We start from the raw sequence: 56,558 nt of genomic DNA on the forward strand, positions 1-56,558 counted from the left end.
GTTGTCCCTTTGGCATACAAAAACACCCCATTTCCTAAACAGTATACCATACTGTCTAACAAATAGGGTGCAGTTCAAATGCAGTGCCGGGGGTGTTTTTTACGTTCTGAAAGTGTAAGCATTATCTAAACCAACATGCTTCCGGGGCGGCAGCATGTTGATTCAGATTGAGCTTATGATAGATAGGCGATTGCCTTTGTTTAGCAGGTGCCTTCGGCAGGGGATTGCTGCGCCAACTCCATAAACGCCTTCATCTGGGGCGTGAGCCACTTATCTTTGTGGTAGAACAGCTGGCGCCGCATGGTCACGGTGCAGTCGGGGACGTTCAGGCGGGCGACTCGCCCGGCGGCGAGGGCGTCCCGGACGATGTATTCCGGCAGGAAGGAGAGCCCCAGCCCCCGCTCGACCATCTGGCACAGCAGCGCGGCGCTGCCCAGTTCCAAGTAGGGTTTGATGGACAGTTGATGCGCTTCCAGTACCTGATCGAGGGCGTCACGGTAGCTCATGCCCCGCTCGGTGAGCAGAAACTCCTGCCGGGCCAGCTCCTCCAGCGTGACGGCGTCCTTTGCCGCCAGCGGGTGCCCGGCGGGGGCCACGAAGCAGATGGATTCCGGTATATCCAGCGCCCGCACGATGCTGGGCTGCACCAGCGGCTCGTCCAGCGTGTAGGCGAGGTCCACTTGGTTGGTGCCCAGCCATTGCATCATCTCGTCCGCCGTGGCCGAGTGGAGCACCAGCTCCACCTGCGGACAAAGCGCGTGGTATCGCTGTAAAAGGTCGGGCAGGAAGGCGCTGCACAGGGAGTCCGCCAGTGCGATGCGCAGGGTGCCGCCCACCTGCCGGGCGGGCTGAAGCGCGGCCTTGGCCTGTTCGGAGGTCGCCAGCAGGGTCCGAGCGTAGGATAAAAAGGTCTGCCCGGCGTCGGTCAGGCGGACGGTCTTGCCCACCCGGTCGAACAACGGAGTCTCCAACTCGGCCTCCAACTGCGCGATCTGCGCCGACACCGCCGACTGCGAGTAGCCCAGCTCCCGCGCGGCGCGGGAGAAGCTGCGCAGTTCCGCGATATGGAGAAATGTGTTGATGATTCGCAGCTCCATGGTGTCTCCTTTGGCTCAACGGCGGGAAATGTCGGTCACGGTCAGGGTGTCGCCATCCACCTTGAAGTGGACTTCCAGCCCTGCAAACTCCATGCCGTACACCCGCTCCGGGTCGTGCTGGTAGGAGGGCCGGGGGTCGTTTTCCAGCACTCCCCGCAGCCCGTCCCGCTCGGCGGCGGGCACCTGCGCCCAGACCTCCTCCGGGCAGACGACCTCGACGTGGTGGAACTGGGTCTGGGCCGTAAAGCCTGCCGCGGCATCCGGGTGGCAGTCGGCGTAGGGGATGTAGGGTTTGATGTCGTAGATGGGGGTGTCGTCCATCAGGTCAGCCCCGCGCACCAGCAGCACCGGCCCCACCTCCGGCCGCATCTCGATGCCCTCCAGCTTCACGCTGGAAAGGCCCAAGGGGTTGGGCCGGAAGGGCGAGCGGGTGGCAAACACGCCCATCCGGGTGTTGCCGCCCAAGCGGGGCGGGCGCACCGTCGGCGACCACGTATCCCGCACCGCGCCCGAAAACTGCCACACCAGCCAGATGTGGCTGAAATCTTCCAGCCCGCGCACCGCGTCGGCGCTGCGGTACTCCGGTGTGAAGATGATCTCGCCCCGGAGGCTGTCCACCAGCCCGCTCTGCCGCGGGATGCCGAATTTGGTGGGAAAGGCGGTGCGGATGTGGGCAATGACCTTCAGCGTCATGGCTTCGTTGGATTTCTGGTTCATGGCAGACAGTCTCCTTGTTGGAAAAAAGTTCTTGACAATGGGGAAAAGCAGCAGTATAATACAACTAAAGATTGTGATGTGTTCGAGCTGTCCAAAACGGAAAGGAGATATGCTATGACAGACGGCGCACAAATTGCTTATTATATCTGGAATCGGGACCTGAAACTGAGCCATGTGGCGAAGGTGCTTGGCATCAGCACCTCCACGCTGAAAAACAAGCTCAGCGGCAGGACGGACTTCAAGGTGAGCGAGGCGGATACCCTCTCGTCGCTCTTGGGGCTGACCCCGGCTCAGCGGGACTTGTGCTTTTTCTGCGGCGGGCGGAGGTGAGCGGCATGACGGAAGATCAGCGCGCCAAGACCAAGCTGGCGCTGCGCCGCTACGGCACCCGCCAGTGGGCTTGCAGCCCGGCCAACGTGGGCTGGCGGCGGGCCATTGAGCGGACGATGGATTACTACCAGCAGACCGACCCCACCCGCGCCGACCTGATGCGGCTGCGCTACTTCGAGCGCCGCACCGAGGACGACACCATTGAGCGGCTCCACATCGGCCGCAGCACCTACCAGAAGGCCCAGACCGACCTGCTCAGCACGGTGGCGGTCTACGCCGCACAGTACGGCGCGTTATAAGCAGACGGAAAAGGACTCCCGGCGCTTCGGCTCCGGGAGTCCTGCTTTCACTGTTCTTTTTTCTGCGGGTGGTTGCAGCGCTCGTGGCACGTGGAGCAGTTGCCGCCGCAGCCCTTGCCCTCCCAGCCGTCATGCCGGGAGATCCAGATGACCGCGTAGGTGAACAGCGCTGCTAAGACCAGAACCGTGATGATTCCGCGAATGGACAGCATCGATAAGACCTCTCTTTTGCGCCAGTAGGCACATTTTTAGTATACACCATTTTCCGCAAAAGAGCAACTGCCCCGCCCGGCAAAAAAATTTGCCGGAATCGAAAATTGAGGCTTGCAAAACCCTTTGCGTTGTGGTATAATCTCCTTGTTCCGATTCGGAGGATTAGCTCAGCTGGTTAGAGCACCTGCATCACACGCAGGGGGTCTGGGGTTCGAGTCCCTAATTCTCCACCATACAGTTCGTACTCGAACCCGATTCTTTACGAAAAAGGGTTCGGGTACGTTTTTTGTTTATCGGAGGTTCTGCGGAAGGACTACTCGGAACGGTAAACGAGCAAAGGCAGGGTATCACTATGATAGTGGTATCCTGCCTTTTGCTTTGCGGAATCAAGTTCGCTTTGTGCGAACTTGATCGCCACCTATATGGCGCATTGAGGGCAATTGCTGCGTACGTGCGTACCGGGAGCCTGTACACCTCTGGCAAGGTGTAACACACTAGACTTTGTTCCAAAGTCCGTGTGCTAAGGGGGCAGGCTCCTTAGAATTCCTGTGGAGTGTGTACGCACGTACGCAGGAAAACGGCAAAATTTCACTATATCGGGGTGTTCTTTCATTGGAGAGTATGGTATACTCGGCTTAGTTCAACAAATCGGAATTGAGGGAGTAGGAGAAATCGAGATTGGAGGATAAGTTGGTGAACAAGATTTTCAAAGGTCTTATTCGATTTTTGATAGAAGTGATAGTTATGACTGTTTTGATTGTTGGGATCAACATATTTACGAATGGTATGTATCTTTGGGGATTGCCCCGCATAAATGATATTCAGTCTGTAAATATCACGTATCCGAGTGTCACGGATGATGTTAAAGAAATTTCGAGCAGTGAGGACATTGAGTTAGCCTTAAAGCTAACGGGATTTCTGAAATATGATTTATTTGGGGAAGTGAATAGCGAAGAAGAACCCGCTATTACAATTACTTATTTTCTCAAGGATGGAACAAGCAAAACAATCTCCGCTAATAACACTACTGTCTGGTGGAACAATAAAATTCATGTAATCAAGGACAAGGAAATGTTTGTCAACCTAACAGAGGGAATTTTCTTTCTGGAAGATTTACAAACAAAGTAAATCAATTCCAGTTTGCTGTACTCGTTCCTAGCAGGGTTTGGGGCAGGCACGCCCCAACAAGAAGCTGTCCCAAAGGGGCAAGAATTTTCGAGAATTGAAAATTTGTGGCCACGGGACGATTCTTGCTCTCACCTTTTTCGCTGCGTTTCGCAATTTTCACATTTCAATCTGCTCGCAGATTGTTGACAAGCTGCGCTTGACCCGATACTATAAAGGCAAGTCGAATACACGCCAAGGAGGTGCAACCATGACCGCCGTGATCTACGCCCGCTATTCATCCGACAGCCAGCGTGAAGCGTCCATTGAGGGACAGCTGCGCGACTGCAAGGACTACGCCGAGAAGAACGGCATCACTGTGGTCGGCACCTACATTGACCGTGCCTACTCTGCCAAAACGGATGACCGCCCGGACTTCCAGCGGATGATAAAGGACAGCGCAAAGAAAATTTTCGATGTGGTTCTGGTCTGGAAACTTGACCGCTTTGCCCGGAATCGGTTCGATGCCGTGAACTACAAGTACCAGCTGGAAAAGAACAGTGTCCATCTGGTGTCTGCCATGGAACCCATTTCGCAGGGGCCTGAAGGCATTATGGTGGAGAGTATGCTTATTGGCATGGCGGAATACTATTCCGCCGAACTCGCCCTGAAGGTAGCGCGCGGTGAGCGCGAAAACGCCCTCCAGTGCAAGTACAACGGCGGTGTGGTGCCGCTGGGCTTCACCATTGGCAAGGAGGACAGGCTGTACCATATCGACCCGGAAACGGCTCCTATTGTGCAGGAGATCTTCAGCCGGTACGCCGACGGCGAACCGGCTGAGAAGATTGCCGCATCCCTGAATGAGCGAGGGCTGCGCACCCGCACCGGGAAGCCGTTCGTGAAGAACAGCTTCTTCCAGATTTTCCGGAACCGCCGTTACATAGGTGAATACCGATATAAGGACATCGTGACACCGGGCGGCATTCCCGCCATCGTGGATGAGGACTTGTTCAACCGGGTGCAGCAACGTTTCGAGCAGAACAAGATCGCCCACGGTCGCCCTGCGAAAGAGGATGTGAGCTATCTGCTGACCACTAAACTGTTCTGTGGCAAGTGCGGCACCCTGATGGGTGGCGAAAGCGGCACCAGCCACATGGGAAACACCTACTATTACTACAAGTGCGGCAACGCCAAACGCCATGGCAAGGCGCACTGTGACCTGAAAGCCATTCGCAAGGAGCCGCTGGAGCGGTTCGTGGTGGACACCGCCATTAAGGTGATTTTTAGCGATGAAATCATCGAACAGCTGATAGATTTGGTCATGGATGCCCAGCAGCAGGAGAACACCCGGCTGCCTGTCCTGAAAGACCAGCTCCGGGACACGGAGAAGCGGCTGGCAAACCTTCTGGAAGCCATTGAACAGGGCATCCTGACCCCGACCACCAAGCAGCGGCTGGACGAACTGGAAGCCCGGAAGGAAGCCCTGAACACCAGCATTCTGGAAGAAGAGCTGAAAAAGCCAGTCCTGACCCGCGAATGGATGCGGTTCTGGTTTGAAAAATTCCGCAAGGGTGACATGAGGGACATGGAACACCAGCGGCAGATCATTGATACCTTTGTCAACTCGGTCTACGTTTTTGACGACCGGGTCGTGCTCAATTTCAACTTCACGGACGATTCCAAAACCATCTCCCGTGAAGAGGTGTTGGGTTCGAGTGCTGTGGACAATGCTCCACCAAACATGAGTCACCAACTTTGGTTGGTGGCTCTTTTTTGTTGCATTCTCGTTCGTAAGTCTGTGTGTGGAGAATTAGGAACTCGAACAGGGCGGCGGTGCGAAGCGCCGCAAGCAATCAGCCCAGTGGGCTGTTGCTTAGCCCGCGGGTCCTAGACCTGTAGGAAAGTCTACCGGGGACACGGTGCTTGCCGGAGTGCCCTTTCACCAAACGTAAGGCCGTTTACCTGAAAAGGTAAGCGGCTTTTTCTTGTATCTACGTGCTTTTTGATACGAAAAAGTGAAACGAATTCACTTTTGCATATTGATAATGAAACGTGTAGGAGGCCCCTTTTTCAGTCGTTTGTAGCAAGTTTGTAGCAGATCTGTAGCAAAATTCGGAGAGGAACGGCAAAATGGCTCTGAAAACCCGATTTTTGCAGATTTTTGGGTGTAAAATTTTATCCTTGAATTTTGTGCAGAATGACGACGGTGCTTTTCATTCGGATTCTGATGCCGTACAATAAAGGAAAAGATCATGGATGAAAGGAGAAATCGCTGTGCGCTACACCATCCGGCATTTTGATTTGCCGCTGCTTACCTTTGAAGCAAACATGGACAGTGCAGATACTGGCCTCCATATTATAAAAGTCTACGAAGAAAACCGTTCTTTTCTACCTTTGAATCTGACTGTATCAGAAGATGGTGTAGAACGCTGGCTGCGGCATCGCGCAATTCCGAAGAACCGAGCGTATGTAGACGCTCTGCTCTCTAAGGTGGGGCTTTCTTTGAATCGACCGCTTGGAATTATTGCAGCCAATAAAGGTCTTTCACTCAATGATTGCTTTTGGGTAGATGCAGAGGGCTCCGGTGACACCTTTAAAAAAGTAAATCTTTACGATAACCGATTCAGTCAGGTGCTGGCCGCAATTGCCTTTACAGGATATGGCAGTAGCATACGAACTTCGCTTGCGTCCTGCCCGGAGTTCTCGACCAACGGGATGCTGCCAAAATGCTGGCGCAGACAAAACGGAAAAATCTATCTTTATAAAGGTGGCACGTCAGGGTTCAGCTATTTTGGATTTGAACCGTACTCGGAACTGTATGCTTATCAAGTTGCACAGGTGATGGGCGTGAATGCGATTCGCTACACCCTGACAAAAGATCTGAAAAAGACGCTTTGTTCCAAGTGTGAGCTGTTCACCAGCAAAGAGTATTCTTATATTCCCATCGGACAGCTTGTGTCCAAAGGCGGGATGAAAGCGATTTTTGCGTATTATCAGACGTTAGGTCAGAACTTTGTGGATGCGCTGGAAGATATGCTGGTCTTTGATGCGATCATCTGCAATACAGACCGCCACTATGGAAACTTTGGTGTGCTGGTAGATAATAAGACCAACACGATTGCGGCACCTGCACCGCTGTTTGACCACGGAAACTCGCTGTTCAGTTTGGGCGGAACGGATCTTTGGGACAACCAGAAAGCGTTTGATGAATATGCCCGCACACTGCTTCCGCTTGCATACGATGATTTTTTTGCAGCTGCAAAGAGTGCAATGAAACCTCGTCACCGTGCAATGCTCCATAAGCTGCTGGATTTCCATTTTGACCGCAGAGCGACACGTTATAATCTGCCGCCAAATCGCTTGAAGATGATCGAAAAAGAGGTACAGCGCAGAGCAAGAGTGCTTTTAGGGTGAAAAAGAAACCGTCAAACGTAAGAGATTGCTATCTCATGCGTTGACGGTTTTATGGTTTGTGGGGATATTATTCTTCTGGCAGAGCCAAAACTTCATCCTTGACCAGTTGATTGGCCTTATCAAAGGCTTCGGGCTTCGATTATCTGGTTGGCTTTCGGATGGAGATAGACTTCATCCGGCGTTTTGAATTTGGGCGTGTGCCCGACAGCACGTTTCAGGATATCTTTGCACGAAAAGAAAACAGAAAAACAATAGTCAGCAGACGTAAAGCTATCATAATTTGAAACAAAAGCTCTTGACAGAAAGCTATTTGCAAAATATCCTTAAAAATAAGCAGAAACATTGACCTCTAAAAATAAGGAGCGGACGATGGCATTTGAATTAGGCGGACGCGCTGATAAGTTTGGCAATCGATACGAACGAAGATATTTCGTGTCTCTCATGGCAAAGGTTTTGCAGGGCGGCCTGCTGAGTGTACAGAGTGAGCCCACAGGTGACGATGAAAGCGGCACGGACATTATCGTAGAATACCAAGGCGGAAGGAAGGATTTTCACCAGTGTAAGGCACGCAACGGCAGCAATGAGCACTGGACGATGTCTGCGTTAGCACGGCATAAGGTGTTTCAGCATATCAAGGAACATGTAAAGACGGAGCAGAATCACTTTGTGTTTGTGACTGCACTTCCCTTTGTGGCGCTGAATGATTTGTGTCTGACGGCCAGAAATTCGGACTCCTGTCAGCGCTTTGTAACGGATCAGCTGACGACGCATGACCGAAAAAATCTATTCGATCAGTGGCGAAAAAATCTTGGACTGGGAGAGACAGCAGCGGATCAGGAACAGGCTGCATTCTATCTGCGGCAGTTTGAAATATGTACGCTCAGTGATGATTCGGTAGAGGGAGATCAGTGGAAATACGTGCTCGGCAGTATGTTCACCGGGAACCCGGATGATGTCTATGATGTCCTTTTGAACCTGACGGAGAACGATAATTATGGCAAAACGCTCACGGCGGGGATATTGCAGCAATATCTGGAACAGCGGGGATACCAGCGCCGGCTTCTGGCCTCCGATACCAATATCCCACTGCAGATCGAGCGTCTGAATCATCGGTTCAAGTCCCACTTCCACCCCATCGGCGATCATCCTTTCCCCATACAGGAAGCTCACACGGTGTTGCAGACCATTCTGGCAGGCAAAAATGTTTTGCTCCTTGGCGGTGCAGGCATCGGCAAAAGTGGTTGTGTGCAAGCATTGTTGGATGAGCTGGATAATGAGCATATTCCGTACTTGGCGCTTTCAGTTGACCAAAAGGTTCCCCAAGGCACACCGGAATACTACGGCGAAGCTTTGGGATTCAGGGCTTCGCCAGTGCTTTGCCTAGAAAGCCAGTTGGCCAGTGGTCAGATGGGCGTTCTCATCTTAGACCAGTTGGACTCCCTTCGCTGGGCGACCCGTTCCTGCGAAGAAGCACTGGATGTCTGCGGAGAGATGCTGCGGCAGGTGCAGGCTTTGAGCTGCAGTGGAGACCGGGTTGTCCGGGTCGTTTTAGTCAGCCGCAAGTTTGACTACGAGAACGATCTGGCACTGCGCAGGCTTTGCACTCTGGCAATCCCTGAGCAGTCCGATCCCTGGGAACAGATCAAACTGCATGCATGGGACGAGGAACGAGTGGAATTTTTTGTAGGCAAAGAACGTTATGCCCGTATGCTGCCAGCCATGAAGCGCATTTTGCGAACCCCCTGTTACTTATACATCTGGCAGTTCCTGGAGGATGCACGAAAAGATAATGCGTTTACTACTCCGGTTGACCTGATGCAAGAATGGAAAACGCAGATCATTCAGCATGGAGAGCAAAAAAACATCCACGCAGATGCCATCGAGTCATTTCTAAACGCTTTACTGAGCTTGATGCAGGAAACTCCTTGTGTCCCGGAAATGGCTCTCCCGGGCAACCAGCAGGTGCAGGAATTCCTGATTTCAGAAAACGTATTATACAAAAATGAAGGCTGTTTGGCATTTGTTCATCAAAGCATGGCCGATTACCTGAATGTAGAGTGCTGGCTGCAAGATATTCTGCACAGGAAAAAGGTGGAAGAACTTCTGCCTTCTTACAATGCCCAGGGGCCGGAATATCGGGTGCGGCTGCAGATGCTCTGGCAAGTGCTGCTGCGCGCTGGCACAACATTGTTTTTAGACAGAGCCGAAAGTTTTCTGACCAGCAAAAACATCCGCTATTATTACAAGTGTACCGTTTGGGAAGCGCTCGGGCAGATAGAGGCTCCCGGAGAAAAAATCATAGCGTTCATTCAGGCGCACTGGAATGAAGATGTCTGGAGAGAAACAATTCTGCACCGTGTTTTCTGGGGGCACAGTGCATTTATTCGGCAGTATGTAACGGCCGGGTTTGCCGCATCTTGGGCCGACCCCACGGCGTTGTGGTTGCTGCGCCCGCTTGTAACGAGCGACCAGGCTTTTGTAAGAGAAGCGGTGCTGCCCTATATTGGAAAAACGCCGGAAAATGACCGGAATATTTTAAGTCTGTTCTGGATGCACAAAAATCTGGAACGTCAAACGGTTGAACTATGCCTGCAGATCCTGAAAACACAGCCAGCCCTGGGGCTGAATACCAGTGAGTACGAAGCCTGGGTGGAGACATGCCCTGATAAGGCGGTGGAATATCTGGCCCTTGCCTTTAGACAGGTATCGTCACATCAGGAATATATCGCACCAAAATTCATGGAACTTTCCCAGAAATGCCCCAAGGGTGTATTGGAAACGCTGTGTCCGTTGGTAATTGAGGTATCCAAAGGGGAGGATGCTCGGATGCGATGGCGAGCGTATGACAGATATTACAATGGTGTACGCTGCTATGTAAAGCTGATACAGGATTCGCTGCAGCAGCTGGTGCAGCAGGATCTTCCGTATGTAGAAAAATTTATAGCAAATCATCTGCATACAGAATCTTGGTTGGAACATGAATGGATTTTAAAAACGCTCCTACTTTTACCGGAGCAAGACGCCATGCTGGCCTATCAATGGCTGATGGAGAAGTTCCCGGAACACTTTCTAGACATAACGAGCCCGGAAGAGCGGATGACGACCTATGCGGCAGAGGTTCTGAAAAAGTTCTCTCCCTTCTGGTCCGATGATCAATTTGACCAAATGGAGCAGCGCATTGTTTCCAATCGCTCTCCCAATATGCTGGAAATCGCGCGAGAGCGGTTTAAACAAAAAGGATATTGGCCCTACTGGGGCGGCCTGCAGGAGACGCTTTTGCCCGCGATGGATCCAGCCAGAAGCAAAAGCAAAGCACTGCAAGCTGTGCTGCAGCGCCGGAAAGAGCAGGGCTTTGGAGATGTATGGTATAAAAAAGGAGGGCTCATAGAGAGCTATACCGTTCGTTCGTCCATTGCAGATCATGCAGAAAAGCTGAGCGATGCGGCATGGATCCGATTGCTCACTTCGGACATGTTGCATCTATCACCTCGTGATACCATTCAGCAGCACTTCCATCGGCCGGGACTGGAATCCTCTCCCAGAGAGTTTGCCCGGACACTGGAAAATTTTTTCGTCACAGAGCCTTTGCGGCTGGCTGGTATTGCAGAAAAACTACCCGAGCAGATTGATGCGCATTATTCGGCGGTAATCCTGAATGTATTCACAAAAAAAGAAGTATTTGATGCGGTCGGGTTTGAAACTGTTGAAGCCGTCGCTGAAAAATTCACACGCTGCATGACAGCGGAGATGGATTATGAGCTGGCTTCAGGATTTTGCGGTTTACTGATCAACCACCCGGAAGCCCCTTGGTCTGCTGAAAGCTATCAGCGTCTGCGCTTTCTGGCAGTTGAGCATAAAAATCCGCAGGAAAACACATACAATATAACATCGTGTAACGACCCACAGAACAAATCCTGCCAGTGTCTCCGGGACAACGTACTGAACAGCATCCGGGGGTATGCGTTCCGAACGATCGCAGAAACTTTATGGAAGTGCCCGGAAAAAGTAGAGGATTGGAAGACCGTCCTCGAGCATGGTCTTCAGGATCCGCATCCTTCGGTTCGCTATGCCGTGATAGATGCACTTGCAGCAGTCAGTAGAGTAGACAAGCCTTTTGCCTGCGAAGGCTATTGGAAAGTTTTGCAGCAAGATCCGCGCTGCATTTTACACTATACATCCGGATGGTTTATCATGCAGCTTTACCCAGTCCATCCGGAAGAGTGCCGTGCCTGTCTGATCTGGGCATTTGAGCAGAGCGAAACGGAGCAGGATCTTGTTCGTAATGCTGCCCGTATTCTGGCTGAGCTGTGCATCAAAGGAGATCCCGATGTCCATGCCTACCTTTTCCAAAGGCAGCATATGCCAGAACAGGCCTATGGAATTTTGGATCAGTGTTTCGACGACCTAAACCAGGAGCCTAAGAACACCGCTGCCAAGCAGCTGCTGCTTTATATACTGCAAAATTGCCAGGAGATCCCGCAGCATATCGTATGGCAGTATTGCCGGGAGCCTGGGCCTCACGATCCGGACATTTTACAGGTTTTTGTGGAACGGTGTGCAAACCGGGCTGAGTACGCTTTGATCCGCTTTTTTCTGGAGTCCAGAAAAGAAAACAGCTCTGCTTGGTGGGAAAATCTGTACATTTTTTGCGCCCGGGCCTGTGAGGATGCAACTAAGGGATATGGCCTTGCCGTCGATGATTTCTGCAAGCTTCCGTTTTTGCTGCTGGAAACAGCGGCTACTGTGCAGCAAAGAGAAAAAGCTCTGGACGTTTTTGATGAAACTTTCCGTAGCAATGTCATCCAGATGGAAGATTTTTTGCGGGAAACCAATCGATAATATAAAAACAGAAAACATCTTGTGTTGTGCATAGCGTAATTCTCATATAAAGCTCTTGCACGCATACTCCTGCGGGAGTATAATTAGAGCGAGGAGGTGGTTCTGTGGAAAAAACAATTCATCACGGTTCGGATCATATTATTGAAAAGCCAAAGTTCGGCTATGGTAAGACCTATAATGATTACGGTGTTGTTTTTTACTGCACCGAGAATCCTAACATGGCAAAAGAGTGGGGCGTTGGCATCGACCACAATGGCTACGCTAACCGGTATGAAATCGAATGCGATGGTTTGACCATTCTGGATTTGAACGCTCCCGGTTACACGATGCTGCATTGGCTGACGATTCTTTTGGAGAACCGCGAATTCGATACTTCTGCCCCGCTGGCCGCAGAAGCCAAAGAATACCTGATGAACACTTTTCACCTCGACTATAAATCTGCTGATATCATCATTGGCTACAGGGCAGATGACAGCTATTTTTCCTTTGCATCCGATTTTATCAACGGTGCAATCTCTTACCGCCAGTTGTGCAATGCCATGCGCTTGGGCAAGCTGGGGCAGCAGTTCGTGCTGAAAAGCAAAGCGGCCTTTGAACAACTGGAATTTCTCGGCTATGAGACCGTAGACTCTAAAGAATGGTATAAGAAAAAGGCCTTCCGTGACCAGACAGCCCGCCGCCAATATTTTGACGTGGAGCGCAACCGCCGTCAGAGGGGAGACCTTTATATTACCACGATTCTCGACGAGGAGATGAAGCCCAATGATCCACGCTTACGATAAAAGCTATCTTTCTGCTGCACAGAAAAATCTTGCCCGGATGTTGGATTATCTTGTCAACGATCTGCACTATCCGTTGGAGACGGCATGGCAGTGGTTTGTGACCAGTGAACTGTCTGCCCGGTTCGAGCAGGGGGATTGTTCTGCGTTGGTGGGCTTGTCCGGTGTAGAACTTGCCCGCGCTGTATTGGAGCAGGCGGGCGAAGCCGTGCCCATGCAGAAACCCTCGTATGCCTACGACCGCAGCCCGGAATACTGGACAGGCTGGGCTCTTGCCTATTACCAGTGGCTGACCAGTTTGCGCTTTGCGGAGATTGAACAGGCAGTGTCTATCACGAAAGTGCGGCTGCTGTATACGCCCTACCACGAGATGGATGTACGGCAGTTTGCAGACAAGATGAACGAGTTGTACCGTGCGGCAAAGCCGGAAACAAACCTGAAAGCCATGCGCACATTGGCCGGATTGAGCCAATCGGAACTGGCAGGGCAGGCTGATGTGCCTGTGCGTACCATCCAGCAGTACGAACAGCGACAGAAGGACATCAACAAAGCACAAGCAGAAACGCTGCTTCGCCTTGCGCGTGCGCTGAATTGCAACGTGGAGGATCTGATAGAGAAAGTTCCACCGCTGAATTTTAAATAAGAATGAAGCGATGAGACCTGACACAGATTGTGCAAACAAAAAAGAAAGCTGCCATCCATGAGAGAAAAATTCTCACGGATCGGCAGCTTTTCTCTTTGAAGTTGTTATGCCTTCGTTGTGGTCAGAACTTCATCATTGACCAGCTGATTGGCCTTATCAAAGGCTTCGATCATCTGGGTTGCTTTCGGATGGAGATAGACTTCATCTAACGTTTTGGATTTGGGCGTGTGCCCGACAGCGCGTTTCAGGATATCCTTGTTGACGCCTGCGCGGTCACAAAGGCTGGCGTAGGTATGGCGGGTGGTGTAGGGCGTATAGGTGGCGAGCTTCCCGGTAAACTCCGGCTTGCGCTTACCATTTTCGTTGTAAGGATTCGGCTGGATGCCGATTTCCTCCAGGAAAGGATAGAACTTGCGGTTACGCCAGTTCTTTTCGTTCCAGAAACCGCCTTTTCCATTGGGAAAGAGCGGACCGTTTTTCACAGAGGTGGCATACGCATGTTCAAAAACCGGAATGCCAAAGTCGAGAATGGGAATGATGCGGTTGCGTCCGGCCTCGGTCTTGCAGCCGCCGATCAGATAAGCACCGGATTCCGTGCGGTGAAAATCTTCGTGTTTGAAGTGCAGCAGCTCATAGATACGCACTCCGCAGGCCAGAAGAGCAATTACCATCTGCCCGGTGGGCGTGTCCTTTTGGTTCAGGATCAGCGTCACCTGTTCGTCCGTGAAAATCTCGCGTTCCGGAGATTTGCGTCCTTCGACTTTCAGGACAGATGCAAGGTTGGCATCCACGACACGCCAGCCAATGGCTGTGCGATACAGCTTATCTTCGTGATAAAAATATGGCGATAGATGTACAGATCTCTGATATCGTACAGAGTAAAACCTTCTTCTGCATTTCTGGACATCCGGGACACTGAATCGAACACCACCGTATCTCCTGCTTTCAGAACCCGGTAGAGCTTCAGCCACTCCGGGCGAAAGATGGATGTGCCAGTGTAGGCTTCCTGCACGATGTGGGCAGTCGGGTACTCGGCCTTGATGTTGCGGATTTGGCGGTCAATGCTCTGTTTTGCCGTAGAGATGCGGCAATAGCCATAGATGTTCATTGTGCTCCTTTCTGGCTCAAAGATAACGAGCGACATTTTTAAGACTGTGTTTTGCACCTTGAAATGGTCTGAAAACGGCTGATTTTAATACAAAACAGAATATACGGTATTTTTAATACAGTTTTAGTGGGCATAGGCAGTCATAAAATCAGAAATGGTAGTGCACGGTTTGTGATTGGCGGTGTCCTCGCCATCCAAAGGAGCGTAGTTCCAGTCGGTGTCCTCGTCAATATATCGCCGCCCATCATCCGGCAGTTCCAGCGGTTCCGCAAGAATAATGGTGCCCCAGTGGTTGACCATCACAAAGGGCGCGATCTCACAAGGGATGCCCCGGCACTCGTCATCATGCCGAACATCGTAGGCGTACAGACCATCCGGAATGGTATCTCTCTTGATGCGGATGCTGGTGAACAGCGCAGGCTTTCCGCAAACTGTAATCTCCTCGTAGTGTTCGGTCATTGCATTAAAGGTCATAATCTGTCCTCCTTAGATTTCAATGATAAAAGCTCTGAATTTCTCTTTGTAGAAATCCATTGTACTCTGCGGCAGGGAAGTCAGATTCCCTTCGTTGTCACATCCGGCCAGAAATCCCGGCCCAGCAAGAACATCGGCTCCATCCCACAGCGGACGATTGAGCGGCAGGCCAAGCAGCTTGCCTTCATCATTGCAGACCAGTGTGACCGCTGAACCGGTGTCACTCAATGTGATGCATTCGATCAGCCCGCCTACAAAGTTCTGCATGGCTTCAAGGGTGTTGTCCAGTTCGATCTCCTTTGGCAGCTCCATTGGCAGGAGCGCAAGGACTTTGATTTTTTCGTCTTTCACTGTGTGCCTCCAAATAAAAACAGGACAATCCACGCGGACTGTCCTGCAAAAGTAAAGGGAGAGCATCCGAAGACGCTCCCCCCTAAGTCATATACAGTTTAGTTGATGCCAAGCTCTTTCATAAGCTTGTCACGGTATGTTTCGTCTTCAGAAGCCCGCTTGACATCTTCAATACGGCTCTGATCGAGGAGCTTCTTAACAAGAAGTGCCATTTGATTCTTGCCTTCGATTTTACCTTCAGCTTTTCCTTTGTTTTCCACTTTATCAAGCACATCACACATATTGCGTGGGCCTCCTTTCTGGCCATCGGTATTGGTATTATACGCTTTCTCAAACCGATTATCATTCGTCATAATACTCAGCAGTTGAAGCGTTTCCTGCACATGGGTCAAATCCTGTGAACTCGGAATGTAGTCGCCGTTTTCCTGCTTCTGCACAAAGTAGTCTGCCACGACCTTAAAATCGCTCTGGAAAAGCTCTACCTGCTCGTGGGTCAGATAGGCGATCTGGAACAAGTTGATCTTATAGTCGTTGACATACGGCTCAAATTCTTTTGGAATGTTCAGTCGCTCTTTCAGGGAAAGCGGCCCGTTCCACGGTTTATCATGGCCGAAGTAGAGTACCAGCGTCACAACGGGATAGAGATTTTCGCTATCACCAAGTAACTGCGCCCGGTACTCTGCGCCATCGTAACCGATGACACGGAGCGGCATATTGGGGTCAGAAGCGGTCTGGTTTTCAAAACCGATACAGGCCACGCGAATATTTCCGTTCTTCCAGCGTTTGGCAACATCTCGCTCGATCTCACGAATCCTGCCATCTGCCTTGTAGTAGGAGCGTGGAGCCTGATCTTCCAGTTCATCCGCAGACAGAACTTGTTTGCCGTTGAACAGAAGCACATTCACAATGTCCGAAAAGACATCGTTATAGGATTCCAGAATTTTTTCAGATGTATCCTTTTGCGCCATGCCATCACCTTCTTTTCTCTTGTTATTATAGTAGCATACGGCTGTGAAATTTACAAGCATTTGCCTTATGCTACGTTCAATCTGGTTGCCTTATAGCAGTCTGCGCACATCCCCTCATGGGTGGCTGCAAACTCTGCCGCCTGCATGATGGAGCCGTCCTTCAGCTTGACCCTCTTGATGGGCTGGTTGCAGCGAGCGCAGATGCAGGGCACAGGCGGCTGTTCCTGCTTCGGGGTAGAGGATTTCGGCTTCGGCTGCTTTTGCGGTTCTGCCTCCGGCTGCGGTGCGGCATCCTCCGGCAAATCCTCTCCGGCGTAGACATACAGACCCAAGCCGAACATAGCAAGGTTCTTTACCAAGCACCGCATGATAGCTTTATTCACATCGAACATGGAGGCTGCTTCTACGGTACGTTCTTCCATGCCGATCTTTTCACGGCGGCGGGTCTGCGGATTGTAGTCCCATTTCGTGGTGGTGTAGGTGTAAGGCACAGCTTTCATGGCTTTGTTTGCGCCATCCAGTACAGGCAGCCACATTTTGTGCGAAACGCCCTCAATCGTGACAGTGGTATACACCATGAAGCCGGTTATGGGATCATAAACATAGGGCAGGCCGTTAAATTTCTTGACTTCGTAGCTGGCAGAAGGATACAGCTTTTTCACCTCTGCCCAAGCGTACGCCCAACTTACATATTTCAGTTCCGTGTTGCCGGACTTTTTGACTTCCAGATGATCTTTGAAGTCGATAGCAAATAATTTTACGAATGGATTTTCCATAAGAATGCCTCCAATTCTGATAAAGAAAAAAGGGCACAACAGCGTCAACTGTTGTGCCCCATGATGTGAAAATTACGGATTGAGCAGAAAATCAATGATGTTTTGATGAATGATTCCGTTTCGGCTTAAATTCATCAAATCACCACTGATAACATACTTAGGATAGTTGTCGTGCAGCCGCTCAAGATTACCGAACTCCCGTTCTTCATCGGCGGGAGTGATCAGGTAAGCAACCTGAATATAGAGCTTTTCATCTCCACGGTAGCAGATAAAATCAATTTCGGTGTCGTCCAGCTTGCCGACCTGAACTTCATAGCCACGGCTCCGCATTTCCAGATATACGATGTTCTCATACAGCTTGTTGCTGTCAGGTTTTTCGCTTTTCTTGATAACGTTCCGTAGGCCAAGATCGACTGCATAGTACTTTTCTGTGCTGGACAGGAGCGCTTTTCCTTTGATATCATAGCGGCTTGCATTCAGAAGGATAAAGGCTTCCTTGAAATAATCAACGTAGTTCAGTACGGTAGCAGTGGTTGTCTTGATTCCTTCCGAAACCATGCGTCCACTGATATTACGGGCAGAAAACGGATTGCCGATATTGTCCAGCAGGAATGCAAGGACATTACGTAATGCGGTCTGTTCGCGAATATTGTGGCGCAGCATGATGTCACGGACAATGATAGCCTCGTAAAGATCGTCCAGATAGGTGGTGATTGAATGATCGTCAGGGAGGAAGAAACGCTGCGGAAAACCGCCGTACTTCAAATAGTCTGCGAAGAGCTTTTCATCCGAAGTATAGGTTCCGTTTTCAATGCATTGCTGTTTTGCTTCGGCCAGCGAAAAGGGGAAAACTTGAATCTGGATGTATCGTCCGGAAAGATAGGTTGCCAGTTCGCCGGAAAGCAGCTTGGAATTGGAGCCAGTCAGGTAAATATCACAATCGAAATCGACACGAAGAGAATTGATTGCAATCTGCCAGCGCTCCACCTCCTGAATCTCATCCAGAAGAATATAGATTTTGCCGGTGCAGCCTTCCGCTTTTTTTGCGATGTAGTCGTAAAGCGTTTCTGCAGTACGGGTGTTGCGGAAGCGCATGGACTCAAAATTGGCCTGAATAATGTTCTGTGCGGGAATGTTGCGCCGGAGGAGCACGTCCTTGATCTGACCGAGAAGGACTGTTTTTCCACAGCGCCGGATTCCAACCAGAACTTTGATCAGATCCTGATCGATAAAAGGAATGATCTTATCCAAATAACTTTTGCGCAGAACCATCGTGCATCACCTCATATTCTTATCTTAGCATACAATTATTGTTGTGTAAACAGTATTGTGCTTTTATATTAAATAAAAATAGCTGAATCACGAATTTTGTGTGCCTATAGGCGCACAAAAATTATGCCGCATGAACGATGGTGAATCTGCGGCTGCTTACATTTTTGCTGTACTGGTTGAAAATGTCCGGCTGTTCTTTCTGCAGACGTTGGGAATCCACACGCTTGCTTTCGGAGGATACCCACGACACCTTATAGCCCGGTGCTGTGCCATAGGCAGCATCCTGCATTTGTAGCTTGACCTGCTGCTCGATGGCTGTTTTCTCCTGTTCCATCTGCTCGATTTGGTCAGAAAGCTCCTGCCGCTTATCCAACAGGTCGCGGATGGGATTAAGATCGGCAGTTTTGTTTCTATCATCTGCAGAGTACAGCTGATTGATCTGCTGTGTATGCTCCACCAAACACGAGTCACCAACTTTGGTTGGTGACTCTTTTTGGGTGCATTCTCGTTCGTAAGTCCGTGTGTGGAAAATTAGAAACTCGAACTCCGGCGGCGACGAAATTTTGAGCAGAAAATAACACAAAAGGCAGGGTATCACCGTGGCGGTGGTATCCTGCCTTTTTGCATGATAGAACGTGTTTTGAGGGAGAATTTTACGCTTCCCCCACCACAAAGGTCAATTCCGCCGTAGCGGCACATTTGCCGTCCACATAAGCCGACGCCTTGCCGACGCCGACCGGGCCGTGCTGTTCCACCAATTCGCAGTGGAGGGTGAGCACGTCGCCGGGGATGACTTGTCTGCGGAAGCGGGCGTTCTTGATGCCGCCGAAGAGGGCCAGCTTGCCCTTGTTTTCGGGCAGGGAGAGGACCGCCACGGCGCCGGTCTGGGCCAGCGCTTCGAGGATGAGCACACCGGGCATGACCGGGTGGCCGGGGAAGTGGCCGTTGAAAAATTCCTCGTTGCGGGAAACGCACTTGCGGCCGATGGCCCAGCGGCCCGGCTCGTAGTCGAGGATGCGGTCCACGAGGGCGAAGGGATAGCGGTGGGGCAGGAGGGCGGCGATCTGTGCGCTGTCCAGCGCGTTCGCGTTCTCCCGCACGGTGCGGGGTTCTGCCATGGTCAGCCCTCCCATCTGCGCAGGGCGATGCAGGCGTTGTGCCCGCCAAAGCCGAGGCTGTTGCTCAAAGCGTAGGTCATGGCCTGTGCACGGCCTACATTGGGCACATAATCAAGGTCGCACTCCGGGTCAGGCTGCTGGTAGTGGATGGTGGGCGGGGCGAACTGATCCCGCAGGGCCAGCGCGGTGAACACCGCCTCCACGCCGCCCGCGCCGCCCAGCAGATGCCCGGTCATGCTCTTGGTGCTGACCACGGTGAGCTGCTTTGCGTGTTCCCCGAAGACCGCGTGGATGGCGGCCGTCTCACAGGAATCGTTCATGTGGGTGCCGGTGCCGTGGGCGTTGATGTGATCCACCTGCTCCGGGGCGATGCCCGCATCGGCCAGCGTCAGCTTCATGCAGTCGATGGCTCCTGCGCCGCCGGGGGCCGGGGCGGTGAAGTGGTAGGCATCGCAGTTGGCACCGTAGCCCACGACTTCCGCGTAGATCTTGGCACCGCGTGCCTTGGCGTGATCCAGCTCTTCCAGAACCAGCACGCCGCTGCCCTCGCCCATGACGAAGCCGCCGCGCCGCGCATCGAAGGGGAGGCTGGCTGCGTCCGGGTCAGTGGACGTGGAAAGGGCCTTCATGCTGGTAAAGCCGCCGATGCCCAAGGGGCTGATGCAGCTTTCCGCACCGCCGCAGACCATGGCGGTCTCGTAGCCGTCGCGGATGCGGTGGAAGGCGTCGCCCACGGCGTTGGTGCCGCCCGCACAGGCGGTGACCGGGCAGGTGCAGATGCCTTTCAAACCAAAGCGGATGGCGATCTGTGCCGCTGCCATGTTGGCGATGGACATGGGCACGAAATAGGGGCTGACCTTTTCCATCCCCTTTTCCTCGCCGCGGGTGTGCTGCTCCTCGATGGTGGGCAGCCCGCCGATGCCGCTGGAAAGGATGACGCCGGTGGTCTTGGCATCTGCTTCGGTGTCGAGGCCGCTGTCGGCGAGAGCTTCGGCGGCGGCGGCCAGCGCCAGCAGGGTGAAGCGGGCCATCTTGCGGGCTTCTTTTTTGTCCACGACGGTCTCCGGGTCAAAATCCTTCACTTCGCCCGCCAGCTTGCACTTGAAATCGGTGGTGTCGAATTGGGTGATGGGGCCGATGCCGCATTTGCCTGCCTTCGCGGCGTCCCAGCTGGCAGAAACGCTGGTGCCAAGCGGGTTTACGGTGCCGAGGCCGGTGATCACGACTCTGCGTTTTTCCATGAGAAGTTTCTCCTTTTACATTGCCATGCCGCCGTCTGCACAGAGCACCTGCCCGGTGAGATAGCTGCTTTGTTCTGCGGCGAAGAACGCCACGGCGTTTGCCACGTCCTCCGGATTGCCCGGCCGGCCCAGCGGGATGCCTTTTGCCATTTCGGTGCGGACGGCTTCCGGCAGGGCGGCGGTCATGTCCGTCTCGATGAAGCCGGGAGCCACCGCGTTGACGGTCACGTTCCGGCTGGCCAGTTCCCGCGCCAGACTCTTGGTCAGGCCGAGGAGCCCCGCCTTGCTGGCGGCGTAGTTGGCTTGTCCGGCGTTGCCCCGCAGAGCCACGACGCTGGAAAGGTTCACGATGCGGCCATACCGCTGGCGCACCATCCGGCGGGCGGCTTCCTTGCAGCAGAGGAACGCGCCCTTCAGGTTCGCGTTCAGCACCGCGTCGAAGTCCTCCTCGCTCATCCGTAAGATCAGGTTGTCGCGGGTGATGCCCGCGTTGTTCACAAGGATATCCACCCGGCCAAAGGCGGCGGCTGCTTCGTCAAAGAGCCGCTTGCAGTCTGCGGCGCTGGCCACATCGGCCTGTACGGCTACGGCGTTTGCACCTTCCGCTTTGCAGAGGGCCGCAGTCTCGGCGGCGGCTGCTTCGCCGTGGCAGTAGTTCACGACAACGTTGCAGCCCTGCTTTGCCAGCGCAATGCAGACGGCCCGGCCGATGCCCCGGCTGCCGCCGGTGACAATGGCAGTGCGGACGATTTTTTCTTCGCTCATTGTTCTTCCTTCCATGCGGTCAGCACCGCATCCAACTGCGCTGGGGTCTCCACCGATGCGCAGACGACGCCGGGCAGGGTCTTTTTCACAAAGCCGGAAAGGGCGTTGCCCGGCCCGACTTCCAGAATGTGATCTACCCCAAGCTGCCCCAAGCGGCGGAGGGTGTCCTCCATGTAAACGCTGCTCTGCACCTGCTTCACCAGCAGGGCGGGGATGCTGCTGCCGTCGGGCATTTCGCGGCCAAGGCAGTTGAAGAGCACCGGCACCTGCATTTCGCCGAAGGCCTCCGTCTCGAACCGCTTAGCCAGCGCGTCCCCGGCAGGGGCCATGAGGCGGGTGTGAAAGGGGCCGCTGACCTTGAGCGGGATGCAGCGGCGGGCACCGGCGGCCTTTGCCAATTCAGCGGCTTTGTCCACGGCCGCCTTCTCGCCGCCGATGACGAGCTGACCCGGACAGTTGTAGTTGCAGATCTGCACACAGCCCAGCGCCGACGCCTCTTCGCAGCAGACGGTGAGGGCATCCCGGTCAAGGTTTAGCACGGCGGTCATCCCGCAGTCGATGCCCTTGGCCGCGTCGGCCATGGCTTTGCCACGATAAGCGGCCAGCTCGATGGCCTGTTTCGCGGTGAACACCCCGGCGGCTTCCAGCGCGGAGTATTCGCCGAGAGAGAGCCCGGCAACATAGGAGGGCTGTACGCCTTTTTCGGCCAGCACGGCGCTGACGCCGCACGCAAAGGCCACCATGCAGGGCTGGGTGTATTCGGTCTGGTTCAGAACGCCGTCCGGGTCCTCGAAGCAGACGCGGTGCAGGTCGAACTCCAGCGCTGCGCTGTCGAAGGCCGCCCGGAAAGCGGGAAAGTCTTCGTAAAATTCTCTGCCCATGCCGGGGTGCTGGGCACCCTGACCGGCATACAAAACGGCAAGTTTCATAGGTTGTGCCTCCATTCGGTCACAAGTTCGTCCATCAGCTCCCGGACACTGCGCATCCGGTCCAACTGCCCCACATTGGCCCCGCAGAAGAAGAGTCCTTCCTCCACGTTGCCCTTCACGGCCTCAATGAGGGCGTGGGTGATGCAGTAGGGCACCTTGGCGGGGTCGCAGCTCTTCAGGCAGCGGGCGCAGCGCTTCGGCGGGAAGCGTCTGCCTTCCGCCAGTGCCTGCACCAGCGGGGTGTTCAGCGCCCGCCCCGGCATCCCCACCGGGCTGTGGATGATCCGCACATCCTCAGCGCTGGCGTTCAGCAGAACGTCCTTGTAGCCTTGGGAGGCGTCGCACTCGTAGGTGGGGATGAAGCGGGTGGCAAGCTGGACTCCAGCCGCACCCAGCTTGGTGAAGTGGGCCATGTCGGCCCCGGTGTAAACGCCGCCCGCCACGAAAACGGGGATGGGGTGGCCGAACTGGGCCGCAAAGGGCTTCACCTCGGCCAGAACTTCCGGCAGGATGGTGTCGAGGGGCTGGCAGGTCCCGGCCAGCAGTTCTTCCTCGGCAAAGCCGAGGTGTCCGCCCGCCTTGCAGCCCTCGATGACCACAAAGTCTGCGGTGCGGCCAAAGGCCTTGGCCCAGCGGCGCAGGATGAGCTTTGCCGCTCTTCCGCTGGAAACGATGGGCGCAATGGCAACGTCCGGCGTGTTCACAAGGCCGGGCAGTTCCAGCGGGAGCCCCGCGCCGGAGACCACCGCGTCCACCCCCGCTTCCACAGCGGTGCGGATGGCGGCGGCGTAGTCCTGCGTAGCTACCATGGCGTTGATGGCCACCATGCCCGCGCCATGGGCGATTTCCTTCGCTTTTCGGATCTCTGCCGCCAGTGCGCGGTGGTTGGCGGCTGCCGGGTCGCGGGCAAAGTCCGGCTCCCGGTAGCCCGCGTCGGCGGTGGAGATACAGCCCATGCCGCCGCACGCGGCCACGGCACCGGCCAGCCCGCCGAGGGAGACCCCAACGCCCATGCCGCCCTGCAGGATGGGCACGGACAGGGTCTTTTTGCCGAGGGTCAGCATTCGTCGCTCAGCGCGGCGATGCGCTGCCTCCCGCCGTCCCACAGGTCGGCCAGAATGTCGGCCACGGGGCGCACCTCGTGGAGCATCCCGGCCACCTGCCCGGCCATCAGGCTGCCGGTGGCGGTGTCGCCCTCAAAGACGGCCCGGCGCAGACTGCCCAGCGTGTACTTTTCCAGTTCCATTTTATCGACCCCGGCCTTTTCCTGCCGGACGTATTCCCGGCTCATCCGGTTCTTCAGCACCCGGACGGGGGAGCCGCCGATGCGGCCGGTCACGATGGTGTCGCTGTCCTTAGCCTTGAGCAGGGCGGCTTTGTAGTTCTCGTGGATGGGGCACTCCTCGCTCACGAGGAGGCAGGTGCCTACCTGCACGCCGCAAGCCCCCAGCGCCAGCGCGGCGGCAAGCTGCCGTCCGTCGGCGATGCCGCCCGCCGCAATGACGGGCACCTTCACAGCGTCCACCACCTGCGGCACCAGCGCCATGGTAGTCATTTCGCCCACGTGGCCGCCGCTCTCGGTGCCCTCGGCAATGACGGCGTCGATGCCCAGCGGCTCCAAGTGCTTGGCCAGCACGGCTGCGGCCACCACGGGGATCACCTTGATGCCCGCGGCTTTCCACATGGGCACATATTTGCCGGGGTTGCCCGCACCGGTGGTGACGACTTGGACGCCTTCCTCCACCACGATCTTGGCAAATTCATCGGCCTGTGGGTGCATCAGCATGATGTTCACGCCGAAGGGCTTGTCGGTCAGCTCCTTGCAGCGGCGGATATTTTGGCGCAGGGTGTCGGCGTTCATGCCGCCCGCGCCGATGAGGCCCAGTGCTCCTGCATTGGAACAGGCGGCGGCAAACTCGCCGGTGGCGATGTTGGCCATGCCGCCCTGAATGATGGGGTACTTCGTCCCCAGAATTTCGTTCAACAATTTCATATTCACTCTCTATACTGAAAAATCGCGCCGCCCCATGTCAGGCCGCCGCCGAAACCGATACAGGCCAGCGGCTGCCCGGCGGGCAGAAGTCCGCGCTCGGCCAGCTCGTTGAGGGCCACCGGGATGCTGGCGGCGCTGGTGTTGCCGTGGCGATCCATGTTCTTGTAGAACTTGGCCGGGTCGGCGTTCAGCGCTTTCACGCAGTGGTCGATGATCCGGCTGTTGGCCTGATGGCAGACCACCCACGACAGATCGCCGAGGGTGAGCTGCGTTTCGTCCAGCACCGCGTGGAGGCACTTGGGCAGGGTCTCCACTGCAAAGCGGAAGACCGCCCGGCCATCCATCGTGATGGGGGCGGAGCCGTTCCGGTCCGGCCCTCCGGCGTGGAGGACATCGCTGCCCCGTGCGCCCAGCGTCAGGGCGAAGGGGGTGTCAGCCAGCCGGAAAATGGCGGCTCCGGCCCCGTCGCCGAAGAGGACGCAGGTGGAGCGGTCGGCGGGGTCCATCAGGCGGGAGAGAGCCTCGCACCCGATGACAAGGGCGTACTGCCCGCCCAGCGTTTCCAGCAGCCCCCGCGCCACGGCCATGCCGTACAAAAAGCCGGAGCAGGCCGCGTTGATATCCAGCGCGGGCCGGTCCTCCGGCAGACCCAGCGCCGCCTGCACCTGACAGGCCACGCTGGGGGTGGCGTCCGGGGCGGAGAGGGTGGCGCAGACGCAGCAGGAGATATCAGAAGGGGAGAGGCCGCTGCGTTCCAGCGCCTGACGGGCGGCGGCAATGGCCAGCGTGGCGGCCGATTCTTCCGCCGTGCACCAGTGCCGGGTGCGGATGCCGGTGCGGCTTTCGATCCACGCATCGCTGGTGTCAACCATCTGGCTCAGCTCGTCGTTGGTGACCGTGCGGCCGGGCAGGGCCCCGCCGGTGGCGGTCAGTAGTAAACCGTTCATGCGTTCCTCGTTTCTCCGATCTGGCGATATTTTTTGTAGCGCTGGTCGGCAAGCTGTTTTTCGCTCATCCGGCAGAGCTCTTTCAGGTGCATCCGCAAAGCGGCGTCCAGCCGCTCGAACAGAGCTGCATGGCTGCGCTGGGCCCCGCCCACCGGCTCCGGGATGACCTCTTCCACGATGCCGCCCCGGTACAGATCCTGCGCCGTCAGCTTCATCATCTCACAGGCTTCGCCGCTGCGGGAAGCGTCCTTCCACAGGATGCTGGCAAAGCCTTCGGGGCTGAGGACAGAGTAGACCGCATTTTCCAGCATCAGGATGTGGTTGGCCACGCCCAGCGCCAGTGCGCCGCCGGAAGAGCCTTCGCCGGTGACGACGGCAAGGACCGGCACGGTCAGGCCGCTCATTTCCATCAGATTCCGGGCAATGGCCTCGCCCTGACCCCGCTCCTCGGCGTCCTTGCCGGGGTATGCGCCCGGCGTGTCGATGAAGGTGAGGATGGGGCGGCCGAACTTTTCAGCCTGTTTCATCAGCCGCAGGGCCTTGCGGTAGCCCTCCGGCCCCGGCATCCCGAAGTTACAGGCCAGATTCTCGTCCAGCGTGGAGCCCTTCCGGTGGCCGATGACGGTCACGGGCATCCCGTGGAACCGGGCCACGCCGCCCAGAATGGCGGGGTCTTCCTTGCACTGGCGGTCGCCCCGCTGCTCGAAGAAATCGGTGAACAGGGCGGAAATGATCTCGTCGATGTGGGGGCGCTCCGGGTGCCGGGCCAAAAAGACCCGGTCTTCCGCCGTCAGCGGGCCACAGGTGCGAAGGATCTCGTCCTCCTCCACGGCCAGCTCGGCCAGTTCCGAAGCGTGGGCCGTCAGGGCGTCCATGTCATTGCCGTTGCCTTTCAGCGCGGCGATCTGGGCGTCCAGCGGGGCCAGCTGCTCTAAAATTTCCTTGATCATTCGTGTTTTCCTCCTGCATGGAGCTGCAAGACTTGGATCAGCGTATCCCGCAGCTGGCTGCGGGGCACGACCTGATCCACGAAGCCGTGCTCCATCTGGAACTCGCTGCGCTGGAACCCGGCGGGCAGCTTTTCGCCGATGGTCTGTTCAATGACACGGGGCCCGGCAAAGCCGATGAGGGCTCCCGGCTCGGCCAGCATGATGTCGCCGAGGCTGGCGAAGCTGGCGGTGACGCCGCCGGTGGTGGGGTGGGTGAGCACGCTGACGTACAGCCCGCCCTTGGCCGAAAAGCGCTGGATGGCGGCGGACGTCTTGGCCATCTGCATCAGGCTGAAAATGCCCTCCTGCATCCGGGCTCCGCCGCTGGCCGAAAAGATGACCAGAGGGAGCCGCTTGGCCGCGGCGTACTCCACGGCGCGGGTGATCTTTTCGCCCACCGCCGTGCTCATGCTGCCCATGAAGAACCGGCTGTCCAGCACGGCGGCCACACAGGCCACCCCGCCGATGCGCCCTGCCGCCGTGACGGCGGCCTCACGCAGCCCGGTCTTGTTCTGGGCGGCGGAAAGTTTCTCGCCGTAGCCGGGGAAATCCAGCACATCCTGCGGGGCAAGGTCAGCATCCAGTTCCCGGAAGCTGCCGTGGTCCAGCACCAAGCTGAGCCGGTAGTACCCGCCGATGGGCATGTGATAGCCGCAGTTGGGGCAGACGTACAAGCTTTTCGCCCACAGGGTGCGGGCAGCGCGGCGGCCGCACTGCTTGCACTCTACGAACTGCGGCTCGTGCCAGACGGCCCCGGCGTCCCGCTTGGCCTTGAGCTGGAAGGTGCGCTCCCGCATCCGGCCGGGGAAGAGATCTCGGATATCGTTCATGGTTCTCTGCCTCAGATATGTGCGGTGATGTAGTTGTAGATGTCGCCCACGGTCTTGAGGTTTGCCAGCTCCTCGTCGGGGATGGACACTCCACAGGCGTCTTCCAGAGCCATGTTCAGCTCCACCGCGTCCAAGCTGTCGGCTTCGAGGTCCTCGGTCAGGCTGGCCTCCATGGTCACCTTGTCCTCCTCGCAGTTCAGGGTATCGACAACGATCTTCTTCATTTCTTCAAACGTCATGGTAGTGTTCTCCTTTTTGATTGATAAATATTGTTATCTAAAAAGATTGATGTTTCTTGCGAACACGACCATTATAACGAAATCGTTGGATAAGTCAAGACAAATAGTTAAAAAGTTTTAGATTTTACAATTCTGACACAGGTTGCTTCCTTTTAAAATAGGGGCCGTACAGCAAACGACCCCCGTCGGCTCTGTTTTCACACAGCAGACGGGGGTTTGTTAAAGCCAAGGGCTGCGGCACAGATGGCACCGCAGCCCTTGGCTTTGCGAAAACGGAACGCTGCAAAAAAGATCGGATGCGTCGGAAAAGCTGCCATAAAAATTTGGCTTACGCAGCGCCGCCGTGGGATCGCGCAGGGAGGCGGTGCTGTGCAGAGCCAGCGGCATCAGGCCCTGCAGTCCCGCCTCCGATTGCTGAACCTCAACGATTGTGATGCCAGTATACTGCAACAACGCACGGTTGTCAAGCAAAAATTTGAGATTTCGCCATTTTATAGAAAAAACATTGCATTCCCTCAACGAGTGCGCTATAATAAACGCAGAAGCAACAGAAAGGATGGGAACCATTATGGCAGAAAAGGTCGAAAGCTTTTCCAAGCGGCTGCGGATCGGGCTGGACCGGAAGAGCATGACGCAGACGGAACTCTCGATCCGGTCGGGCGTCTCCAAATCGAGCATTTCGCGGTATCTCAAAGGCGACTGGGAAGGCAAGCAGGAGGCCGTGTACGCCCTTGCCGGGGCGCTGGGCGTCTCGGTATCGTGGCTGATGGGGTACGATGTGCCCATCACCGGCGTCGAAGCGCCCGGCACCATTCCGGCGGGGTTCGAGCCGCTGCCCCAGATGACCAATGTGCCGCTGGTGGGTTCCATCGCTTGCGGCACCCCCATTCTGGCGGAGGAGAACATCAAGGAGTACATCGGCGTCCCGGCGGCGTGGCGGGCAGATTTTGCCCTTGAGTGCCACGGCGACAGCATGGCCCCCCGCATCTGCGACGGCGACATCGTCTGCATCCGTCGCCAGCCGGAGGTGGAGTCCGGCCAGATCGCGGCCGTCCGCATCGGGGACGAAGCCACCCTCAAGCACTTCTACCGCAGCGGCGACGTCGTTCAGCTCATCGCGGAAAATCCCGCTGTCTGCCCGCCCATGGTCTACGCGGGCACCCAGTTGGACGAGATGGCCGTGGAAGGGCTGGCGGTGGGCATCTGCCGCAGTCTGGTGTAAGAAAGGAACGTTTCTATGAAGTATATCATGGCACTGGATGCCGGGACTACCTCAAACCGCTGCATCCTGTTCAACCAAGCGGGCGAGATGTGCAGCGTGGCCCAGAAGGAGTTCACCCAGTATTTTCCGAAGCCCGGCTGGGTGGAGCATGACGCCAACGAGATCTGGACCACCCAGCTGGGCGTGGCCCTTTCGGCCATGAACCAGATCGGGGCCGGCGCGGCGGATATCGCGGCCATCGGCATCACTAACCAGCGCGAGACCACGATCGTCTGGGACAAGGAGACCGGTGAGCCGGTCTACCATGCGATCGTCTGGCAGTGCCGCCGCACCAGCGCCTACTGCGACGAGCTGAAGGCCCGCGGCCTGACCGAAAAATTCCGGGAAAAGACCGGCCTCGTCATCGACGCCTACTTCTCGGCCACCAAGCTGAAGTGGATCCTCGACAATGTCCCCGGTGCCCGCGCCAAGGCCGAAGCCGGGCGGCTGCTCTTCGGCACCGTGGAAACGTGGCTCATCTGGAAGCTGACCTGCGGCCGGGTCCACGTCACCGATTACACCAACGCCAGCCGCACCATGCTCTTCAACATTCACACGCTGGAGTGGGATGAGGAGATCCTGCGGGAGCTGAACATCCCGCGCCAAATGCTGCCCACGCCCATGCCCTCCAGTTGTTTCTACGCCGAGGCCGACCCTATGCACTTCGGCGCGGGCATCAAAATTGCAGGCGCGGCGGGCGACCAGCAGGCCGCCCTCTTCGGCCAGACCTGCTTTTCGGCGGGCGAAGCGAAGAACACCTTCGGCACCGGCGGCTTTCTTTTGATGAACACCGGCAAAACGCCGGTCATCTCGCAGAACGGCCTCGTCACCACCATCGCGTGCGGCGGCAACGGCAGCGTGAATTATGCGCTGGAAGGTTCGATCTTCGTGGCCGGTGCCGCGATCCAGTGGCTGCGGGACGAGCTGCGGCTGCTGGAAGATGCCCGCGACTCCGAGTACATGGCCCAGAAGGTCAAGGACACCAACGGCTGCTACGTCGTGCCCGCCTTCACCGGCCTCGGCGCGCCCCACTGGGATCAGTATGCCCGCGGCACCATCGTGGGCCTGACCCGTGGCTGCAACAAAAACCACATCATCCGCGCCACGCTGGACAGCCTGTGCTATCAGGTCAACGATGTCCTGCACGCCATGGAGGCCGACTCCGGCATCGCCATGAAGGCTCTCAAAGTGGACGGCGGCGCGTGCGCCAACAACTACCTGATGCAGACCATGGCCGACATCAGTAACCTGCCCGTGGAGCGTCCCTGCTGCGTGGAGACCACGGCTCTTGGCGCGGCCTACCTTGCGGGCCTTGCTGTGGGCTATTGGAGCTCCACGGACGAGGTCGTGAAGAATTGGTCGGTGGATCGCACCTTCTTGCCGCAGATCACCGCCGAGGAGCGGGCCAAGCGGATCAAGGGCTGGAACAAGGCCGTCCGCTGCTCCTACCACTGGGCGCTGGACGAAGAGGAATAATAAAAACTTTGGAGGAACATTATGGAGATTCGAACCGCAGGAACAGAGGATATCGCGGCGCTGACCGCCGTTGAGGCAGAGTGCTTCCCACCGGCGGAAGCTGCCACTGCGCAGGAGTTCGTCGAGCGGGTCCGGTACTACGGGAACCATTTCTGGCTCCTGTACGAGGGGGACAAGCTGATCTCCTTCGTGGATGGTTTCGTGACGGACGAAGCCGACCTGACCGATGAGATGTACGAGAATGCCGCCATGCACAGCGAGGACGGCGCGTGGCAGATGATCTTTGGGGTCAACACCCTGCCGGAATACCGCAAGCACGGCTATGCCGGCCAGCTGCTCCGCCGCGCCATCGACGACGCCAGACAGCAGCACCGCAAAGGGCTGGTGCTGACCTGCAAGGAGCGCCTCCTTCCGTACTACGCCCAATTCGGCTTCCGCGACGAGGGCGTGTCCGATAAATCTACCCACGGCAACGTCGTGTGGCACCAGATGCGGCTGGAGTTCTGAGAATTTGTGTCACCGCTGGTGACACAAGTCGGGAGAAGAATACCGGGTACAAGTCGGTGGTCAGGATTTTTACAAGGAGCTTATTTGAATGAACTACGAAAAAAGCTGTGGTGCGGTGATCTATACTGTAGTAAATGGAAAACGGCTTTACCTTGTTGAAATCATGCAGAAAGGCCATACTTCCTTTTGCAAGGGCCATGTTGAGGAAAACGAGTCCGAACATCAAACCGCCGCGCGAGAGATTCGGGAGGAAACCGGCCTTGAGGTGAAGTTTGTAGAAGGATTCCGACAAACGATAGAGTATAGCCCCTATAGGGATTGTTCAAAAACGGTAGTTTTCTTTTTGGCGTGTGCGGACAGTACAAGGGTAATGGTTCAAGAGGACGAGGTGAGGGAAATAGAGTGGCTTCCCTTTGAAGAAGCGCTGGAAAAACTGACGTTCGATTCAATCCGTGACGTACTGAAACAAGCAGAGCATTTTTTGAACGAGGACTATGCCAAGTACGAGGAGTTCCTGCACCAGCGGTATGTTGCCGAAGAGCTGGCCAAAGCAAAACAGCAGGCGGCAGATCCCAACACGCAGTGGGCAGACCACGAAAGCGTATGGGAGACGCTTTACAAACAGTATGACATATAAAAAACGACCAGAACCATTTTGCGGTTCTGGTCGTTTTTTGCATCTCGTCGGGGATTCAATCCTTTCAGGTTCCGGTGGGTGCGCTTACCCCATCACGACGGTGACCTCCACGGTCTCTCCGGCAGGGGCGAGGGGCAGGACATTGCCCTCAATGGTCTTGCCGTTGACGGTGACGCGCTTCACGCCCTTCTGCACGGCAGCGGGGTTCTCGACCCGGATGTGGTACACGGCACCGCGATACCGGCGGGTGACCGTGAAGCCGGGCAGAGTGTGGGGAATGCAGGGGTCGATCTTCAGGCCGTCCAGCGTAGGCTGCACGCCGAGGATGTACTGGCTCACGTTGAAGAAGGTCCACGCAGCGGTGCCGGTCAGCCAACTGTTCTTCGCCTCGCCGAAGGTGGGGGCGTCCTTGCCCGCGACCATCTGGCTGTAGACGTAGGGTTCGGTGCGGTGGATGTCGGAGATGTCCTCGATGTAGGCGGGGCAGGTCTTCTTGTAGACCTCAAAGGCCCGGTCGCCGTGGCCGAGGACGGTCTCGGCGCAGCTGATCCACGGGTTGTTGTGGCAGAAGATGCCCGCGTTCTCCTTGTATCCCGGAGGATAGCTGGAGATCTCACCAAGGTTGAGGCGGTAGGTGGTGTAGGCAGGCTGCAGCAGCACCACGCCGTACTTGGTATCCAGCCGCTCTTCCACGCTCTTGAGGGCCTGTTCCGCCTGACCGGTCTCCTTGCCGATGCCCGCCATGACGCACATGCCCTGCGGCTCGATGAAGATCTGACCCTCGTCGCATTCCTTGCTGCCGACGGGCTTGCCGAAGGCGTCGTAGGCGCGGCGGAACCATGCACCGTCCCAGCCGGCGGTCAGCGCGGCCTGTTCCACCTGCGCAATGGCGGCGCGGGCGTCGGCGGCTTCGTCCGGGAGGCCCCGGTGGCCGCACAGGTCGGCGTATTCCTCGCCGTACTTGACGAACATACCGGCGATGAAAACGCTCTCTGCCACAGGGCCTTCGCTGGGGCCGGTGATCTGGAAGCTCTCGCCCGGATGCTCGGAGAAGCAGTTCAGGTTCAGGCAGTCATTCCAGTCGGCGCGGCCGATGAGGGGCAGACCGTGGGGGCCGAGGTGGGTGCGGGTGAAGTTGAAGCTGCGGCGCAGATGTTCCATCAGCGGCTGAGCCTTGCTCTCGTCGTTGTCAAAGGCCACGGACTCGTCGAGGATGCTGTAGTCGCCGGTCTCGCGCAGATAAGCGGCGGTGCCCGCGATCAGCCACAGCGGGTCATCGTTGAAGCCGGTGCCCACGTCCCGGTTGCCCTTTTTGGTCAGGGGCTGGTACTGGTGGTAGGCGCTGCCGTCCTCAAACTGGGTGGCAGCGATATCGAGGATGCGGCTGCGGGCGCGTTCGGGGATCATGTGCACGAAGCCCAGCAGGTCTTGGCAGGAATCGCGGAAGCCCATGCCGCGGCCGATGCCGCTCTCGTAGTAGCTGGCCGAGCGGCTCATGTTGAAGGTGACCATGCACTGATACTGGTGCCACAGGTTCACCATCCGGTCCAGCTTTTCGTCGCCGGAGTCCAGCTGCAGAGCGGACAGCAGGTCGTCCCAGTGGGCTGCCAGCGCCTTGCGGGCCTCGTCCACCTGCGCGTCGGTGGCGTAGCGGGCTATCATGGCCTCGGCGCGGGCCTTGTTGATGACGCCGGGGGCGGTGAACTTTTCGGCCACCGGGTTCTCGATGTAGCCCAGCCCGAAGAGGATGGTCTTCGTCTCCCCAGCTTCCAGCGTGAGGTGGAAGTGGTGGGCGCCGACGGGGGCCCAGCCGTGGGCCACGCTGTTGGAGCAGTGCCCTGCCTTGACAGCTTCGGGTTCTGCCGGGCCGCCGTACACGCCGCAGAAAGCGTCGCGGCTGGTGTCGAAGCTGGTGACCGGAGTGTTGGCCCAGAACACAGCGTAGTGGTCGCGGCGCTCGCGGTACTCGGTCTTGTGGTAGATAGCGCTGCCCACCACCTCCACCTCGCCGGTGGAGAAGTTGCGCTGGAAGTTGGAGCTGTCGTCCATGGCGTCCCACAGGCAGAACTCCACATAGCTGAACACATCCAGCGTGCGGGGGGCGTCCGTCTTGTTCTCCAGCGTCAGGCGGTCGATCTCGCACGCATCGCCGCGGGGCACGAACAGCTCCTGCTGGGCGCGGATGCCGTTCTTCTCACCGGTCAGGATGGTGTAGCCGAGGCCGTGGCGGCAGCTGTAGGAATCCAGCTCCGTCTTGGTGGGCTGCCAGCCGGGGTTCCAGATCGTGCCGCCGTCGTTGATGTAGATGCGGTGGCCGTCCATGTCCAGCGGGGAGTTGTTGTAGCGGTAGCGGGTGATGCGGCGCAGCCGAGCATCCCGATAAAAGCTGTAGCCGCCGCCGGTGTTGGACACGAGGCTGAAGAAGTCCTCGCTGCCCAGATAGTTGATCCACGGCAGGGGCGTGCGCGGGGTGTCGATCACGTATTCCCGGTGTGCATCATCAAAATGTCCGAATTTCATAAGATCTGTTCCTCCTTTGCTGAAAACAGGAAACGCGCTGCAACCATCAGAAAAGCGAAAACGATTGAGAACGCGCCGCAAAGAGAAAGAGAACGATTGCGCTGCTTTAAGCATAGTCGATTCCGCGCCGAAATGCAAGGGGGTTTATGAAATATACAACACACCCGACGAAACACGCTCTTTGGTCGGCTTGTAAGAATTTTGTAATTATTTTGAAGGAAGCAACGCGCTTTTTTCTCATAAAGCAGGAGGGGCAGCAAAAATTCGGTGGAGAGGGAGACGAAGCCAAAACCGCCCAAAGCAGCAAATCAGGAAAGAAATTTCCCATATATAAAGTAATTATAAAAATCCAGCCTTTGCTTCGCCCATTGACGAAACATCGGAACGAAATTTCATTCGAAAAACAGCGAAACTGACCGAAAATGGAGCAAACTGCATAATTTGAACCCGGCACAATCGAGCAAACCGCCAAAATGACTCTGTTTAGCACAAAACTTTTGATTTTGAACTTGATTTTTGGTACGGAATGCGCTATATTGAAGTTGCGAAAACGATTTAGGATTCGTTCAGAGCCAACCGGTTCCTGAGAGGAGGACGACGAAATGTCATCCCTGAAAGATCTGGCGCAGGAATGCGGGGTCTCGGTGGCAACGGTGAGCAAGGCGCTCAACGGCCAGCCCGATATCTCCGAAGCCACCCGCGCCCGTGTTCGGGAGGCGGCCCGCCGGATGGGCTATGTACCAAACATGGCGGCCCGCTCCATGAAGACCAACCGTACTTACAACATCGGCGTCCTGTTCGTGGACGAACAGCAGAGCGGCTTGGCACACGAGTATTTCTCCGCTGTGCTGGACAGCTTCAAAGTCCGGGTCGAACAATTGGGCTACGATATCACTTTTATCAACCGCAACCTCGGCGGCAGGACGATGACCTACCTAGAGCATTGCCACTACCGCGGGGTGGATGGAGCCGTGATCGCCTGTGTGGACTTCAACGATCCGCAGGTCATCGAGCTGGTGAACAGCGATGTGCCGGTCGTCACCATCGACCATGTGTTCAACAACCGGATGGCGGTCCTGTCCGATAACGTTATGGGCCTGTCGGCTCTGGTTCGGACGGCATACGCCCAAGGCCACCGCCGCATCGCTTTTATCCACGGCGAGCGCACCGCCGTCACCGAGAACCGCCTCGCGGGCTTCTACAAGAGCTGCGATGAGCTGGGGCTGGAAGTTCCCGATGCGTATGTGCGGGAGGGCATCTACCATGACGCCGCCCGCTGCGCACAGGAGACCAAAGCCCTGCTGGCTCTGCCGCAGCGGCCCACCTGCATCATCTTCCCGGATGACTTCTCCGCCATGGGCGGCTACAACGCCATCCAGCAGGCAGGGCTGCATATCCCGCAGGACATCTCCGTGATGGGCTACGACGGCATCTACCTCTCCCGCGTCATGAGCCCCAAGCTGGTGACCTACCAGCAGAACACCATGATGCTGGGACGCACCGCAGCGGATAAGCTGGTGCAGATGGTCGAGCACCCGCGTGTGACGCTGGCCGAACAGCTCCTCGTGACCGGCAAGCTGCTGGATGGCAGCTCGGTAGGCCGGCCGCCTCAAATTTAGTTCCCAAGCTCCGGGCGGACCGGAGTTTAGAAAAAATGGATTTAGGATGAACGAGAAAACCATTGAAGGAGGTTTTTCATTATGAGAAAGATTTCGCGTCGTAATTTCCTGTTGGCTTCTGGTGCAGTCGCAGTGACCGCAGCGCTCTCCGCATGCGGCGGCAGCTCTTCTTCTACCGCAGGCTCCACCGCATCCTCCACTGCCGCTTCTTCTGCTGCAGCTTCTGAGTCCGCAGCCGCTGAGGGCAAGGTCCTGAACATCTGGTGCTGGAACGATGAGTTCCAAGGCCGCTTCAACGACTATTATCCCGAAGTCTCCGAGGTCGCCGCGGATAAGTCCACCACCACCCTGAAGGATGGCACCGTCGTCAAGTGGACCATCAACGCCAACGAGAACAACAACTATCAGAACAAGCTGGACGAGGCCCTGCTGAATCAGGACTCCGCAGCCGATGATGATAAGATCGATATCTTCCTGATCGAGGCCGACTACGCCCTGAAGTACGTCGATTCCGATTACGTTCTGGATGTCAAGAAGGACATCGGCCTGACCGATTCCGATCTGGCTGGCCAGTATCAGTACACCAAGGACATCGTTACCGTCGATGGCAGCCAGCGCGGCACCACTTGGCAGGCAACGCCGGGCCTGTTCGCATACCGCCGCAGCATCGCCAAGGATGTTCTGGGCACCGATGATCCCACCGAAGTGCAGACCTACCTGTCCGACTGGGATAAGTTCAACGATGTCGCCGCACAGGCAGCCGCAAAGGGCTACAAGATGCTGTCCGGCTTCGATGACGCATACCGCACCTTCTCCAACAACGTCGCAGCACCTTGGGTCAGCGGCACCACCGTCACCGTCGATGAGAACATCATGAAGTGGGTCGATCAGACCAAGGAGTACACCGACAAGGGCTACAACAACCAGTCGAGCCTGTGGGACTCTCAGTGGGCATCCGATCAGGGCCCCACCGGTAAGGTCTTCGGCTTCTTCTACTCCACTTGGGGCATCAACTTCACCCTGCTGGGCAACTCTCTGGCAACGCCTACCGCCGAGGGCGGCAAGGAAGAAGTCGGCAACGGCATCTACGGCGACTACGCAGTCTGCGAAGGCCCTCAGCCCTATTACTGGGGCGGCACTTGGATCTGCGGCGCAGCAGGTTCCGATAACATCGAGACCATCAAGGACGTCATGCAGAAGCTGACCTGCGATGAAGCCATCATGAAGCAGATCACCCTCGACACGCAGGACTACACCAACAACGAGAAGGCCATGAACGAGATCGCCAACAGCGATTATAAGTCCGACTTCCTCGGCGGCCAGAACCACATCGCTCTGTTTGCAGAAGCTGCAACCAAGATCGATATGTCCAACGCCGGTCCTTACGATCAGGGCCTGAACGAGAGCTTCCAGAACGCCTTCAAGGATTACTTCACCGGCAACGTCGATGAGGACACCGCAAAGGCGAACTTCGAGACTGCCATCAAGGAGAAGTATCCTGAGCTGACCGATGTTGTCTGGCCCGCATAAGAGTTGGGACGACCTCATAAACAACTGAAATAAAGGGGGCGGGCCGGACGCTGTGTCTCGCCCGCCCCTTTTTTTCCTGAAAAACCGTCAGGAGGCAGTCACATGGGAGAAAAAACGAATAAGAAAGGGTCGATCAGCTACGCGAAATGGGGCTACATCTTCATTGCGCCGTTCTTCATCATCTTCGCGGTATTTCAGCTGATCCCTCTGGCATCCACCATTTATTACAGCTTCTTTGAGTATTACCGCAGCGGCCTGAAGGTCATCGGACCCAGTTTCGTGGGCTTGAAGAATTACATGACCCTCTTTGCAACAGACCTGCCGAAGTATTTCGGCAACACCCTGCTGCTCTGGATCATCGGGTTCATCCCGCAGATCGCAGTCTCCCTGCTGCTGGCGGCGTGGTTCACCGACCTTCGCCTGAAGCTGAAGGGCCAGACCTTCTTCAAGACGGTCATCTACATGCCCAACCTGATCATGGCCTCGGCCTTCGCCATGCTGTTTTTTGCCCTCTTCTCTGACAACGGCCCCGTCAATGCGGTGCTGGTCGGCATGGGCATCCTGAAGCAGCCGTTCAGCTTCCTGAACACCGTCTGGGGCAACCGCGGGCTGATCGGCCTGATGAACTTCCTGATGTGGTTCGGCAACACCACCATCATGCTGATGGCCGCCATCATGGGCGTGGATCCCACCCTGTATGAGGCCGCCGAGCTGGACGGCTGCACCCCGAACCAGATGTTCTGGAAGATCACCATCCCCCTCATCCGCCCCATCCTCGTCTACGTCATGATCACCTCGATGATCGGCGGCTTGCAGATGTTCGATGTGCCGCAGATCCTGACCAACGGCAAGGGCGGCCCGGACCGTACCTCCACCACCATGATCATGTACCTGAACAACCATCTGTTCAGTAAGAACTACGGCATGGCCGGTGCCGTTTCCGTGGTGCTGTTCCTCGTCTGCGCGGTGCTGTGCGTCATCGTTTACATGAGCCTGACCAAGGAAGACGACGGCCGCAGTAAAGCGGAGCGCAAGGCTTTGAAGGGAGGAAAGAAGTAATGGCAAACACTGCTAAGACAAAGTCGGAAAAAGCCACACTGGCTGCCCGCCGTACTGGCTGCTATATCGCACTGGTCCTCATCAGCTTTCTGTGCCTGTTCTTCTTCTACGTGCTGATCGTCAATTCCACCCGCACCCACTTCGAGATCCAGAAAGGCTTCTCGCTGCTTCCGGGCAAATCTCTGATGACCAACCTGAAAAACGTGCTGAACGACGCGAACATCCCGGTGCTGACCGGTGTGCGCAACAGCCTCATCGTCTCGGCCTGCTCGGCGGCCCTCAGCGTGTATTTCTCGGCCCTGACGGCTTACGGCATCTACGCCTATAACTTCCGGTTCAAGAAAGCCGCTTTCGCCATCATCCTGCTCATCATGACGATGCCCACGCAGGTCTCCGCACTGGGTTTCCTGCAGCTCATCACCAAGATGGGCCTGAAGAACTCCTTCCTGCCCCTCATCATCCCCAGCATCGCAGCACCGGCGGTCTTCTTCTTCATGAAGCAGTACCTCGACGCAAGCCTGCCGATGGAGATCGTGGAAGCGGCCCGCATCGACGGTGCCGGTGAGTTCTACACCTTCAACAAGATCGTGCTCCCCATCATGAAGCCGGCGCTGGCCGTTCAAGCCATCTTCGCCTTCGTGTCCAGCTGGAACAACTACTTCATCCCCGCTCTGGTTCTGGACTCCGCCGACAAAAAGACCCTGCCCATCCTGATCGCACAGCTGCGCAGCGCGGACTTCCTGAAGTTCGATATGGGCAAAGTTTACATGATGGTCGCCATCGCGATCCTGCCCGTCATCATCGTCTACCTGCTGCTCTCGAAGTTCATCGTCCGCGGCGTGGCGCTGGGTGGTGTGAAAGGCTAAAATTTCGACCGCGGCCAGTGGCCGAAACAGGGAGAAATTTTTGGCGCAGCGGTCTGCAAGACGCGAGGCCCGCTCAAGGGCCGAAGCGGATGCAGGGCACCGCAAGAGGGCGCTGCTTCCGTTTCCCGACTGGGAAACCAAACGAGCTTTTTCTACGCAATCACCCATTCTCCTTCCATATATCAAGCAAACAGCCCGGCGGCAAGCCGGGCTGTTTGCTTTTTCTGATTTACAAACCTGAACCGCTGTATTATAATGAAGTAAAAAATCATAGGAGGAATCCGAATTTGGTTCATCTGATCGAAGTGGTCTACCGTTTTCTCTGGGGCGATTGGTTCGTGCTGCCCATCGCGGGCGGCGTGGGGATCTCGCTGATGGTGGTGCTGCTGCTCACGGCGGGGGTGTTCTTCACCCTGCGCACCCGGCTGCTGCCGGTCCGCCTGTTCCGGGATATGATCTCCGCCGTCTGCGAGAAAAACCAGAATAGGGAAAGCCTCTCGTCCTTCCAGACCCTCGTGGTCTCCACGGCCACCCGCGTGGGTATGGGCAATCTGGTGGGCGTCGTGGCGGCGGTTTCGGCGGGCGGTGCCGGAGCAGTCTTCTGGATGTGGGTCACGGCCCTGCTGGGGGCCTCCACCTCCTTTGTAGAGTCCACCTTGGCCCAGAAGTATCGGCAGCCTGACCCGCTGTATGGCGGCCAGCGCGGTGGTCCGGCCTATTATATCCACGTCCTCGCCGAGCGCAAGCGGGGGAAAAAGCTGCGCCACTCGGTGGTGGCCGTGCTGTTCGCGCTGGCGGGCCTCATCTGCTGGTGCGGCATCAGTCAGGTCATCTCGAATTCGGTCAGCTCCGCCTTCCAAAATGCGTTCCAGATCCCGTCCATCGTTACCACCGTCGCGCTGGTGGCGCTGGCGGCGGTCATCGTCCTGCGCAAGAATGCTACCGTCAAAAGTCTGGACGTCATCGTGCCGATCATGGCGGTCTGCTATTTTGTTATGACCCTCTTCGTCATCGCGGCCAACATCACCCATGTCCCGGCGGTGCTGGGCCGGATCTTCTCCGAAGCCTTCGGTCTGCGGCAAGCGGCTGCGGGCGGCTTCGGTGCCGTGCTGATGAACGGCATCAAGCGCGGCCTCTTCTCCAACGAAGCGGGCAGCGGTTCGGCCCCCTGCGCGGCGGCAGCCGCCTCCTGCGATGACCCGGTCAAGATGGGGCTGGTGCAGGCGCTGGGCGTCCTCATCGACACCATCGTGATCTGCAGCTGTACGGCCTTCGTCATGCTTCTCGCCCCGGCATCCGTCACGGCGGGCCTGACCGGCATGGATCTGCTCCAAGCGGCGGTGCAGTACCACTTGGGCAGTTTCGGCGTCATCTTCATCGCGGTCACGCTGGCGCTGTTCAGCTTTTCCACCTTCCTCGGCATCCTGTTCTATGCCCGTTCCAATGTGGCCTACCTCTTCGGCGACCGCTGGCTCTGGCAGACGCTGTACAAGCTGCTGGCGCTGGTCATGCTGCTGATCGGCGGCATGGAAGCCTACACGGTGGTATGGGACCTCGGCGATGTCGGGATCGGCCTGATGACCATCTTCAACCTCATCGCGCTCTACCCGCTTTCCGGCGAGGCCATCGCCGCCCTGCACGACTATGAGCGCCGCAAGCACCTTGAACGCTGAGTCTTGAAAAACAAGCTGAAAAAATACGAAAAAACAGTTGACAAATCCGCCTCACTCTGCTAAAATAAACAAGTCGTCCGGCAGCGGACGTGAACAGAATCTGGGCGTGTTCCCGAGTGGCCAATGGGGACAGACTGTAAATCTGCTGCTTTTCAGCTTCGGTGGTTCGAATCCACCCGCGCCCACCAAAAAAGCTCAACGCATGAATGTGCGCTGAGCTTTTTCTTTTATGCTCTTTTTGAACGTGCCTTGCGGGTGGATTCGAACAGCTGCGGCGCTGTCGCAGAAGACAGCGTAAAAACAGCCCAGTGGGCTGTTTTTAGCAGCGCGGCTTGCGTAATCCACCCGCGCCCACCAAAAAAGCTCAACGCATGAACGTGCGCTGAGCTTTTTGTTTTATAGTACGTTTGCCACGGGTTTGCATTATGCGGTAGTGCCTTGACTTTTTCGCGCCGACTTTTTGACCCCCTTAAAATACATAGTCATCAACCAGATAATGACAAGCAACAAGAGTCCCCTTGTTACCCTCTCAGTGCCCGCGCGCGGACTTCCGGCGACGCTGCGACAAGTAGATCGTAGAGATTGACCATATCGGTGACGGCCTGTCGGTCGTCGGCAGTCCATGTGTAATCGTACTGCGCACCGGATGCACCGGAATATCTTGTGATGATGGTTTTGGCACTGAGCATCTCACGCAGCCAATCGATTTCGCTGGGCTCCATCTCAAAATTGGAGAGGGCCCACCAAAGTTTTTTGTCTGTATCATAGGCGTAATCTGTATAATCCGGGTCGCACTCGTAAGTGTACAGATTATCTCCAGCGCGGACATAGACTGTGTTCAGGTCGATGCAGGAAGAGCCGTTGTAGGAAAAGTCCTCGTCGAAATACACGTCCTTGCATCCGTCGAAGATGTAGATCCACGGAGAAAGGCAGCAGGTCTTGTTTTTCTCGGCCTTGTCATAGATCGGGCTGTCAAACTCCCAGCTCCGCTGTACCTCGTCATACTTGACGTTCACCTTCGCAATGGCGGCTTTCAATGCCTGAACTTGGGCTTCTTCGTCGTCATTCATTTCTTCGATCTGCGCAAGCGAGGTGCACCCGGCGGGGCTGATCGCCAGCGCGGGCATAGCCGCACCGGCCAGAGTTGCCATCATGCACAAACTTGCAACCACAATTTTGCCACATTTTACAAGTTTCATTTTGATTTCCTCTTTTCTCTTGCTTTTTCTTGAATGCGGTTGTGATACAGAACCATTAAATACAAACTTAAAGGGGTATTACAGATGACGGTTGAAGAAGCCATGGCTTTTTTCCCGCATTAGATTTCCACAAGTCTATTATAGTCCGTTTCCGCTCGCATGACAATGTTTTATTAGCCGTTTTGGGAAACATTTTACACAAGCGAGGTGGAAAACGTTGCAGACAAGTTTCAGCGTCCAGTCAGGCGCTGGGCCAAGCGAAGGAAAGACACTGTTTAGCCAAAAGGCTTTACAGCTTTTTTTACTTTAACGTTAACCGCGCAAAATGAAACAGATGACGGCATCGCGGAGGTGCTGGAAAGGGTTCGGTTTGACCGGGAGACGAATCTATGCTAGGATAGGGCCAGACGAGAAAAGGCCGTGCCGCACGAAGAAGGTACGAACTTGAAAAGGAGGTTCCTTTCATGAACTCGACTCTGCGAGAGGATGCGGATGCCATCATCCGCGCCAGCCTGAACGCTGTTCTGCCGGACGAAGCGGTGCGGCGGGCGCTGGAAGCCTTCCGGCCCGGCAAAGGCCGGGTGCTGCTGGTGGCGGCGGGCAAGGCCGCGTGGCAGATGGCACACACAGCGGTGGAGGTGCTGGGCCGGGTGGACGGCGGCGTGGTCGTGACGAAATACCACCACGGAAAAGGCGAGATCCCCGGCGTGGCGTGCTATGAAGCGGGCCACCCGGTGCCGGACGAAAACGGCTTTGCGGCCACGGAACAGGCACTGGAATTGGTGCGGGGCCTGACGGCGGAGGACACCGTGCTGTTCCTGCTGTCGGGCGGTGGCAGCGCGCTGTTCGAAAAGCCGCTGATTCCGGGGGATGAGTTACAGGATGTTACATCCCAGCTTCTCGCCAGCGGGGCAGACATCGTGGAGATGAACACCCTCCGCAAGCGGCTGTCCGGCGTCAAGGGCGGGCGGTTCGCGCAGCGCTGTGCCCCTGCGCAGGTGTTCGAAATCGTGCTCAGTGATGTTCTGGGTGACCCGCTGGACATGATCGCCAGCGGCCCGGCGGCGCCGGACTCTTCCACCTGCGCACAGGCCCTTGCCATTGCGGAAAAGTACCGGCTGAACCTGTCGGAACAGGCAAAGGCTTTACTGGCGCAGGAGACGCCCAAGGCGCTGGACAACGTGACTACAAAGATCACCGGCAGCGTGCGCCAACTCTGCGCGGCGGCGGCCGAAGCTTGCCGGGCGCGGGGCTATGAACCCGTTCTCCTGACCGACCAGCTCTGCTGCGAAGCGCGGGAAGCGGGCAGCTTCCTCGGCTCCATTGCCCGCGCCCACGCAGGGCAGGGCCGGAAGCTTGCGTTCATCGCGGGCGGGGAAACGGTCGTGCACCTGACCGGCAAAGGCCTCGGCGGACGCAATCAGGAGCTGGCGCTGGCCGCAGCCCCGGCTCTGGCGGGCCGGAACGCGGCGGTCTTCTCGGTGGGCAGCGACGGCACCGACGGCCCCACCGATGCCGCTGGCGGCTATGTGGACGGTGAAACCCTTGCCGCGCTGGTCGCAGCGGGCTGGAACGTCTACGATACCCTGCAAAATAACGACGCCTACCACGCCCTGCAAGCCATGGACGGCCTGATCCTCACCGGGCCCACCGGAACAAACGTCAACGATGTGGCTGTGGCGCTGGTGGAGGGAAAAGGCGCATGGTGAGAGATCACCATGCGCCTTTAGCGGTGCACCCATTCCCCTTCTCTCCCGAAAAATCTTGCCTTTTCCCTGCAAAAGGCTTACAATGGTCTCGGCAAACCGAACGGAACATGACAAGATCTCGGAGGGACAAAGCAATGGCTTGTACTACAATCTTAGTTGGCAAAAACGCATCCTACGATGGCTCCACGATGATCGCCCGGAACGACGATTCGGGGTCGGGCCATTTCACCGCAAAAAAGTTCGTGGTCGTAAAACCGGAAGAACTCCCGGCGGTCTATCAGTCGGTGATCTCCCATGTGCAGATCCCGCTGCCCGGCGCAGGTCAGGCCATGCGGATGACTGCCATGCCCAACGCCGTGGCGGGCAAGGGCATCTGGGCGGCATCGGGCGTGAACGCGGTCAATGTCGGCATGACGGCCACCGAGACCATCACCTCCAACCCGCGCGTTCTGGGCGCGGACCCGCTCGTGGTGTACCAGCCCGCGCAGGGGGATCAGCCGGAGGTGCCCGGCGGCATCGGTGAGGAGGACATCGTCTACCTCGTGCTGCCCTATATCTGCTCGGCGCGCCAGGGCGTCGAGCGGCTGGGCAGGCTGCTGGAGACTTACGGCACCTATGAGATGAACGGCATCGCGTTTCAGGATGTCCATGAGATCTGGTGGCTGGAGACCATCGGCGGCCATCACTGGATGGCCCGCCGCGTGCCCGACGACAGCTATGTAGTCATGCCCAACCAGCTCGGCATCGACAGTTTCGACTTCGCCGATGCAGCCGGTGCACAGGAAAACTACATGTGCTCGGCTGATTTGAAGGAGTTTGTGGATAAGTACCACCTTGACCTCTCGCTGGATGGCGAGTTCAACCCGCGGGACGCCTTTGGCAGCCACGACGACTCCGACCATGTCTACAACACCCCCCGCGCATGGTTCATGCTGCGGTATCTGAACCCGAATACGTGGGCGTGGGACGGCCCGGATGCCGACTACACCCCGCGGTCGGACGATCTGCCGTGGTGCATGGTGCCGGAGCGGAAGGTCACGCCGGAAGATGTGAAGTACCTGCTCTCCTCCCACTATCAGGGCACGCCCTATGACCCCTATGCGGCTTACGGCGACCAGAAGAGCAAGGGCGCATACCGTTCCATCGGCATCAATCGCAACGACTTCATGGCCCTGATCCAGATGCGCCCGGATGTGCCGGAGGACTTCCGCGCCGTGGAGTGGATCGCCTATGCGTCCAACGCCTTCAACACCATGGTGCCCTTCTACGCCAACGTGGACACCACCCCGGCCTACCTCGCCTGTACCACCGGCGAAGTCTCCACCGACAGCTTCTATTGGGTCAGCCGGATGATCGCGGCTATGGCGGATGCCGCCTACGGCAAGTCCATCTTCCACATCGAGCGCTATGAGGAGGCCGTCCTCTCGGCCACCCGCGCCCTGCTGCATGAGTATGACGAGAAGCAGCGGTCCGCCTTTGATCCCGCTGCCCGCGCCGCCCTGCGCACGGAGGCCAACGAGGCCATCGCCAAGGCGCTGAAAGCCCGCGCCGCCGATACGCTGGATAAGGTCCTCTTCGAGCTGAGCTGCAATATGAAGAACGCCTACTCCCGCTCCGACGCATGACCCTTTTTTGAAACAGAGAACGCCCCTTCGCGGTTTTGTTCCGTGAAGGGGCGTTTTTGCGTCATTTTACCAGCATCTGCTGGAACTTCCGCGCCGCCGTGTTCAGCGGGCGGTGGTGGTCGTAGACGAGGCAGATGGAGCGGGTGGGGATGATCTCCTGCAAGTGGAGCTGGACGAGCTCGCCCCGCGCCAGCAGGTCTTTTGCCATGGGTTCCGGCACAAAGGCGAGGCCCAGCTCACTTTTCACCAGCGTCAGCATCTGGTCGGTGGTGGCGGCCTCGGTGTCGGGCCGCAGCACCGCGTCGTGGTCGAGGAAGAACTGCCGGTAAAAGCTGCGGGTCATGCTCTCATCGCTCAGGGAGATGAGAGGGTAATTGCCCAGCTCCTTTAGGGTCAGGCTTTGGCTGGCCAGTGCGGTGAAGGTCCGGCCGCCCACCAGCACCTCGTAAAAGGATTTCAGCTCCACCAGCTTCAGCCCCGGTTCCACCTCGGCCGGGGTGGAGATGATGGCGAAATCGACCTCGCCGTTCTTCACGGCCTGCAATGCTTGGGGAGTGGAGTGGTTCGAGATGCGCAGCCGGATGCCGGGGTACTCGGTGTGGAAAGCCCGCAGCTTTTCGGAAAGGTAGATGTTCAGGGCCGTCTCGGTGGCGCTGATGCTGATGGCTCCGTGTTCCAGCGTGGCGCTGGCACTCAGCTCTTCCTCGGCGTCTTGGATCTGCACCGCCGCCGACGCGATGCGGGAGTAGAGCATCTCGCCCTCCGGCGTCAGGGTCACGCCCCGGTTGGAGCGGATGAACAGCACGCAGTTCAGCTGGCTTTCCAGCCGGTTCATCGAGTGGGTGATGTTGGGCTGGTTGTTGCCCAGCACCCGCGCGGCCTTGGTAAAGTTTTGGTATTTCGCTACATAATAGAAGATTTTGTAGTATTCCCAGTCCACATACATGATGCGTCTGCCTCCTCCATGTAAAAATCACATTGCAGCTATGTGCAGGATACTTTTTACACATTCTTTCTCCGCTTGTATAATAGCAACTGCAATCGGAAATTGCAAGAGGGAATTTGAAAGTATTAAAGTTGGTTTTGAACGGAGGCAGTTACCGTGTCTGAAATCAAAAAGGTCGTGCTGGCATATTCCGGCGGTCTGGATACGTCCATCATCATTCCGTGACTGAAAGAGCATTACGACAACTGCGAGGTCATCGCCGTCTGCGGCAATGTGGGCCAGAAAGGTGAGCTGGAAGGCTTGGAGGAGCGTGCCAAGGCAAGCGGCGACTACAAGCAGAGCGATGCCACCGGTTTCATCAGCATCTACGGTCTGCCCACCAAGGTGCAGGCCATTGTAAACAACGAAAAAGAAGGGAAATAAAGAGTTATGCTTACCGCTGTTACTGGAATCAACTGGGGCGATGAGGGCAAGGGCCGCGTCATCGACCTGCTGGCCGAACATGCTGACATCGTTGCCCGCTATCAGGGCGGCAACAATGCTGGACACACCGTCGTCACCGAGAAGGGCAAGTTCATCCTGAATCTGCTGCCCTCCGGCATCCTGCACCCGGACGTGACCTGTGTGCTGGGCACCGGCATGGTGATTGACCTCGATCACCTCGCAAACGAGATGCAGGCCATCGAAGCCCGTGGTGTGGAAGTCAGCCCCAAGAATCTGAAGCTCTCCGATAAGGCCACCATTTCGATGCCGTGGCACAAGGTGCAGGATGGGCTGGAAGAAGACCGCCTTGCCCAAAAGGGCAGTGCCTTCGGCTCCACCCGCCGCGGCATCGCCTACGCCTACAGCGACAAGTACCGCAAAAAGACGCTGCGTTTGGGCGACTTGCTCCACTTGGACGAGAAGCGCACCCAGAACCGTCTGCATATGATTTTGGACTCCAAGAACATGGAGCTGGCGGGCTGCTACCATCAGGAAAAGATGTCCTACGATGCCCTGCTGAACTGGTGCAAGTTGCAGGCCGAGCACTTTACGCCGTACATCTGCGACGTCGGTGCTTTTTTGCAGCAGGCTCACGACAGCGGTAAACGGATCGTGCTGGAAGCCCAGCTGGGTGCTATGCGCGACATCGATTACGGCATCTTTCCCTTCACGTCCAGCTCCAACACGCTGGCCGCTTACGCGCCGCTGGGGGCCGGTATCCCCAACTGCAAGCTCGACCATGTGGTCGGCGTGCTGAAATCTTACTCCACCTGCGTGGGTGCAGGTCCCTTCGCCGCCGAGAACGCCATGGGCGAAGAGTGGAACGAGAAGCTGCGCAAGGCAGGCGGCGAATACGGCGCGGCCACCGGCCGTCCCCGCCGCGTCGGCCCCTTCGACTGCGTAGCCAGCCGCTATGGTTTGGCCTGTCAGGGCGCGGATAAGATTGCCCTCACCAAGCTGGATGTGCTCAGCAGCATGAAGGAGATCCCGGTCATCACCGGTTACAAGTTGGATGGAGTGAAAGTCCCCCGCTTCGACACCCTGTCCGACCTCGACCGGATGGAGCCGGTGGTCACCATGCTGCCCGGCTGGAACACCGATATCTCCGGATGCAAGAGCTGGGATGACCTCCCCAAAGAAGCAAAGGCTTATGTGGAATTCCTTGAAAAAGAACTGAACCACGAGATTCAGTTCGTCTCCACTGGTGCCGAGCGCGAGAAGTTTGTGCTGAAGGGAGAATGGCTGTGAGACACTTCATCGAGCCGAACAGCTTTTCTCTGGACGAGCAGTTGGCCCTTCTCGACCTTGCCGACCGGATGGAAGCGAATCCCGCTCCCTATGCGCACCTGTGCGACGGGCGCATCCTTGCGACGCTGTTCTATGAACCCAGCACCCGCACCCGCCTCTCCTTCGAGTCGGCCATGCTCCGCCTCGGCGGCAAGACGCTGGGCTTTGCAGGGGCCCAGCTTTCTAGCGCCAGCAAGGGCGAGACGGTGGCCGACACGGCCCGCGTCGTCAGCAACTATGCCGACGTCATCGCCATGCGCCACCCCAAAGAAGGCGCCCCGCTCCGGGCCTCTATGTATGCCCGCGTCCCCATCATCAACGCGGGCGACGGCGGCCATGCCCACCCCTCCCAGACCATGATCGATCTCATGACCATCCGCCAGCGCAAAGGGCGGCTGGATCATTTGACGATCGGCTTCTGCGGCGACCTCAAATTTGGCCGGACGGTCCACTCCCTGACCGCAGCCCTCAGCCAGTTTGAGGGGAACAAGTTCGTGTTCATCTCGCCGGAGGAGCTGCGCATTCCCCAGTACGTCAAGGACGAGACATTGACGCCTCTCCATCAAACGTACAAGGAGACCACAGACCTCGAAGCCGAGCTGCCTGCCCTTGATGTCCTCTACATGACCCGCATCCAGCAGGAGCGCTTCTTCAACGAAGAGGATTATCTGCGGCTCAAAGGCTGCTACTCCCTGAACGCAAAGCTCTTGGAGCTGGCCCCGCCGGACATGCCGGTGCTCCACCCGCTGCCCCGCATCGACGAGATCAAGCTGGACGTGGATAACGACCTCCGCGCCGCCTACTTCGATCAGGTGCACAACGGTGTCTACATCCGCATGGCCATCATTCTGGCCCTCCTCGGCATCCCCGACCCCCTGACGGGCAAAACCGTCCTGAACTGAACGATGAATGCACAAAAGCAGCAGACCCCGCGCGGGGTCTGCTGCTTTTTTAATGTCCCCATGCAGATTCGAACCTTTTTTATTCTGTGTAAACAGATGTTTATTAGCTGGAAATTAGCTGAGCTAATGAAAAGTGGCCGCTCTATTGTACAACGCTCACCTTTCATTAGCTGGAAGGCGCGTGGCTGTTCATAGGCACCAGAAGAACACCAGTTGCAAAAAGCAGCTGAAGCCTGTTTCTGGATTTATGATACCATGCCAGAAATACTGTTGCGATAGGAACATGGCCGGAATACGCGATAGAAGGATTCTGACCTATGTAGTGGGAAGTACTTCATCTTGTAAAAAGAACGGTTTTATGGTATTCTTACCTTAGACAAGGAACAGAAAGCAGGTGAACCGATGGCAGAAGTCAAAACACAAAACGACCTTGATTTTGAGCGCAAGCATGAGGAGGATCTGCGGCGTATCCGTGATTTTCGGCTCATGGATGATAACTTTATGAGCAAGGTCTTTGAAGATAAGCCGTGTGCGGAATTCCTGCTCCGGATCATCCTGAATCGGGATGATTTGAAGGTCAAAGAGGTCCATGGGCAGCATGACCTGAACAATATACAGGGCCGTTCCGTGCGGCTTGACATTCTGGCAGTGGATCATGAAAATCGTGCCTACAATGTCGAGGTGCAGCGCAGTGACAGTGGAGCAGTCGCAAAGAGGGCAAGATATAACAGCAGCCTGCTGGATGCCAATCTCACCCGAAAGGGCGATGCGTATGACGCACTGAACGAAACCTATGTAATCTTTATCACAGAGAACGATGTGCTTCGGGGCGGACTTCCTATTTACCATATCAACCGCATTATTGAGGAAATGGGGAAATCCTTCGGAGATGAAGCACATATTATCTATGTGAACTCTCAGATCAAAGATGACACCGCATTGGGAAAACTAATGCACGATTTTACCTGTACGAACCCGGATGACATGAACTATCCTGTTCTGGCACAGCGGGTGCGTTATTTCAAAGAAGATACGAAGGGAGTGGCAACGATGTGCAGAGCATTTGAAGAAGTGAGAGAAGAAAGTGCAAGGGAAGCAAAGCACGAACAGGCAATCGAAAGTGCCAAAACTATGTTGGCTGATGGATTGCCGTATGAAACGATTGCACGATATGCAAAACTTCCGATTGAAGAGGTAAAGGCACTGGATACAAAGAAACCCGCCTGATTTTATTAGCTGGAACCGAAAATCCTGCTAATGGCATTCGCTGGCTGATTTTGGTGATCGATTCAAAATGAAAAATGCGAAGATCGTCTTTCCCATGGAAAAATGACCTTCGCATTTTCTTTAAATGGCGTCCCCGCCCGGATTCGAACCGGGGGCCTCAGGCTTAGGAGGCTTGCGCTCTATCCATCTGAGCTACGGAGACAAACTGCTATTATAATACCGCAAGTCGGGGATAAAATCAAGTTGAAGGAAAGAGAAAAAAGGTGTATCCTATAAAGAGAACGCCCGCCGCACAGCGGGCAAGAACGATACCGCCCCGGAAGCGCCAAGGCTGCCGGGGCGGGAGAAGGAGCTCTTCATGGGAAAAACTGGAAGAAAGAAAACACATCGCAAAAATCTGCTGGTGGGCAGCAACGCGACCCAGATCATCTGCGTGAGCTTTGTGTTGCTGATCGCGCTGGGCACGCTGCTGCTGACGCTACCCGCGGCGAGCCGCAGCGGCCGGCTGAGCGTGGTGGATGCGATGTTCACCGCGACGAGCGCGACCTGCGTGACGGGCCTGATCGTGCGGGATACATGGACGCAGTTCACGATGTTCGGGCAGGTGGTCATCCTGCTGCTCATTCAAGTGGGCGGTCTCGGCCTTGTGACGCTGACCAGCTTTTTTGCGCTGGCGGCCAAGCGTCGGATGGGCTTTCGGGACCTGCGGCTGCTGGGCGAGAGCGTCTCGGCCAGCGGCTATTCACAGGCGACCGAGGTGCTGAAGATCGTCATCCGGCTGGCGTTCCTGTTCGAGGCCATCGGCATAGTGCTGCTGGCGTTCGCCTTTGTGCCGCAGTTCGGGCTGGAGGGCATCTGGATCAGCATCTTCACGGCGATCTCGGCGTTCTGCAATGCGGGCTTTGACCTGTTCGGCCGGTTCGGGCAGTATTCGTCGCTGGTGCCTTTCGTCCACAATTACTATGTGCAGGCCGTCGTTATGTTCCTCATCATGGCGGGCGGCTTGGGCTTCATGGTCTGGGTCGAGCTGGGCGAGTGGCGCAAAAAGCGCCGCCTGTCCCTCCACGCCAAGGTCGTGCTGGCTTTCTCGGCGATTTTGTGGGTCGGCGGTGCGGTACTCATTGCCCTGATGGAGTGGTCGAACCCCAAAACGATGGGCGGCCTCTCCCCGGACGGCAAGATCATGGCGGCGCTGTTCCAGTCGGTGTCTACCCGCACGGCGGGTATGAACACCATCGACCTTGCGGCGTGCGGGCCCATTACCAAGCTGCTCATGAGCGTGCTCCAGTTCATCGGCGCGGCCCCCGGCTCCACGGGCGGCGGTGTCAAGGTGACGACCTTCGCCGTGCTTATCCTGACCATCCGCAGCGTGGCGCAGGGCCGCGATGACTGCGTGATCGCCGAACACCACATCGAGTCAAAGACCGTCTACCGCGCCCTGACCATCATCATGCTGGGCATGGTGGCAGCGCTGGGCTCGGCGGTGGTGGTCTACTATAACACCTCGGACGCCGTGTCCGTCATCGACGCGATCTTCGAGTCCTGCTCGGCGTTTGGCACGGTGGGCCTGTCGGTGGGCGTGACCGCCCAGCTGAACACCGGGGCAAAGCTGCTGTATATGCTGGTCATGTTCATGGGCCGCGTCGGCCCTGTCTCGCTGGCCATCAGCCTGACGAGCAAACCCAGCGACAACAAACGAAAGATCCTGCCGGTGGGGCAGATCAATGTAGGTTGACCAAAAAAGAAGCGCTGCATCGCAGCGCTTCTTTTTTGGTCAGTGAGCGTAGATCTCAATAATGTTCAGCAGCACTTCGGTTGCCTTATCCATCCGCTCCACGGTGGTGCACTCGCAGACGCCGTGGAAGTTGAAGCCGCCGGTGCCGAGGTTGGGGCAGGGCAGACCTTTCCAACTCAGAACAGCGCCGTCGGTGCCGCCGCGCACGGGGACTTCCTCCGGGGTCAGGCCGGCCTTCTCAATGGCCTTGCGGGCGTTCTCGACGAGGTGGAAGTGGGGCTTGATCTTCTCGATCATGTTGCGGTAGCTGTCCTTGATCTCGACTTCCACCGTGCCCTCGCCGTACTTGCCGTTCAGGTAGCACGCGATGTGGAGCAGGTTGTCCTTCTTGAACTGCAGCTTGCCCGCGTCATGGTCGCGCAGGATGTAGCCGAGCTTGGCCTCGGTCACGTCGCCGTACATCTGGCACAGGTGGTAGAAGCCCTGACGGCCCTCGGTGGTCTCCGGGCGGGCCATGACGGGCAGGGCCTGATGGAACTCCATAGCCACATTGGAGGCATTGATCATCGCATCCTTGGCGGAGCCGGGATGGACCGAGAAGCCGTGGACGGTGACGGTGGCGCTGGCCGCATTGAAGTTCTCGTATTCGATGCCGCCCACGTCGCCGCCATCGACGGTGTAGGCGAAGTCGGCCCCGAAGCCGGGAATGTCGAAGAGGGAAGCGCCCTCGCCGATCTCCTCATCGGGGGTGAAGGCAATGCAGATCTTGCCGTGGGGGCGGCCCTCGGCCATGAGGGCCTCAGCGGCGGTCAGGATCTCGGAGACGCCCGCCTTGTCGTCAGCGCCCAGCAGGGTGGTGCCGTCGGTGGTGATGAGGGTCTCGCCCTTGAGCTCCTTCAGGAAGGGGAAGGTGGAGACCTTCATGACCATGCCGGTGGCGGGCAGGGTGACGTCGTGGCCGTCGTAGTTCTCATGCAGGATGGGGTTGACGTTCTCGCCGGAAGCGTCGGGCGCGGTGTCCATGTGGGCGATGAGGCCCAGCGCGGGCTTGCTCTCGCAGCCGGGGGTGGCGGGGATGGTGCCGTAGACGTAGCAGTGCTCATCCACAAAGGCGTCCTCAATGCCGATGGCCTTCATATCCTCCACAAGGATGCGGGCAAGGTCAAATTCCCGCTCGGCGGAAGGGTGGGTGCCGGAGTTGGGATCAGAAGTGGTATAAACGCGGACATATTTCAACAGTCGCTCGTAAGCACGCATAAGCTTGATGCTCCTTTGTTTTGATATGATCCTATCATACCTGTTTTGTGACCGTTTTACAAGAGGGAAGAGAAAGAAAGGCCGCATTTCTGGGGCGGGGAAAAGCTCCCGGAGATGCGGCCCTCACAATGCAGCAATACCACAAGAAATTGAGCTGTCAAGAGGGAAGATGCTCCGAAGATCCGCGCTTCTTTTTGTGGAATCGGCGAATAGCGACCGGCGGCGGGAAGTGCTACAATAGAACGCGGTGTGTGTGCGCACACAAAAACAAAAAAGAGGAGACTGCGGCGCTATGGAACAACTTTATCTGATGCCCGGACAGGAACGCTGTGAAAAATTCAGAGATGGCAACGGGGTGCCCAAGGTCCGCTACTCCTACTGCTCGCTCCACGGTGCGCTGTTCCACTGCGTCAGCCGCAGCGTGGAGGAAGCCCAGCGCCTGTGCGAGGATTGGCTCGTCGGGCAGGATCGCTGCTACCGCAACTAAAAACGACCGCCCGGAACGTGATGCAAGCGTTCCGGGCGGTTTTCTGTGTTCAGCCGATGATCTCGTACTGGAAGTATTCACACTTGATCTTGCTGCCGACCTCGATCTCCGGCGGCAGCAGTGCCAGCGCCACCGGATTCAGCTCGTCGCTGGCAATATCCGTGCGGCGCAGGTTGACGTAATCGCCGTCAAAGCTGACGACCTCATAGTACCATGGACCCATAGAACATCCCTCTTTCGTTTTCTTTTATCATAAGTTGCGGAGGAGGGTTTGTCAACGGGAGGCGTGGGCTTTTAATATCCAAGTTGAAAGAACACGGTCTTTCTACTTGACATAGCAGGAAAGTTCGGGTAAAATAATATGCGACAATGCGCCATCGCCAAGCGGTAAGGCAGGGGACTTTGACTCCCCCACCGCGTGTTCGACTCACGCTGGCGCAACTGAAAACCGCCTACTGAGTTCTTCGCTCGGTAGGCGGTTTTTGTGATTTGGAGGCATGTTTTACCCCAGCACCGGCAGCAGGCTCTTTTTGAACGTTTCGTTCGCGATGACGCTGTGAAGACCATTGTTCTTGAAGCGGAAGCTCTGGCTGGGGCGGGGCGGACGCTGCTGCGCGAAAAAAATCTGCTTCCGTAAATACAGCCTCCTTCTATGTGGCGTTCCACTTTTAGGATATCCACAGCAGCGCCGAAAATCGGTGATTATGGCAGCGGAATATTGGAAAATTTATAGAATATTTTATCTGGAACCTTTATTTTGCGCGGAACGCTTGACAAGAAAATATTTTTTGCAATAATAAACTTATAGGAAAAATCTTTTATCCATCGGACCCACACCCGGAGGTAAATGCGATGTCGCTCAGTCTGAATCAAATCAATGCGTCCGCCTACGCCAAAGCGGCGGCGGCGCTGGAACAAAACGGTAAAGCCACGGTGGCCCATCCCACGGGGTCGGGCAAAAGCTGTATCGCGTGGCAGCTGGTCGCCGACCATCCGCAGGCCTCCTTTGTCTGGCTGGTGTACGGCCAAGCGCGGCTCACCCTGCGCAAGGCGGATGTCAGCCGCTACAACGACGGCGTTCTTCCCCCAAACGTCGTCTTCTGCGATTGCACTGCTCTGGCCGAGGCGACGGCCGAGCAGTGGATCCGGCTGGCAGCCAAAAAGCCGGATTATATCATCTTTGACTGCTATCATGAGGTCACAGCGGCATGCTGGGCAAAGTCGGCCCAGCGGCTGCTCCTGCTCTGCCCGGAAGCGAAGCTGCTGGGCCTGACCGTGCCCAACAGCACCGAGAACTGCCGCGCTGCGGGCGATCTGCTGGAAGGCGCGGTGGTCTCCCGGATGACGGTAGGGGAGGCCATGGCACTGGGCACGCTGCCGGTTCCCTCCAACTATGCGGCGATGCTCTGGCCGCAGGAAGGCCAACTGGCCATGCTCCGCGCCCGGATCAAGAATCTGCATCTGCCCACGACGAACAACACGCTGACGGCCCTCTACGACGAGATCGGCTGGGCGGTGCGTCAGGCCGAGAACCCCACCGACCTGCTGCCCCGTGTCCTGACCGATACACAGGGGCGGTATCTGGCCGTGTTCGAGTCCGAGGATTACCTCAATGAGATCCGGGAGCCGCTGGAAGCGTTCCTGCGCAGCACGGACGCGGCGGTGCATTTCTACCGTGCCGAGTGCGACTGCCTCGCCGAGTCCGAGGAGGTCCGGAAATTCTGCACCGCCGCCGAGCCGGGCCCCAAGGTGCTGTTCTGTGTCAACACGCCGGGCGTCCAGCAGCCCATCGAGGGGCTGGCCGGTGCCATCCTCGTGCGGGAGAGCGGGGAGCCGGGGACGTTCCGCCAGATGCTCTGCCGTGCGCTGGTAGCGTGCGGCCGCAAGCCGGTGCCGGTGTTCGACCTGACCGCGAAGTTTGATGGCCTCGGCAATGGCCGCGTGCTGCAGAAGGAGTGCACCACCGCCATGCTCCGCGCGGGCAGCGAGCACCCCGGCTTCCAGCAGCAGAAGCCCATGCGCCAGAGCTACCATCTGTACTGCTGCCTGAAAAAAGAACTGGAAGCCCGGTGGGATGCCTACTACGAAGCGGCCGTGGCTGCCGCCGCGAAGGAAGGAACCCTGCGGCTGCCCTATCATTACGTCACCGAGGACGGTCTGCCGCTGGGCCGCTGGCTGGAAACGCAGCGCTTGGTCCGCGCCGGGCAGAAACCCGGCCGTTTGGACGCCGACCGCATCGCCAAGCTGGACAAGCTGGGCATCGAGTGGAAACAGCGCTCGGAGCTGGCTTGGGAGCGGGCCTTTGCCGCCGCCAAGAAGTACCGCGATGACCACGGCGACCTGCTGGTTCCGGTGCGCTACCACGACCGCAGCGGCTTTGCGCTGGGCGAGTGGATCGTCTACAACCGCCAGCGCTATATCAGCGGCAACCTGACCCGCGCCCGCATTGAGCGCTTGGAAGCCATCGGCATGGTGTGGAACGCCTCCACCGACCTGTGGGAGCAGAGCTACGCCGCCGCAGCCCGGTATTATCTGGAACACAAGGACCTTGAAGCGCCCATCAAATACGTCACGCCGGACGGTTTTGCGCTGGGCGTCTGGCTCAGCAGCCAGCGCAGCGCCTACAAGAACGGGGATCTGACGGAAGAACAGATCGAGCGGCTGGAGGCCATCGGGATCAACTGGGTCAACCGGAATGTCCGCAAATGGCAGGAAAACTTCGAGGCTGCCAAGAAATACAAGGAGACCTATGGCAACTTGGAGGTCCCTTCCAACTATGTCACGCCGGACGGCGTCCTGCTGGGCAAATGGATCGCCCGCCAGCGGTACACATGGCAGAACCCGGAGCATTCCAGCGCCCGCGTCACGCCGGAGCGCAAAGCGCAGTTGGATGAGCTGGGCATGGTCTGGGAGAAGTACGACCCGTGGCAGGAGCGCTACGAGCTGGCGAAGAAGTATCAGGAAGAGCACGGCGATCTGAACGTGCCGCTGAATTATAAATCCGAGGATGGCATCTGGCTGGGCAGTTGGCTTTACCGCCAGCGTCAGTATCTGCGCACCGGGGACCCGCGGCTGGCCGACGATCACCGCAAAGAGCTGGAAGCGCTGCTCAAGAGCG

The 56,558-nt window shown here is 57.1% G+C and carries 52 protein-coding genes, 4 tRNA genes and 2 pseudogenes (1 of these 58 running past the window's edge); 30 read left to right on the plus strand and 28 right to left on the minus strand.

The genetic code is table 11. The features are described from left to right. Positions 1-200 precede the first annotated feature (200 nt). Positions 201-1,097 (minus strand): LysR family transcriptional regulator, encoded by an 897-nt coding sequence (locus tag C4N23_RS10485; RefSeq protein ID WP_055190009.1) that lies wholly within the window; start codon positions 1,095-1,097, stop codon positions 201-203. A gap of 15 nt (positions 1,098-1,112) precedes the next feature. After that, on the minus strand, positions 1,113-1,814 hold the full coding sequence (gene tsaA, locus C4N23_RS10490) for a tRNA (N6-threonylcarbamoyladenosine(37)-N6)-methyltransferase TrmO (RefSeq protein ID WP_242983774.1): 702 nt from the start codon (positions 1,812-1,814) through the stop codon (positions 1,113-1,115). Positions 1,815-1,928: 114 nt separating this feature from the next. On the opposite strand from tsaA, the gene C4N23_RS10495 reads away from it, so the two are divergent. Together C4N23_RS10495 and C4N23_RS10500 are read left to right on the plus strand one after the other, a co-directional pair. Continuing rightward, on the plus strand, positions 1,929-2,144 hold the full coding sequence (locus C4N23_RS10495) for a helix-turn-helix domain-containing protein (protein WP_055190007.1): 216 nt from the start codon (positions 1,929-1,931) through the stop codon (positions 2,142-2,144). A gap of 5 nt (positions 2,145-2,149) precedes the next feature. Next, positions 2,150-2,443, plus strand: coding sequence for a hypothetical protein (locus C4N23_RS10500; RefSeq protein WP_055190005.1), 294 nt, complete (start codon positions 2,150-2,152; stop codon positions 2,441-2,443). Positions 2,444-2,490: 47 nt separating this feature from the next. On the opposite strand, the gene C4N23_RS10505 is transcribed toward C4N23_RS10500, so the two are convergent. Next, positions 2,491-2,655 (minus strand): FeoB-associated Cys-rich membrane protein, encoded by a 165-nt coding sequence (locus C4N23_RS10505; RefSeq protein ID WP_112145911.1) that lies wholly within the window; start codon positions 2,653-2,655, stop codon positions 2,491-2,493. 157 nt (positions 2,656-2,812) lie between these two features. Here C4N23_RS10505 and C4N23_RS10510 point away from each other — a divergent pair. The 7 genes from C4N23_RS10510 to C4N23_RS10540 all read left to right on the plus strand — a co-directional run bounded on the left by C4N23_RS10510 (position 2,813) and on the right by C4N23_RS10540 (position 13,435). Next, positions 2,813-2,889, plus strand: a tRNA-Val gene (locus C4N23_RS10510). A 445-nt stretch (positions 2,890-3,334) separates the two neighbouring features. Next, entirely contained in the window at positions 3,335-3,784 is a 450-nt protein-coding gene (locus C4N23_RS10515) for a hypothetical protein (protein ID WP_055190176.1), read from the plus strand. A gap of 247 nt (positions 3,785-4,031) precedes the next feature. Beyond that, a complete protein-coding gene (locus tag C4N23_RS10520) occupies positions 4,032-5,651 on the plus strand; it encodes a recombinase family protein (RefSeq protein WP_242983775.1) in 1,620 nt (539 codons plus the stop codon). A 383-nt stretch (positions 5,652-6,034) separates the two neighbouring features. Beyond that, the gene (locus C4N23_RS10525) at positions 6,035-7,174 is read left to right on the plus strand and encodes an XRE family transcriptional regulator (protein WP_242983776.1); all 1,140 of its coding nucleotides are present in this window, start codon (positions 6,035-6,037) and stop codon (positions 7,172-7,174) included. Positions 7,175-7,543: 369 nt separating this feature from the next. Beyond that, positions 7,544-12,013 (plus strand): P-loop NTPase family protein, encoded by a 4,470-nt coding sequence (locus tag C4N23_RS10530; RefSeq protein ID WP_112145915.1) that lies wholly within the window; start codon positions 7,544-7,546, stop codon positions 12,011-12,013. A 104-nt stretch (positions 12,014-12,117) separates the two neighbouring features. Next, the gene (locus tag C4N23_RS10535) at positions 12,118-12,795 is read left to right on the plus strand and encodes a DUF3990 domain-containing protein (protein WP_181567117.1); all 678 of its coding nucleotides are present in this window, start codon (positions 12,118-12,120) and stop codon (positions 12,793-12,795) included. Next, positions 12,776-13,435 carry a helix-turn-helix domain-containing protein gene (locus C4N23_RS10540; RefSeq protein WP_112145917.1) on the plus strand — a complete coding sequence of 220 codons (660 nt, stop codon included), beginning with the start codon at positions 12,776-12,778 and terminating at the stop codon, positions 13,433-13,435. Before C4N23_RS10535 ends, C4N23_RS10540 begins: the two co-directional genes overlap by 20 nt. A 104-nt stretch (positions 13,436-13,539) precedes the next feature. Here C4N23_RS10540 and C4N23_RS10545 read toward each other — a convergent pair whose 3' ends face one another. The 19 genes and pseudogenes from C4N23_RS10545 to C4N23_RS14080 all read right to left on the minus strand — a co-directional run bounded on the left by C4N23_RS10545 (position 13,540) and on the right by C4N23_RS14080 (position 27,906). Beyond that, positions 13,540-14,226 (minus strand): tyrosine-type recombinase/integrase, encoded by a 687-nt coding sequence (locus C4N23_RS10545; protein WP_242983777.1) that lies wholly within the window; start codon positions 14,224-14,226, stop codon positions 13,540-13,542. A gap of 62 nt (positions 14,227-14,288) precedes the next feature. Continuing rightward, positions 14,289-14,579 (minus strand): annotated as a pseudogene (locus tag C4N23_RS10550) (recombinase family protein); the annotation flags it as partial. Positions 14,580-14,666: 87 nt separating this feature from the next. Beyond that, complete coding sequence (locus tag C4N23_RS10555; RefSeq protein ID WP_112145919.1) at positions 14,667-15,017, minus strand: LPD28 domain-containing protein; 351 nt, start codon at positions 15,015-15,017, stop codon at positions 14,667-14,669. 12 nt (positions 15,018-15,029) lie between these two features. After that, the gene (locus tag C4N23_RS10560; RefSeq protein ID WP_112145921.1) at positions 15,030-15,368 is read right to left on the minus strand and encodes a DUF3846 domain-containing protein; all 339 of its coding nucleotides are present in this window, start codon (positions 15,366-15,368) and stop codon (positions 15,030-15,032) included. 98 nt (positions 15,369-15,466) lie between these two features. Further along, on the minus strand, positions 15,467-16,336 hold the full coding sequence (locus C4N23_RS10565) for an Rpn family recombination-promoting nuclease/putative transposase (protein WP_097839713.1): 870 nt from the start codon (positions 16,334-16,336) through the stop codon (positions 15,467-15,469). Between the two features lie 65 nt (positions 16,337-16,401). Further along, positions 16,402-17,112, minus strand: a complete 711-nt coding sequence (locus C4N23_RS10570; protein WP_112145923.1) for a Sak single strand annealing protein — start codon at positions 17,110-17,112, stop codon at positions 16,402-16,404. Between the two features lie 72 nt (positions 17,113-17,184). Beyond that, complete coding sequence (locus C4N23_RS10575) at positions 17,185-18,384, minus strand: ATP-binding protein (RefSeq protein ID WP_112145925.1); 1,200 nt, start codon at positions 18,382-18,384, stop codon at positions 17,185-17,187. 121 nt (positions 18,385-18,505) lie between these two features. Continuing rightward, positions 18,506-18,967: a hypothetical protein gene (locus C4N23_RS10580; protein WP_242983778.1), complete on the minus strand. Its 462-nt coding sequence runs from the start codon at positions 18,965-18,967 to the stop codon at positions 18,506-18,508. 70 nt (positions 18,968-19,037) lie between these two features. Further along, positions 19,038-19,502: a 3-hydroxyacyl-ACP dehydratase FabZ gene (gene fabZ / locus C4N23_RS10585; RefSeq protein ID WP_097839693.1), complete on the minus strand. Its 465-nt coding sequence runs from the start codon at positions 19,500-19,502 to the stop codon at positions 19,038-19,040. Positions 19,503-19,504: 2 nt separating this feature from the next. Next, positions 19,505-20,743: a beta-ketoacyl-ACP synthase II gene (gene fabF, locus C4N23_RS10590; protein WP_112145927.1), complete on the minus strand. Its 1,239-nt coding sequence runs from the start codon at positions 20,741-20,743 to the stop codon at positions 19,505-19,507. A 15-nt stretch (positions 20,744-20,758) separates the two neighbouring features. Next, the gene (gene fabG, locus C4N23_RS10595) at positions 20,759-21,508 is read right to left on the minus strand and encodes a 3-oxoacyl-[acyl-carrier-protein] reductase (protein WP_112145929.1); all 750 of its coding nucleotides are present in this window, start codon (positions 21,506-21,508) and stop codon (positions 20,759-20,761) included. Beyond that, positions 21,505-22,437 (minus strand): ACP S-malonyltransferase, encoded by a 933-nt coding sequence (locus C4N23_RS10600; protein WP_112145931.1) that lies wholly within the window; start codon positions 22,435-22,437, stop codon positions 21,505-21,507. Before C4N23_RS10600 ends, fabG begins: the two co-directional genes overlap by 4 nt. Next, positions 22,434-23,501 (minus strand): NAD(P)H-dependent flavin oxidoreductase, encoded by a 1,068-nt coding sequence (locus C4N23_RS10605; RefSeq protein ID WP_112145933.1) that lies wholly within the window; start codon positions 23,499-23,501, stop codon positions 22,434-22,436. The genes C4N23_RS10600 and C4N23_RS10605 overlap by 4 nt, the downstream gene beginning before the upstream one ends. Further along, on the minus strand, positions 23,495-24,430 hold the full coding sequence (locus C4N23_RS10610) for a DUF561 domain-containing protein (RefSeq protein ID WP_112145935.1): 936 nt from the start codon (positions 24,428-24,430) through the stop codon (positions 23,495-23,497). Before C4N23_RS10610 ends, C4N23_RS10605 begins: the two co-directional genes overlap by 7 nt. 2 nt (positions 24,431-24,432) lie before the next feature. After that, a complete protein-coding gene (locus tag C4N23_RS10615; protein ID WP_112145937.1) occupies positions 24,433-25,377 on the minus strand; it encodes a beta-ketoacyl-ACP synthase 3 in 945 nt (314 codons plus the stop codon). After that, positions 25,374-26,327 carry an acetyl-CoA carboxylase carboxyltransferase subunit alpha gene (locus C4N23_RS10620; RefSeq protein ID WP_112145939.1) on the minus strand — a complete coding sequence of 318 codons (954 nt, stop codon included), beginning with the start codon at positions 26,325-26,327 and terminating at the stop codon, positions 25,374-25,376. Before C4N23_RS10620 ends, C4N23_RS10615 begins: the two co-directional genes overlap by 4 nt. Continuing rightward, a complete protein-coding gene (gene accD, locus C4N23_RS10625) occupies positions 26,324-27,196 on the minus strand; it encodes an acetyl-CoA carboxylase, carboxyltransferase subunit beta (protein WP_097839687.1) in 873 nt (290 codons plus the stop codon). Before accD ends, C4N23_RS10620 begins: the two co-directional genes overlap by 4 nt. Before the next feature lie 11 nt (positions 27,197-27,207). Continuing rightward, a complete protein-coding gene (gene acpP, locus C4N23_RS10630; RefSeq protein WP_055190211.1) occupies positions 27,208-27,435 on the minus strand; it encodes an acyl carrier protein in 228 nt (75 codons plus the stop codon). 219 nt (positions 27,436-27,654) lie between these two features. Beyond that, positions 27,655-27,906: a hypothetical protein gene (locus C4N23_RS14080; RefSeq protein ID WP_181567118.1), complete on the minus strand. Its 252-nt coding sequence runs from the start codon at positions 27,904-27,906 to the stop codon at positions 27,655-27,657. Between the two features lie 97 nt (positions 27,907-28,003). On the opposite strand from C4N23_RS14080, the gene C4N23_RS10640 reads away from it, so the two are divergent. From C4N23_RS10640 to C4N23_RS10655, 4 genes are all read left to right on the plus strand, one after another. Beyond that, positions 28,004-28,657, plus strand: coding sequence for a LexA family protein (locus C4N23_RS10640; protein ID WP_055190213.1), 654 nt, complete (start codon positions 28,004-28,006; stop codon positions 28,655-28,657). A 15-nt stretch (positions 28,658-28,672) separates the two neighbouring features. Continuing rightward, positions 28,673-30,172, plus strand: coding sequence for a glycerol kinase GlpK (gene glpK / locus C4N23_RS10645; protein WP_112145943.1), 1,500 nt, complete (start codon positions 28,673-28,675; stop codon positions 30,170-30,172). A gap of 21 nt (positions 30,173-30,193) precedes the next feature. Further along, a complete protein-coding gene (locus tag C4N23_RS10650) occupies positions 30,194-30,679 on the plus strand; it encodes a GNAT family N-acetyltransferase (protein WP_112145945.1) in 486 nt (161 codons plus the stop codon). Positions 30,680-30,767: 88 nt separating this feature from the next. Continuing rightward, positions 30,768-31,316, plus strand: coding sequence for a bis(5'-nucleosyl)-tetraphosphatase (locus C4N23_RS10655; protein ID WP_112145947.1), 549 nt, complete (start codon positions 30,768-30,770; stop codon positions 31,314-31,316). An 84-nt stretch (positions 31,317-31,400) separates the two neighbouring features. Here C4N23_RS10655 and C4N23_RS10660 read toward each other — a convergent pair whose 3' ends face one another. Beyond that, positions 31,401-33,836 (minus strand): glycoside hydrolase family 94 protein, encoded by a 2,436-nt coding sequence (locus tag C4N23_RS10660; RefSeq protein WP_112145949.1) that lies wholly within the window; start codon positions 33,834-33,836, stop codon positions 31,401-31,403. A gap of 146 nt (positions 33,837-33,982) precedes the next feature. Between C4N23_RS10660 and C4N23_RS10665 the strand changes: the two genes are divergently transcribed. The 7 genes from C4N23_RS10665 (at position 33,983) to C4N23_RS10695 (ending at position 40,771) form a co-directional block, all read left to right on the plus strand. Then, positions 33,983-34,252 carry a hypothetical protein gene (locus C4N23_RS10665; RefSeq protein ID WP_112145951.1) on the plus strand — a complete coding sequence of 90 codons (270 nt, stop codon included), beginning with the start codon at positions 33,983-33,985 and terminating at the stop codon, positions 34,250-34,252. Positions 34,253-34,438: 186 nt separating this feature from the next. Then, complete coding sequence (locus C4N23_RS10670; RefSeq protein WP_097839683.1) at positions 34,439-35,455, plus strand: LacI family DNA-binding transcriptional regulator; 1,017 nt, start codon at positions 34,439-34,441, stop codon at positions 35,453-35,455. A gap of 81 nt (positions 35,456-35,536) precedes the next feature. Continuing rightward, positions 35,537-36,985, plus strand: coding sequence for a twin-arginine translocation signal domain-containing protein (locus C4N23_RS10675; RefSeq protein WP_097839682.1), 1,449 nt, complete (start codon positions 35,537-35,539; stop codon positions 36,983-36,985). A 102-nt stretch (positions 36,986-37,087) separates the two neighbouring features. Continuing rightward, positions 37,088-38,044, plus strand: coding sequence for a carbohydrate ABC transporter permease (locus C4N23_RS10680; protein ID WP_112145953.1), 957 nt, complete (start codon positions 37,088-37,090; stop codon positions 38,042-38,044). Continuing rightward, on the plus strand, positions 38,044-38,910 hold the full coding sequence (locus tag C4N23_RS10685; RefSeq protein ID WP_055190228.1) for a carbohydrate ABC transporter permease: 867 nt from the start codon (positions 38,044-38,046) through the stop codon (positions 38,908-38,910). The genes C4N23_RS10680 and C4N23_RS10685 overlap by 1 nt, the downstream gene beginning before the upstream one ends. A 287-nt stretch (positions 38,911-39,197) precedes the next feature. After that, the gene (locus C4N23_RS10690) at positions 39,198-40,583 is read left to right on the plus strand and encodes an alanine/glycine:cation symporter family protein (RefSeq protein WP_112145955.1); all 1,386 of its coding nucleotides are present in this window, start codon (positions 39,198-39,200) and stop codon (positions 40,581-40,583) included. A gap of 102 nt (positions 40,584-40,685) precedes the next feature. After that, positions 40,686-40,771 (plus strand) — tRNA-Tyr (locus C4N23_RS10695). 333 nt (positions 40,772-41,104) lie between these two features. Here C4N23_RS10695 and C4N23_RS10700 read toward each other — a convergent pair. Beyond that, complete coding sequence (locus tag C4N23_RS10700) at positions 41,105-41,782, minus strand: hypothetical protein (RefSeq protein ID WP_112145957.1); 678 nt, start codon at positions 41,780-41,782, stop codon at positions 41,105-41,107. Positions 41,783-42,246: 464 nt separating this feature from the next. Between C4N23_RS10700 and C4N23_RS10705 the strand changes: the two genes are divergently transcribed. Both C4N23_RS10705 and C4N23_RS10710 read left to right on the plus strand, forming a co-directional pair. Next, complete coding sequence (locus C4N23_RS10705) at positions 42,247-43,491, plus strand: glycerate kinase type-2 family protein (RefSeq protein WP_112145959.1); 1,245 nt, start codon at positions 42,247-42,249, stop codon at positions 43,489-43,491. A 134-nt stretch (positions 43,492-43,625) separates the two neighbouring features. Further along, positions 43,626-45,116, plus strand: coding sequence for a C69 family dipeptidase (locus C4N23_RS10710; RefSeq protein WP_112145961.1), 1,491 nt, complete (start codon positions 43,626-43,628; stop codon positions 45,114-45,116). Between the two features lie 61 nt (positions 45,117-45,177). Here C4N23_RS10710 and C4N23_RS10715 read toward each other — a convergent pair whose 3' ends face one another. After that, positions 45,178-46,062: a LysR family transcriptional regulator gene (locus C4N23_RS10715; RefSeq protein WP_112145963.1), complete on the minus strand. Its 885-nt coding sequence runs from the start codon at positions 46,060-46,062 to the stop codon at positions 45,178-45,180. 156 nt (positions 46,063-46,218) lie between these two features. On the opposite strand from C4N23_RS10715, the pseudogene C4N23_RS14220 reads away from it, so the two are divergent. From C4N23_RS14220 to C4N23_RS10735, 4 genes and pseudogenes are all read left to right on the plus strand, one after another. Further along, positions 46,219-46,398: pseudogene (locus C4N23_RS14220) on the plus strand (argininosuccinate synthase domain-containing protein); the annotation flags it as partial. Between the two features lie 93 nt (positions 46,399-46,491). Next, the gene (locus C4N23_RS10725; RefSeq protein ID WP_112145965.1) at positions 46,492-47,793 is read left to right on the plus strand and encodes an adenylosuccinate synthase; all 1,302 of its coding nucleotides are present in this window, start codon (positions 46,492-46,494) and stop codon (positions 47,791-47,793) included. Next, positions 47,784-48,734 carry an aspartate carbamoyltransferase gene (gene pyrB, locus C4N23_RS10730; protein WP_112145967.1) on the plus strand — a complete coding sequence of 317 codons (951 nt, stop codon included), beginning with the start codon at positions 47,784-47,786 and terminating at the stop codon, positions 48,732-48,734. The genes C4N23_RS10725 and pyrB overlap by 10 nt, the downstream gene beginning before the upstream one ends. A gap of 402 nt (positions 48,735-49,136) precedes the next feature. Then, the gene (locus C4N23_RS10735) at positions 49,137-49,961 is read left to right on the plus strand and encodes an Rpn family recombination-promoting nuclease/putative transposase (protein WP_112145969.1); all 825 of its coding nucleotides are present in this window, start codon (positions 49,137-49,139) and stop codon (positions 49,959-49,961) included. 125 nt (positions 49,962-50,086) lie between these two features. On the opposite strand, the gene C4N23_RS10740 is transcribed toward C4N23_RS10735, so the two are convergent. After that, a tRNA-Arg gene (locus C4N23_RS10740) sits at positions 50,087-50,163 on the minus strand. Positions 50,164-50,319: 156 nt separating this feature from the next. Between C4N23_RS10740 and C4N23_RS10745 the strand changes: the two genes are divergently transcribed. Continuing rightward, positions 50,320-51,696 carry a TrkH family potassium uptake protein gene (locus C4N23_RS10745; protein WP_097840145.1) on the plus strand — a complete coding sequence of 459 codons (1,377 nt, stop codon included), beginning with the start codon at positions 50,320-50,322 and terminating at the stop codon, positions 51,694-51,696. Positions 51,697-51,735: 39 nt separating this feature from the next. Here C4N23_RS10745 and pepT read toward each other — a convergent pair whose 3' ends face one another. Beyond that, positions 51,736-52,953: a peptidase T gene (gene pepT, locus C4N23_RS10750; protein ID WP_112145971.1), complete on the minus strand. Its 1,218-nt coding sequence runs from the start codon at positions 52,951-52,953 to the stop codon at positions 51,736-51,738. Positions 52,954-53,245: 292 nt separating this feature from the next. On the opposite strand from pepT, the gene C4N23_RS10755 reads away from it, so the two are divergent. Beyond that, complete coding sequence (locus tag C4N23_RS10755; protein WP_097840147.1) at positions 53,246-53,440, plus strand: DUF3873 family protein; 195 nt, start codon at positions 53,246-53,248, stop codon at positions 53,438-53,440. Positions 53,441-53,489: 49 nt separating this feature from the next. Here C4N23_RS10755 and C4N23_RS10760 read toward each other — a convergent pair whose 3' ends face one another. Then, complete coding sequence (locus C4N23_RS10760) at positions 53,490-53,663, minus strand: C2 domain-containing protein (RefSeq protein ID WP_055189802.1); 174 nt, start codon at positions 53,661-53,663, stop codon at positions 53,490-53,492. 147 nt (positions 53,664-53,810) lie between these two features. Here C4N23_RS10760 and C4N23_RS10765 point away from each other — a divergent pair. Then, positions 53,811-53,881, plus strand: a tRNA-Gln gene (locus C4N23_RS10765). 411 nt (positions 53,882-54,292) lie between these two features. Beyond that, positions 54,293-56,558, plus strand: the 5' portion of a protein-coding gene (locus C4N23_RS10770; RefSeq protein ID WP_112145973.1) for a Helicase associated domain protein. 500 nt of this gene lie beyond the right edge of the window; the window shows 2,266 of its 2,766 coding nt (coding positions 1-2,266); the start codon lies at positions 54,293-54,295; the stop codon falls past the right edge of the window.

The organism is Faecalibacterium hattorii, from assembly GCF_003287455.1.
GTDB lineage: Bacteria > Bacillota > Clostridia > Oscillospirales > Ruminococcaceae > Faecalibacterium > Faecalibacterium hattorii.

Excerpts from the sequence above, each read along its gene's own strand:
- C4N23_RS10495 (WP_055190007.1), top strand. The coding sequence starts at position 1,929 with ATGACAGACGGCGCACAAATTGCTTATTATATCTGGAATCGGGACCTG.
- C4N23_RS10675 (WP_097839682.1), top strand. The coding sequence starts at position 35,537 with ATGAGAAAGATTTCGCGTCGTAATTTCCTGTTGGCTTCTGGTGCAGTC.
- C4N23_RS10600 (WP_112145931.1), bottom strand. The coding sequence starts at position 22,437 with ATGAAACTTGCCGTTTTGTATGCCGGTCAGGGTGCCCAGCACCCCGGC.
- C4N23_RS10570 (WP_112145923.1), bottom strand. The coding sequence starts at position 17,112 with ATGGAAAATCCATTCGTAAAATTATTTGCTATCGACTTCAAAGATCAT.
- C4N23_RS10700 (WP_112145957.1), bottom strand. The coding sequence starts at position 41,782 with ATGAAACTTGTAAAATGTGGCAAAATTGTGGTTGCAAGTTTGTGCATG.
- C4N23_RS10485 (WP_055190009.1), bottom strand. The coding sequence starts at position 1,097 with ATGGAGCTGCGAATCATCAACACATTTCTCCATATCGCGGAACTGCGC.
- C4N23_RS10735 (WP_112145969.1), top strand. The coding sequence starts at position 49,137 with ATGGCAGAAGTCAAAACACAAAACGACCTTGATTTTGAGCGCAAGCAT.
- C4N23_RS10670 (WP_097839683.1), top strand. The coding sequence starts at position 34,439 with ATGTCATCCCTGAAAGATCTGGCGCAGGAATGCGGGGTCTCGGTGGCA.
- fabG (WP_112145929.1), bottom strand. The coding sequence starts at position 21,508 with ATGAGCGAAGAAAAAATCGTCCGCACTGCCATTGTCACCGGCGGCAGC.
- tsaA (WP_242983774.1), bottom strand. The coding sequence starts at position 1,814 with ATGAACCAGAAATCCAACGAAGCCATGACGCTGAAGGTCATTGCCCAC.
- C4N23_RS10705 (WP_112145959.1), top strand. The coding sequence starts at position 42,247 with ATGAACTCGACTCTGCGAGAGGATGCGGATGCCATCATCCGCGCCAGC.
- C4N23_RS10610 (WP_112145935.1), bottom strand. The coding sequence starts at position 24,430 with ATGAAATTGTTGAACGAAATTCTGGGGACGAAGTACCCCATCATTCAG.
- C4N23_RS10745 (WP_097840145.1), top strand. The coding sequence starts at position 50,320 with ATGGGAAAAACTGGAAGAAAGAAAACACATCGCAAAAATCTGCTGGTG.
- C4N23_RS10505 (WP_112145911.1), bottom strand. The coding sequence starts at position 2,655 with ATGCTGTCCATTCGCGGAATCATCACGGTTCTGGTCTTAGCAGCGCTG.
- C4N23_RS10725 (WP_112145965.1), top strand. The coding sequence starts at position 46,492 with ATGCTTACCGCTGTTACTGGAATCAACTGGGGCGATGAGGGCAAGGGC.
- glpK (WP_112145943.1), top strand. The coding sequence starts at position 28,673 with ATGAAGTATATCATGGCACTGGATGCCGGGACTACCTCAAACCGCTGC.
- C4N23_RS10500 (WP_055190005.1), top strand. The coding sequence starts at position 2,150 with ATGACGGAAGATCAGCGCGCCAAGACCAAGCTGGCGCTGCGCCGCTAC.
- C4N23_RS10655 (WP_112145947.1), top strand. The coding sequence starts at position 30,768 with ATGAACTACGAAAAAAGCTGTGGTGCGGTGATCTATACTGTAGTAAAT.
- fabZ (WP_097839693.1), bottom strand. The coding sequence starts at position 19,502 with ATGGCAGAACCCCGCACCGTGCGGGAGAACGCGAACGCGCTGGACAGC.
- C4N23_RS10640 (WP_055190213.1), top strand. The coding sequence starts at position 28,004 with ATGGCAGAAAAGGTCGAAAGCTTTTCCAAGCGGCTGCGGATCGGGCTG.
- accD (WP_097839687.1), bottom strand. The coding sequence starts at position 27,196 with ATGAACGATATCCGAGATCTCTTCCCCGGCCGGATGCGGGAGCGCACC.
- C4N23_RS10575 (WP_112145925.1), bottom strand. The coding sequence starts at position 18,384 with ATGGTTCTGCGCAAAAGTTATTTGGATAAGATCATTCCTTTTATCGAT.
- C4N23_RS10530 (WP_112145915.1), top strand. The coding sequence starts at position 7,544 with ATGGCATTTGAATTAGGCGGACGCGCTGATAAGTTTGGCAATCGATAC.
- C4N23_RS10660 (WP_112145949.1), bottom strand. The coding sequence starts at position 33,836 with ATGAAATTCGGACATTTTGATGATGCACACCGGGAATACGTGATCGAC.
- C4N23_RS10685 (WP_055190228.1), top strand. The coding sequence starts at position 38,044 with ATGGCAAACACTGCTAAGACAAAGTCGGAAAAAGCCACACTGGCTGCC.
- C4N23_RS10715 (WP_112145963.1), bottom strand. The coding sequence starts at position 46,062 with ATGTATGTGGACTGGGAATACTACAAAATCTTCTATTATGTAGCGAAA.
- C4N23_RS10565 (WP_097839713.1), bottom strand. The coding sequence starts at position 16,336 with ATGGCGCAAAAGGATACATCTGAAAAAATTCTGGAATCCTATAACGAT.
- C4N23_RS10650 (WP_112145945.1), top strand. The coding sequence starts at position 30,194 with ATGGAGATTCGAACCGCAGGAACAGAGGATATCGCGGCGCTGACCGCC.
- C4N23_RS10620 (WP_112145939.1), bottom strand. The coding sequence starts at position 26,327 with ATGATCAAGGAAATTTTAGAGCAGCTGGCCCCGCTGGACGCCCAGATC.
- C4N23_RS10665 (WP_112145951.1), top strand. The coding sequence starts at position 33,983 with ATGAAATATACAACACACCCGACGAAACACGCTCTTTGGTCGGCTTGT.
- C4N23_RS10540 (WP_112145917.1), top strand. The coding sequence starts at position 12,776 with ATGATCCACGCTTACGATAAAAGCTATCTTTCTGCTGCACAGAAAAAT.
- acpP (WP_055190211.1), bottom strand. The coding sequence starts at position 27,435 with ATGACGTTTGAAGAAATGAAGAAGATCGTTGTCGATACCCTGAACTGC.
- C4N23_RS10680 (WP_112145953.1), top strand. The coding sequence starts at position 37,088 with ATGGGAGAAAAAACGAATAAGAAAGGGTCGATCAGCTACGCGAAATGG.
- C4N23_RS10605 (WP_112145933.1), bottom strand. The coding sequence starts at position 23,501 with ATGCTGACCCTCGGCAAAAAGACCCTGTCCGTGCCCATCCTGCAGGGC.
- C4N23_RS10755 (WP_097840147.1), top strand. The coding sequence starts at position 53,246 with ATGGAACAACTTTATCTGATGCCCGGACAGGAACGCTGTGAAAAATTC.
- C4N23_RS10520 (WP_242983775.1), top strand. The coding sequence starts at position 4,032 with ATGACCGCCGTGATCTACGCCCGCTATTCATCCGACAGCCAGCGTGAA.
- C4N23_RS10710 (WP_112145961.1), top strand. The coding sequence starts at position 43,626 with ATGGCTTGTACTACAATCTTAGTTGGCAAAAACGCATCCTACGATGGC.
- pyrB (WP_112145967.1), top strand. The coding sequence starts at position 47,784 with ATGGCTGTGAGACACTTCATCGAGCCGAACAGCTTTTCTCTGGACGAG.
- C4N23_RS10615 (WP_112145937.1), bottom strand. The coding sequence starts at position 25,377 with ATGAACGGTTTACTACTGACCGCCACCGGCGGGGCCCTGCCCGGCCGC.
- C4N23_RS10760 (WP_055189802.1), bottom strand. The coding sequence starts at position 53,663 with ATGGGTCCATGGTACTATGAGGTCGTCAGCTTTGACGGCGATTACGTC.
- pepT (WP_112145971.1), bottom strand. The coding sequence starts at position 52,953 with ATGCGTGCTTACGAGCGACTGTTGAAATATGTCCGCGTTTATACCACT.
- fabF (WP_112145927.1), bottom strand. The coding sequence starts at position 20,743 with ATGGAAAAACGCAGAGTCGTGATCACCGGCCTCGGCACCGTAAACCCG.
- C4N23_RS10555 (WP_112145919.1), bottom strand. The coding sequence starts at position 15,017 with ATGACCTTTAATGCAATGACCGAACACTACGAGGAGATTACAGTTTGC.